The following is a 57,671-nucleotide window of genomic DNA, read 5'->3' on the forward strand; positions in this document are numbered from 1 at the left end:
ATTTGCCGCAGCCCGACGGGCCGACGAAGACCACGAATTCCTTGTCGTTCACTTCCAGGTCAATGCCCTTGATGATGGAAAAACCTTCGAAGCCTTTTTGCAGATTCTTGATTTTCAGGTTGGCCATGAGATGGGCCTCCGCATTGTTGTTATTCGATTGAGCTGGATAAGCTCTTTTGTGGGAGCGAGCTTGCTCGCGAAGGGGCCGTGTCAGTCACCATCATTGTTGGATGACGCTCCGCTTTCGCGAGCAAGCTCGCTCCCACAGTGAATCGCATTAGATTGAGAGGCTTCATTTCACGGCACCGAACGAGAGGCCGCGTACCAGTTGCTTCTGGCTGATCCAGCCAAAGATCAGAATCGGCGCACAGGCCAGGGTCGAGACGGCCGACAACTTGGCCCAGAACAATCCTTCGGGACTTGAATACGAGGCGATCAATGCGGTCAGTGGTGCGGCATTCGATGAGGTCAGATTCAGCGACCAGAACGCCTCGTTCCAGCACAGGATCAGCGACAGCAGTACGGTCGAGGCGAGGCCGCCCTTGGCGATCGGCAACAGCACGCGAACCATCTCCTGCCACAGCGTCGCACCGTCGAGGCGGGCGGCTTCGAGGATGTCCTTGGGGATGTCCTTGAAGTAGGTGTAAACCATCCAGACCACGATCGGCAGGTTGATCAGCGTGTAGATCACGATCAGCGCGATGCGCGTGTCGAGCAGGCCGAAACTCTTGGCCAGCAGGTAGATCGGCATCAGCACGCCCACCGGCGGCAGCATCTTGGTCGAGAGCATCCACAGCAGCGTGCCTTTGGTGCGCTGGGTTTCATAGAACGCCATCGAGTATGCCGCCGGCACCGCGATCAACAGGCACAGGGCGGTGGCGCTGAAGGAGATCACCACCGAGTTCCAGGCGAAGCTGAAGTAATCGCTGCGCTCGTTGATGTGCAGGTAGTTCTCCAGCGTCGGCGTGAAGATGAACTGCGGCGGCGTGGCGAAGGCGTCGATTTCGCTCTTGAAACTGGTCATCACCATCCAGAAGATCGGGAAGAAAATCACGATCGCGATGGCCCAGGCCAAGGTGCCGAGCAGCAGGCTTTGCAGGCGGCGGGATTGTTGGAGGGTCATGGTAGGCCTCACGCTTTGTCAGTCAGGTTTTTGCCGATCATCCGCACCAGAATGATCGCGGCGATGTTGGCGATGACCACGGCAATCAAGCCGCCCGCCGAGGCCATGCCGACATCGAACTGCACCAGCGCCTGGTTGTAGATCAGGTAGGCGAGGTTGGTCGAGGCGTAGCCGGGGCCACCGTTGGTGGTGGTGAAGATTTCGGCGAACACCGAGAGCAGGAAGATCGTTTCGATCATCACCACCACAGCAATCGGCCGCGCCAGGTGCGGCAGGGTCAGGTGCCAGAAAATCGCGATCGGGCCGGCACCGTCCAGGCGTGCAGCTTCTTTCTGTTCCTGATCCAGTGATTGCATGGCGGTCATCAGAATCAGGATCGCGAAGGGCAGCCATTGCCACGAAACTATGATGATGATCGACAGCAGCGGGTAGTGCGCCAGCCAGTCCACCGGTTGCGCACCGAACAGCTTCCAGATGTAGGCGAGGATCCCCGAGACCGGGTGGAAAATCAGGTTCTTCCAGATCAACGCGCCGACGGTGGGCATGATGAAAAACGGCGAGATCAGCATCACCCGCACCAGGCCGCGCCCAAGGAATTCGCTGGCCTCCAGCAACGTGCTGATCAATACACCGAAGACCACGCTGATCAGCAGCACACTGCCAACGAGCAACAACGTATTGGTCGCGCCGGGCATGAAACCCGAATCGGTGAGGAAATAGGTGAAGTTCTCCAACCCCACAAACTCGTTTTCACCGGGGTAGAGCAGGTTGTAGCGGATCATCGAAAAGTACAGGGTCATGCCCAGCGGCACGATCATCCACAGCAGCAACAGCGCCACCGAAGGGCTGACCAGAAACCAGCCGGGATTGCGCACGCGCAGCTTGCGCTGGGGTGGCGACAGGTCGATGTGGGCTTTGGCAGTTGAAGTATTCATGGCATTCACAACCGAGTCATACAGACCTATGGAGATCCCCATGTGGGAGCGAGCCTGCTCGCGAAAGCGCCGGATCAGTGTCATGTGTGTTGGCTGACACGACGCCTTCGCGAGCAGGCTCGCTCCCACAGAGGCAGGAGCAAGTCGTTCAGCGATTACTTGGGATAACCCGCGCGCTTCATCTCGCGTTCCGTGGTCTGCTGCGCCGCCGCCAGAGCCTGATCTACCGTGGTCTGGCCGATCAGCGCCGCCGAGAACAGCTTGCCGACCTGGGTACCCACTGCCTGGAATTCAGGAATGGTCACCAATTGAATGCCGATGTACGGCACCGGTTTCAGCGTCGGCTTGCTCGGGTCAGCGGCCTTCAGCGATTCCAGCGTCACTTTGGCAAACGGCGCGGCGCTCATGTAAGCATCGCTGTAGGTCGAAGCGCGGGTGCCCGGCGGCACGTTGGCGATGCCATCGGTCTTGGCAACCAGTTCGCCGTACTCTTTGGACGTGGCCCAGGCGCTGAAGGTTTTTGCTGCGTCCTTGGCCTTGGAACTGGTCGGAATCGCCAGCGCCCACGAATACAGCCACGCCGAGCCTTTATCCGTGACCTGATGCGGAGCGAAGGTGAAACCGACGCTATCGGCGACCTTGCTCTGGGTCTTGTCGGTGACGAACGAACCGGCGACGCTGGCGTCGACCCAGATCGCGCATTTGCCGCTGTTGAACAGGGCGAGGTTTTCATTGAAACCGTTGCTGGATGCGCCTGGCGGGCCGGATTTCTTCATGGTGTTGACGTAGAAATTCAATGCGTTTTTCCATTCCGGTCCGCTGAATTCCGGTTTCCATTGCTCATCGAACCAGCGCGCGCCGTAAGCATTGGCGACCGTGGTGACCAGCGCCATGTTCTCGCCCCAACCGGCCTTGCCGCGCAGGCAGATGCCGTACTGCTCTTTGTCTTTCTGGGTGAGCTTTTCGGCAAACCCGGCGATCTCTTCCCAGGTCGGCTGCTCCGGCATGGTCAGCCCGGCTGCCTTGAACAGGTCGGTGCGGTAATAGGTGATCGAACTCTCCGCGTAAAACGGCAGCGCATACAGCGAACCCTTCACCGACAGGCCTTCGCGCACCGACGGAAAGACATCGTCGAGGGCGTAACTGGCCGGCAGGTCCCTCATCGGCTCCAGCCAACCCTTGCCGCCCCAGAGTGCGGCTTCGTACATGCCGATGGTCAATACGTCGAACTGGCCGCCCTGAGTGGCGATGTCGGTGGTCAGGCGCTGACGCAGAACGTTTTCTTCCAGCACCACCCAATTGAGCTTGATGTCCGGATGCTCGCTCTCGAAGGTTTTCGAGAGTTTTTGCATGCGGATCATGTCGCTGTTGTTGACGGTGGCGATGGTCAGGGTCTGGGCGCCAAGGCTGACGCTGCTGAGGGTCATACAGGTGAGAGCGAGCAGAGCTTTTGCAGTGGGTTGCATCGTGCACTCCTTTTCTGACACCCAACGGGGCAGAAGGACAGTTATTGTTTTTGTGTCTTCCGAATGCAGGAAGAATCTGCGCTGATTACAGCCTTCCACGGCGGGGCTGACAAATCATCCCTAGCACTTTTGTTGATACTTTTTTGCACTGGGGTTTGGGCGGGGGAACGCAGGGAAGGGGTTTTGCGCGAGGGACCGTTAGCGAATGCGTACAGATTTCGCCAGCCGGGGCACGGTTTTTTGTGGGAGCGAGCCTGCTCGCGAAGATGGTGTGTCAGCCACAGGATTTTTCACTGACAGACCGCTTTCGCGAGCAGGCTCGCTCCCACAGGTGGCGTGTTGTCAGGAATGGTTTTGTTCAGTCAGGCGCTGCACTGCCAGCCGTCGATAGTGCGACGGCGTCATGCCCTTAAGTTGCTGAAAGCGTCGATTGAAGTTGGAAATATTGTTGAAGCCCGACTCGAAGCACACCTCGGTCACCGGTTTGTCGCCATCGGCCAGCAGCTCACAGGATTTGCTGATGCGCAGGCGGTTGACGAATTCGATGAAGTTGCGCCCGGTGGCCTGTTTGAATACCCGGCTGAAGTAAGTGGGCGTCATGCCCAGGTGCTCGGCCACTTCTTCCAGCGAAATGTCCCGGGCGTAATGGCTGAAGATGTAATCGACCGCGCGGTTGGTGCGGTCGATATTGTGTTCGTCGGCCAGTTGCGGGGTGGTGGCACCGGACAGCAACTGGAAGTCATCACTGGCCGCGAGCAGTTCCATCAGGATGAAAAAATGCCCGAGGCGAGTGATGCCGGTGCTGTCGGCGATCCGCTGCATAAGCGTCATGGCCTGACGAATCGTGCGCTTGCAGCGAAATTCGATGCCGTACTGCGCGCGCTCAAGCAGTGGCGCCAGGGATTTCAGCTCAGCGAACACCTGGTGCCCGCTCTCGAACAATTCGTCGGTGAAGTTGACCAGCATGTCGCGCTTCTCCACCACTTCATCTTCAGCGACCTGGCTGATCCAGTTGTGCGGCAGGTTGGGACCGGTCAGAAACAGGGTTTCCGGATAGAAGTTGCCGATGTAATCGCCGATGAACACTTTGCCGGAACTGGCAACGATCAGGTGCAGTTCGTATTCCTTGTGGAAATGCCAGCGCACCAGCGGGCAGGGGAAGCCGTGCTGGCGATAGATGATGGACAAGCCGTTATGGTCGTCCATCAACTCGTAGGAAGGGTCGGTCACGCGAGCGGTTCGGGTCATGACGAGGCACTTTTTTATTATCGCTGCGCGATCATGCCTCGTTTTTTGCCATTTGTGCCACTTCTTACCGGCCGTCCGTGGAGACCGCTCAGCTAAGCTTGTCGCGGGCCTTTTGCAAGTTGGCCATTTGGCAGAAGCGCACGATGTTCGAATTCTTGATGAAGTCGAAATTGATGATGTTGCACTTGCGCGCCCAATCGGATTTTTCCGGGTCGAACCACTCGTCAAGACTGTCGAGGATTCGCTGTGGGCCGCCAAGTGTGTAACTGGTTGCCGACAGCGACCATGGGCGGCGCGTACTGACAGGTGTGCTCAGTACGTTGTCTATATAGCCATAAAGATCCGAGGTGCTGACCTGTGATTTGCCGATCCACTTGTGATTGATCTGGCTATAAAAGCGGAAGTCCAGGTTTTCCCAGGTCATCGGCGCAGCCACCATAATGCGCTGCAATGGATCAATGGCTTTGAGTTGGCCAATTGTCAGATGCAGATTTTCGGTGGGAATGATCCGTTCCCCAAGGTGCTCCAGCAAAGCTGTTCTGAATTCCTCATGGTTGAATGGATCTGTAGCGTTGGAAAGTTCATGAAAGTCCAGAACGATAAACTCGTTCGGGCTTCTTTCATAAAACCCCTTGAGGTCTCTGATCAGGTCTTCAAGCGTTCGCGAAGAGTTGAAGCCGTTGTGCTGGAAACGGAATCTCGCCAGTTGTTTCGCCTTGCTGTTGTAAACAAGGCGTACATCAAGTGCGCGAGCGCCGCGATTCAACTGCGAATAAAACGAAACGTCCTGGCAGGCAAGCCAGTTTTTCCCGGGAATCAGGGCGTAAGACGCTTCCCAGTCACAGCCGGCGTTATGCGCGCCGGGCAGGGTCATTTCGAATAACGAAAGATTATCGATTTGTGGTAAATCAGCCATCCATTGATGGGTTGGTATATCGTCGAAGTTTTCCATGTTGCATATCCTGCGATGTGGTTGATTAGTTGCGCGCAGGATGTTTATAAGCATGTTCGCGTTATTGCGAAAGTTCGCTTTTAATGCAAGTCATGTAATTGATGTAATCAACGCTCTGTTGGATTTAACTGGTTTTTCGCTTCGATCCATTGAGCCATGTATTGAGTGCTTTTGAGTGTGTGATGTCGCAGCATGGCGCCGGTGAAGTTGTCGTTTCTAAGTTGTGCCAAGTGTTGTCGGCAATCAGCTATCCGGTTGATCAGACGCGGGCCATGTACGCTGCGCTGATAACGCTGCTGCAAAAGTGCCGAAGACTGAATCTGCGCTTGCTGCCAGCGCGCTGGATCTTCGTACAGTTGCACGGCCTGTTCGGCGAAGGTACTTGCGTCCAGGGCAATGGCGCCCGGCCAAGGAGCATCGCCGTGCATGGCTTCGGCGCCGATCGGTGTCGTCACGCTTGGCGTGCCACAGAGCATGGCGTCGACCAGTTTGCCCTTGATTCCCGCGCCAAAGCGCAATGGCGCGAGGCAGACTCGTGCTGCGGACATCACTTCAAGCGCATCTTCGGCCCAGTCCATGATGTGAAAGCCTTGGGCCGGGTTGTGCAATGCGGTGGCTTTGGGCGGCGTATAGGCGCCATAGATATGCAGTTGCGCGCGAGGCAAGCGCGCGCGGATCAGCGGCCAGAGCGTGGTCTTCATCCAGAGCACGGCATCCCAGTTTGGCGCGTGACGGAAGTTGCCAATGCTGAGGAAATGCGCGCGCTCTTCGAAACCTGGCGCGGTGGTGTCCGGAAGATCAATCATCAACGGACACCAATGCAGGATTTGCCGAGGCAGGCCGAATTCCTCCACCAGCAGGTCGATCTCGACTTCGGAAATCATCAGGTTCAAATCGCACCGGTACAGCGCAGCGATTTCCCGTTTGGCCAGATCGGTGCTCGCCATCAGCTGGAATTCTTCGTGCAATGCCGGTGCGAACAGTTCGGTGAAATCAGTCTGCTCGTCGTCGCTTTTCAGCCGGTCTTTCAGACGCTGATGACGCGCATGCCGCAGGCTTTGCAGGTCGGAGGTTTCCAGGATGCGCAGGGCGTCCGGGCAGTGTTTCTCCACCCGCCAGCCAAACTGTTCTTCCATCATGAACTGATCGAACAGCACGATATCCGGCGCCAACCCGCTGATGAACGTATCAAAGCTGCTGTTGTTGAGTTCGATCGGCACTTCGCGAATGCCCAGCGCCGTCAGATCAGCCTTGTGTTCCCCCGGGCCGGCCGGGCTGCTGAACGTGATGTCCCAGCCTTGCTCGAGAAGCGTTTCGAGGATCTGCATGACATGCCCGCTGGCCGCCGAAGAGCGGGGCTCGGGCCAGACGTAGCCGATGACCAGGACTTTGGTGGGAACGGAGTGGGACATCACTGGATTCTCGGCGCATAAAAAAGGGCGCAATTAAACCACAGTGATGTGTGCTCATCGCCAGTTCAGGTTGATCACGATTGCTCGGGTTCCAGCCAATGCTGGTAGATGCGCAGGACTATTCCAGTATGGATTTGACCTTGTCGCGTAACTGGTCAATCGAAAACGGTTTGCCGATGACATGCATGTCGCCGGGTACTTCGATAGTCTCGGCATAACCGCTGGCAAACAGGATGGGCAGAGCAGGGCGCAGCTGACGGGCCCTTTGAGAGAGTTCGCGGCCATCCATTCCAGGCAGGCCGTGGTCGGTCATCATCAAATCGATGGCTTTGCCAGGATCCGCAAGGATTTCGAGTGCCGCGTTGCCGTCATCAGCCTCCAATACCGTGTATTCCAGCTCCTCCAGCACATCCACGATGAGCATGCGCACGATGTCGTCATCTTCTACGACAAGGATAGTGGAGGCATTGGCAGACATGGCAGGACTCTCAAAAATTGAAATCGGGGGATACCGGGCAAGCGAATTTTGCCGGACTCTTGCATGAGTAAGTGGCGCATAGCCACAAGTTCCCGAGCTGATACAAAAAAGAACAGGTCAGTGCGGTGCGGCAAGGATAACCGTTGGCGTCGTCCAATGCGCAGGCGTGTGTAGGAAAATGCCATCATTTGTGTGAGAAAAATGGATCCATGGCGGGGTTTTGGGGCAAACTCTCGGGTTTTCAACAGTTCGACAAGGCTGCCCCATGTCCTCTCCGTCCTCGGTTGATGAACAACGGTTCCGCAAACTTCTGAGTCGCAACGTCAGCCTGCCGCTGGGCGTCGGCGTGCTCAGCGCCGTGTTCTTCGTCTCGCTGATCACTTATTTGCTGTCGGTCATCCAATGGGTCGAGCACACCGACCGGGTGATCAATAACGCCAATGAAGCGGTGAAGCTCACCGTTGATCTGGAAACCGGCATGCGCGGCTATCTGCTCAGCGGTGACGAGCACTTCCTCGACCCGTATGAGATCGCCAAGCCGCGCATTGATGTTGCCCTCAATACGTTGCTGGAGCTGACCGCCGATAATCCGGTGCAGACCGATCGCTTGCGCCGTTTGCAAGCCTTGCAGGTGGAGTGGGCCAATTACGCGCAGTCGATGATCGATCTGCAGCGCAGCAGTGGCGACTATCGCGGTGCGGTCAAGGCCGGGCGGGGCAAGCGCCTGACCGATGAAATCCGCAAGCAATTCGAGGACGTCATCGAGACCGAGCAAGTGCTGCGCGCCACGCGCAACGAGGATGTGCGTCGCACCACCATCTGGAGCATCACTCTTTATCTGATCTTCATCGTCGGGATCAGCGGTTTGCTGGCCTACATCGGCCGCCGTGATCTGCTAAACCTGTCGACCAACTACAGCGCCAACCTCGCCGCGCAGCTGGCCAGCGCCGAACGCCTGGAGAAGCAGGCGTGGCTGCGCAACGGCCAGACACAATTGGCCGAGCAGGTGCTGGGGCAACTGACGCTGAACCTGCTGGGGCGCAATATTCTGCAATTCTGCGCGCAATACCTTGGCACTGCCGTCGCCGCGCTTTATGTGCGCGAAGAACATGGCGGCCTCAAGCGCGTGGCGACTTATGGTTTCTCCCGCGAGCAGGAAGAGCTCAATCAAACGATTTACAGCGGCGAAGGCATCGTCGGCCAAGTCGCAGAACAGGCACGCCTGATCCGTCTCGACGCGGTCCCGGGCGACTATTTCAAAGTCAGCTCCGGTCTCGGCGCAGGCCTGCCGCACAGTGTGCTGGTGGTGCCGACCAGCGATGATGATCGGGTCAACGGTGTGATCGAACTGGGCTTCCTGCGTCCGCTGTCCGAGCGCGATATCGAACTGCTGGAACTGATTGCTGGCAACATCGGCACCTCGATCGAAGCGGCGCGTTACCGTCAGCGCTTGCAGGAAGTGCTCGCCGAAACCCAGCAGCTCAATGAAGAGCTGCAAGTGCAGCAGGAAGAGCTGAAGACTGCCAACGAAGAGCTGGAAGAACAGTCGCGGATTCTCAAGGAATCCCAGGCGCATCTGGAAACCCAGCAAGTGGAGCTGGAGCAGACCAACGAGCAGCTCGCCGAGCAGCGCGATGCGATGGACAAGAAAAACACCGAGCTGAATCATGCGCAGATCCAGCTTGAAGAGCGTGCCGAAGAGCTGCAACGCTCGAGCAAGTACAAGTCCGAATTCCTCGCCAACATGTCCCACGAACTGCGCACGCCGCTCAACAGTTCGCTGATTCTGGCCAAACTGTTGGCGGAAAACCCGCAGCAGAATCTGTCGGCGGAACAGGTCAAGTTCGCCGAATCGATCTATTCGGCCGGCAACGATCTGCTCAACCTGATCAACGACATTCTCGACATTTCCAAGGTCGAGGCCGGCAAGCTTGAAGTGATTGCCGAAAACACCCGCGTCGATCGTCTGGTCGACGGCTTGCGCTCGATGTTCGAACCCTTGGCGGCGGACAAGAAACTGGCCTTCAGCGTCGAGGTTCAGCCGGACGCACCGGGCTTGCTGTTCACCGACCGTCAGCGTCTGGAGCAGGTGATCAAGAATCTGCTGTCCAACGCGATCAAGTTCACTGAGCACGGCGCCGTAAGCCTGACCATCACCGCGCAGCCGAACGATCACATCGCCTTCAGCGTCAAGGATTCCGGGATCGGTATCGCCGCGGATCAGCAGGAAAGTATCTTCGAGGCGTTCCGTCAGGCGGATGGCACCACCAACCGCAAATACGGCGGCACCGGCCTTGGCTTGTCGATCTCGCGGGATCTGGCGACATTGCTGGGCGGTTCGATCAGCGTCGACAGCGTACCGGGACAGGGCAGTACGTTCACCCTGGTGTTGCCGCGTCAGTATCACGAATTCGGTGAAACGCCGGCCGCGCCGCTGACCTTCCACCCGGCACCTGTGACGCCTGCGCCAGTTGCTGTTGCGGCTCCGCTGGCATCGGCGATTCCGGCAGTCATCCCGCGCTTTGCCGACGATCGCGACAAGGCACCGTTCGCCACCCGCTGCATTCTGGTGGTGGAGGACGAACCGAACTTCGCCCGTATCCTCTATGACCTGGCCCATGAGTTGGGCTACATGTGTCTGGTCGCCCACGGCGCTGACGAAGGTTACGACCTGGCGCGCGAATTCGTGCCGGATGCGATCCTGCTCGACATGCGCCTGCCGGATCATTCCGGTCTGACCGTGCTGCAACGCTTGAAAGAACGCGCCGAAACCCGGCACATTCCGGTGCACGTGATTTCCGTGGAAGACCGCGTCGAAGCGGCCATGCACATGGGCGCGATCGGCTACGCAGTGAAGCCGACCACCCGCGAAGAGCTCAAGGACGTCTTCGCCCGTCTCGAAGCCAAGCTGACGCAGAAGGTCAAACGCGTGCTGCTGGTCGAAGATGACGATCTGCAACGCGAAAGCATCGCGCGGCTGATTGGCGACGAAGACATTGAAATCACTGCGGTCGGCCTGGCTCAGGACGCTCTGGAATTGCTGCGCACGACCATCTACGACTGCATGGTCATTGATCTCAAGCTGCCGGACATGCTCGGCAACGATCTGCTCAAGCGCATGTCCACCGAGGACATCTGCTCGTTCCCGCCGGTCATCGTTTACACCGGACGCAATCTGACCCGCGATGAAGAGGCCGAACTGCGCAAGTATTCGCGCTCGATCATCATCAAGGGCGCACGCTCCCCGGAGCGGTTGCTCGATGAGGTCACACTCTTTCTGCACAAAGTCGAATCGCAGCTGTCCCATGAACGGCAGAAGATGCTCAAGACCGCGCGCAGCCGCGACAAGGTCTTTGAAGGTCGCAAAGTGCTGCTGGTGGACGACGATGTGCGCAACATCTTCGCCCTGACCAGCGCGCTGGAACACAAAGGCGCAGTCGTGGTGATCGGCCGTAATGGCCGCGAAGCGATTGAGAAACTTCATGAAGTCGAGGACATCGACCTGGTGCTGATGGACGTGATGATGCCGGAAATGGATGGCTTCGAAGCCACCATGGAAATCCGCAAGGATCCGCGCTGGCGCAAGCTGCCGATCATCGCGGTGACGGCCAAGGCCATGAAGGACGATCAGGAGCGCTGCCTGCAAGCGGGCGCCAACGATTACCTGGCCAAGCCCATCGACCTTGATCGTCTGTTCTCGCTGATACGTGTGTGGTTACCGAAAATGGAACGCATCTAGTGGAACGCAGCAGTTCAGCCGAGCGCAACAGCGAAATCGAATTACGCTTGTTGATCGAGGCGATTTACCTGAAATACAGCTATGACTTTCGCGACTACTCCGGCGCTTCGATCAAGCGCCGGGTGCAGCACGCGCTGAGTCAGTTCGAGTGCGCGACCATCTCGGCCCTGCAAGAAAAAGTCCTGCACGACCCGACCGCGTTCATGCAGCTGCTGCAACTGCTGACGATCCCGGTCAGCGAGATGTTCCGCGATCCGTCGCATTTCCTGGCGATCCGCAACGAAGTGGTGCCGCTGCTGCGCACCTATCCGTCGCTGAAGATCTGGATTGCCGGATGCAGCACGGGCGAGGAGGTCTATTCGATGGCGATCCTCTTGCGCGAGGAAGGCCTGCTCGACCGTACGATCATCTACGCCACCGACATCAACCCGCGCTCGCTGGAGAAGGCCAAGCAAGGGATTTTCTCCATGGAAAACGTCCGCGCCTACACTGCCAACTATCAGCAGGCCGGCGGTCAGCGTTCGTTTGCCGATTACTACACGGCAGCCTACGGCTACGCGATTTTCGACAAGAGCCTGTGCGAGAACGTGACATTCGCCGACCACAGCCTGGCCACCGACAGCGTGTTCTCCGAAACCCAGTTGATTTCCTGCCGCAACGTGCTGATCTATTTCAACAAGAAGTTGCAGGACCGGGCGTTCGGGCTGTTCCATGAATCGTTGTCGCATCGCGGCTTTCTGGTGCTGGGCAGCAAGGAAACCCTGGATTTTTCCAATTACTCGAACCAGTTCGAGGCGTTGGTCAAACAAGAACGGATCTACCGCAAATCATGAACGACACCCCGAGCCTGCCTCGCATCGAGGCCGTCGTGATCGGCGCCTCCGCAGGCGGTGTCGAGGCGTTGCTGACCTTGCTCGGGCCATTACGCAAAGGCTATGTGCTGCCGATCATCATCGTTCTGCATCTGCCGGAAGAACGCCGCAGTCATCTGGCCGAAGTGTTCTCCCGCCGTGTGGCGATGCCGGTCAAGGAAGCTGAAGACAAGCAGGACATTGAAGCCGGCACGGTGTATTTCGCCACGCCCGGTTATCACTTGTCGGTCGAAGCGGATCGCAGCCTGTCGCTGAGCCTAGAGGACCGCGTACATCATTCGCGGCCTTCAATCGATTACCTGTTTGAATCCGCCGCTGATGTTTATGGCCAGACACTCGCCGCCGTCCTGCTGACCGGCGCCAATCACGATGGCGCGCGCGGGCTGGCCTGCGTCAAGAAGTGCGGCGGCCTGACCATTGTTCAAGACCCCGATGATGCACAAGTCGCCACCATGCCCCAGGCTGCACTGAACGTTCTGCAGCCGGATCATGTCCTACCCATTCACGGCATCGGCCGTCTGCTAGTCGAGCTGGAACGAATCGCATGCTGAGTAATATCCAAGCCAAACTGTTGATCGTTGACGATCTGCCAGAAAACCTGCTGGCGCTGGAAGCGCTGATCAAGCGCGAGGATCGCACGGTCTACAAGGCTTTGTCGGCGGACGAGGCACTGTCGCTGTTGCTGCAACACGAATTCGCCATGGCCATTCTCGACGTGCAGATGCCCGGCATGAACGGCTTCGAACTGGCCGAGTTGATGCGCGGCACCGAGAAGACCAAAAACATTCCGATCATTTTCGTCAGCGCCGCTGGCCGTGAACTCAACTACGCGTTCAAGGGCTACGAAAGCGGTGCGGTGGACTTCCTGCACAAACCGCTGGACATTCATGCGGTGAAGAGCAAGGTCAACGTTTTCGTCGATCTGTATCGCCAGAGCAAGGCCATGAAACAGCAGGTCGAGGCGCTGGAGCAGGCGCGACGCGAGCAGGAAGCGCTGCTGCAACAGCTGCAAAGCACGCAGCTTGAGCTGGAACAAGCGGTGCGCATGCGCGATGACTTCATGTCCATCGTTGCGCACGAGGTGCGCACGCCGCTCAATGGTCTGATTCTTGAAACCCAGCTGCGCAAGATGCACCTGGCCCGGGACAACGCCGCGGCGTTCACCCTCGACAAGATGCAGGCGATGGTCGATCGCGATGAGCGGCAGATCAAAAGCCTGATTCGCCTGATCGAAGACATGCTCGATGTCTCGCGAATCCGCACCGGCAAACTGTCGATCCGCCCGAGTCGTTTCGATCTGGTGCAACTGGTCAGCAATCTGCTGCAGAACTTTGCTCCGCAAATGGAGGCGGCGGAAACCAGCGTTTCCTTTGAGGCGTCCGAGCCGGTCGAAGGTTGCTGGGACGAGTTCCGCATCGAGCAGGTGGTGTCCAATCTGCTGACCAACGCCTTGCGCTACGGCGGTCGCAGCCCGATTCAGGTGCGCGTCTATCGCGAAGGCGAGGAGGCGCGGGTCGAAGTTCAGGACCACGGCATCGGCATCAGCGCCGAGAACCAGAAGCGTATTTTTCAGCAGTTCGAACGGGTGTCCGCCAAGACGGTGGTGGCCGGGCTCGGGCTGGGTCTGTTCATTTCCGAGCAGATCGTCGCCGCCCATGGCGGCTCCATCGTCGTCGAGAGTGAAATCAACGAAGGCGCCCTGTTTCGCGTTTGTCTGCCGATCCAGGAAAACGGCATATCCGACGCAACCTCTGAGTGACCACACGGTCGTATCAGCAGCTATTGACCGAACAAAGGCTTCCCATGAGCGTAGATGCGCAAGATGTAGTACTCGTCGTCGAAGACGAACCGGTTATCTTGATGGTCCTGACGGATTACCTGTCAGGGCAGGGCTATCGCGTGTTGCAAGCGGAAAATGGCGAGCAGGCTTTCGAGATCCTCGCCAGCAAACCTCACCTGGACATGCTGATTACCGATTTCCGCCTGCCGGGCGGAATCTCGGGCGTGCAGATCGCCGAGCCGGCAGTGAAGCTGCGACCGGACCTGAAAGTGATTTTCATCAGCGGCTACCCGCAGGAAATCCGTGAAACCGGCAGCCCGATCACCAGCAAGGCACCGATCCTGGAGAAGCCGTTCGATCTGGATGTGTTGCAGGAAAAGATTCAGGAATTGCTGGCCTGATTCTCATGCAGGAGCTGCCGAGCCTTCGGCAGCCCCTATAGATTCAGCTATTGATCATCTCGCGCACCTTGGCGGTGAGCAGATCAAAGGTGAAGGGCTTGGTGATCATCTGCATTCCCGAGTCGAGGAAGCCACCGCGCACCGCCGCGTGCTCGGCATAACCGGTGATGAACAACACTTTCAGACCTGGCCGATACTGCCGACCAACCTCCGCCAGTTGACGACCGTTCATCCCCGGCAGGCCAACGTCACTGATGAGCAAATCAATACGTTGCGTCGAATTGAGAATCGGCATGGCGCCGTCGGCATCACCGGCCTCCACGAACGCGTAACCCAACTCACTGAGCACGGCGCTGACCAACACGCGCACAGCCGGATCGTCTTCGACGATGAGTACGGTTTCGCCATCCATCGCATACGGAGCCTGCTGCGAATCCGAGACGGGAATTTCCACTTCTTCACCACGGAAACGCGGCAGGTAGAGTTTTACCGTGGTGCCTTGATCGACTTCACTGTCGATCGACACGTGCCCGCGCGACTGCTTGCTGAAGCCATAGATCATCGACAGTCCGAGCCCGGTCCCCTGGCCGATCGGCTTGGTCGTAAAAAACGGATCGAACGCACGGCTGACCACGCTCTGCGGCATGCCGCTGCCGTTGTCAGTGACGCTGAGCATCACGTAATCGCCCGGCTCCAGATTGCTGTAAGCGGCAGTGAAGTCGCTATGCAGGACCTGATTGCTGGTTTCCACCACCAGTTTGCCGCCCTCGGGCATCGCATCGCGGGCGTTGATGACCAGGTTGAGCAGGGCGCTTTCGAGTTGATTGGGATCGGCCTCGGCAACCCAGAGGTTGTCGTCCAGGCGCATTTCCAGATGAATGCTTTCATTGAGGCTGCGTTGCAGCAACTCGCCCATTGACAGCACCAGCGTGTTCATCTGCACGGCTTTCGGGTCGAGCGATTGCCGGCGCGAGAACGCCAACAAGCGGTGAGTCAGGCCGGCGGCGCGGTTGGCGGAGGTCACGCCTAGATCGATCAGGCTGTCGAGGTCTTCGGTGCGGCCCCGGGCCAGCCGTCGGCGCAGCAGTTCCAGGCTACCGATGATGCCGGTGAGCATATTGTTGAAGTCGTGAGCGATGCCGCCAGTCAGTTGGCCGACCGCTTCCATTTTCTGCGATTGGCGCAGCGCTTCTTCGTTGTGGCGAAGCTGTGCGGTGCGCTCTTCAACCTGTTGCTCGAGGGTTTCCAGAGTCGATTGCAGGCGTCGTTCGCTTTCACTCAGGTCGATCAGCCGATCGCGCGCTTCATATTGTCGTCGCCGCCCACGCAGGGCGGCGGAGACCAGACTGACCAGTGTCGCGGGATGGAAGGGGCGCTCGAGAAAAGTCACGTTGCCGAGCAGGGTGCTAAGGCGCGACGGCGGCCCTTGTTCATCGCCGCCATGATGAGTCAGCAGTACGATGGGCATGTCCGACCACGCGGGCTGCTGGTCAAGGTAGGCGATAAGCCCTTCGAGTTCCGGTCCGTGCAACGCTTCAGCAGCAATCAGCAGCAACCCGGCACCGACCTCCAGTTCCGTGCACAGAGCGCCGAGATTCGGCGCCACCATGCCGCCGTAACCGGCTTCGTTGAGAATCATCAACGCGATCTGGCTGTCACGGCCCATGGGCGCCAGCACCAGCACCCGCTCGGCCAACGGCGTGTTGACCGTCACAAGCTTTCATCCTCAAGCAATGGATTGCTCGCTCCCATGTAGGTCGGCACGCCACGCAGCACGCCCTGGAAGGATTCCAGCGGTTGGCCGATGGTCATGCCACGCGAGGAGATCCGGTATTCACGGATGGTCGACTCGTGGTTGCCGGTACGTTTCTTGATAATCGAGATCGCCCGGCGGACTTTGCCGAGGGCTTCGAAGTAGCGCAACAGAATCACCGTGTCGGCCAGGTAAGTGATATCGACAGGCGCCTGCATATCGCCCACCAAGCCGTGCTGGGCGACCGTCATGAAAGTCGCCGCGCCTTTGCGGTTAAGGTACAGCAGCAGCTCGTGCATGTGCAGCACCAGCGCGTTTTCTTCCGGCATCGCTGCCTGATAGCCGTTGATGCTGTCGATCACCACGGTTTTGATACCCAGCTCATCGACGCAACGGCGCACGCGATGGGACAACTCACCGGGAGACAATTCGGCGGCGTCTACTTGTTCGATCAGCAGATTACCGGTGGCCTGCAAGGCTTTGAGGTCGATGCCCAGATGACGCATGCGTTCGAACAGCAGGCCCAGCTCTTCATCGAAAATGAACAGCGCGGCTTTTTCGCCTCGGGCCACCGCTGCGGCGGCGAAGATCATCGAAATCATCGATTTGCCGGTACCGGCCGGGCCGAGAATCAGCGTGCTTGAGCCGGTCTCGATGCCGCCGCCGAGCAGGGCGTCCATTTGCGGGATGCCGCTGGACAGCTGCAAACGTGGGTAGTCGCCGCGATGTTCCGCCGCTACCAGGCGTGGGAAAACATGGACGCCGTCGCCCATGATGGTGAAATCATGGAAACCGCCACGGTATTTCTGCCCGCGATATTTGACCACTCGTACCCGACGACGCTCGGCGCCGTAGCTTGGCGTCAGCTCTTCAAGGCGAATCACGCCGTGGGCGACACTGTGCACGGTCTTGTCGAGGGATTCGGTAGTCAGGTCATCGAGCAGCAGGACGGTGGCGTCGTAGCGCACGAAATAATGCTTGATCGCCAGAATCTGGCGACGATAGCGCAACGAGCTCTGCGCCAGCAGACGGATCTCCGAAAGGCTGTCGAGCACTACACGGGTCGGTTTGAAGCGTTCGACCACTTCGAAAATCTGCCTGGTCGCCTCGCCCAGTTCAAGGTCCGAGGAATACAGCAGGCTTTGCTGGTGTTCGGCATTGAGCAGGCTTTCCGGCGGTGTCAGCTCGAAGATCTTGATGTTTTCGTTCAGCTCCCAGCCGTGGGAGAGCGCACCTTGACGCAGTTCTTTCTCGGTTTCCGAGAGAGTGATGTACAAGCAACGTTCCCCGGCCAGCGCACCGGCGCGGAGGAAATGCAAAGCCACGGTGGTTTTGCCGGTTCCGGGTTCCCCCTCGAGCAAAAACACATGGCCGCGAGACAGGCCACCGGCAAGGATGTCATCCAGACCTACAATGCCGACGGCGGCCTTTGCACTGATCAACTCGTTTGATGTAGTCAAAAAACGCCCTCTTATGACTAGGGTAATCCGGCGGCTGGCTTAAGTGAGCCGCCTGAATAACTTGACCTCAGGGCATGTTCACGGTTCCGCTTTTTCTTTCGACAGGTGGTTGATTGCACCCGCTTTACCTTGATTAAAGACCCTGTTGCAGGGCCGGGTCGTCCGGATTCAGCTGCTCCAGTTGCGCCAGCAGAATCTGCACATTCTGCAATTGGCCGCTTTCCTTCCAATAGTTGATCAACAACACCCGCGCCTTGCGGTCGGCGGGGTGGCGCTGAACGATTTCCTGCAGTTGTTTCTGCGCCGCTTCCAGTTCTTCCGCGCTGTGCAGAGTGGTGGCGAGGTCGTAGCGATAATCCTTGTTGTCCGGCTCCAGCTCGACCGCCTTGGACAGGCCGAGCAGGGCATATTCGCGCTGGCCATGGTGCAGCAGCCACAGGCCGAGGGCATGTTGCAGATAGGCCGAATCGGGCTGCGCCTTGAGTTGGCGGGCGAGCAACTGGCGAGCGGCATCGCTCTGGCCCTGGCGGTCGAGCACATCGATCTGCATGACCAGCGCCGGCAGGTTGCCCGGTTCCAGGCGCAAGGTATTGTCCAAAGCCTGTTGGGCCTGTTTGTATTCGGCGTTGTGAATATAGAGACGGGCCAGTTGCGCATAGTTGGCGGCGCTTTCCGGCTGGCTTTCCAAGGTCTGTTGCCAGCCGTCGATGGCCTGCTGTAGCGGTGCGAAATACAGGCCGAGCTCGTCCGGGGCCAGGCCGAGCAGGGCGTTGATCGCGGCGAAACGGACAGTTTGTTCTTCATCATCAAGCAACGGTCCTAGCAGCAGACTGCGCTGCCCGCCGGGCACCAGACCGACGATGCTTTTGATCGCTGCGACGCGCACTTGCGGCGCTTCGTGATGCAAGTCGATGTCCGCCAGCTTCAACGCCTGCGGACTGGGGTAATTGGGCAGTTCGCCATGCAGCCAGACCCGGCGCTTGACCGAGATGTCCGGGCGGCCCAATTGCTGGTACAACTGGCGCGCCGCTCCGGGTTCACCGGTGCGCGCGGCGTTCAGCGCTTCGCTGTAGCCATGTTTGATAGCATCGGGGATGGTCGGAGTGCTGCTGCGCCAGGACAGCCAGACGACGCCGAGGATCAGTACGAGGCCTAAGCCGATCAGCAGGTTGCGGCGGGACTGAGTCATGCGGGTTTCCGAAAGCTTCGAACTTGAGCAGAGCGGCAAGCTTCGTTCAGCTTGGCGCGTGAGTCAAACCGTTGCCAGCGAATCGTCCTACAACACGTGTCGACTGTGAAATCCGTCAGGCTTTTGCTGCAATGTCTACGCTTGCAGAAGTCGTTTTAAAGAGTATTCCCATGCCAGCGTTGTTCGCTTATTTCAAGGCTTTGATCCATCCCGGTCAGGCTGTTCTGCTGTTTGCCCTGCGGACCATCGCCGCCGGGCTGTTGACCCTTTATCTGGCGTTCATTTTTGATCTCGAACAGCCGAAGTGGTCGATCATGGCCGTGGTGATCGTCAGCCAGCCACTGGCAGGGATGGCACTGGCGCGCAGTTTCGGCCAGGTGATCGGCACCACCGTGGGTGCGGCGGTGGCGGTGCTGATCATGGCGATTTTCCCTCAGGCGCCGCTGCCGTTCATCACGACATTGGCGTTGTGGCTGGCGCTGTGCACGGCGGGCGGCACCCTGCTGCGCTACACCAGTTCCCAAGCGTTCGTGCTCAGTGGTTACACCGCTGTGGTCGTAGCTTTACTGGCGATTCCGGATCAGGACGGCACCTTTCTGCTGGCGGTCACCCGCGTTACCGAAACTTTGTTGGCGGTCGCCTGTGTCTGTGTGGTCAGTTTGCTGACGGCCCGGCCTGAAGCCGTCGCCAAGGGCTATTTCGCCAAAATCGATCAGGTCATCAAACTGGCGGCCAGCCACGCTGCCGAGGTGCTTCGTACGGAAGAAAGCGAAGCCGATTTCCAGCGTCGGCAGATGCAACTGCTCGGTGAGATCAGCGCACTGGAAGGTTTGCGACGTCATTTGTATTTCGATGCCCCACGTTTGCGCAGTGCCGACAACCTGGTATTGCTGCTCGGCAATCAACTGATGCTGCTGACCTCGCGATTGACCGCGCTACGTCATCAGCGTGAATTGCTCATCGAACGCTGGGAGGGCGATCTGCCGCTGGAGGTCCAGCAGCTGCGTGCCGAGGAACTGGCGTTGCTTGAGCAGTTGGCGCAACAGGGCCGCGCGCTGTCTGGCGCCGATCGGCAGCGTTTCGTCACCTTGCAGCAACAGTTCGAAGCGTTGGCGTACAAGGCCGAGCAGCAGACCGAGAACATGAGCGCGACCCTGCGTTCATTGGCTTGGGCGCTGCGTTGGGAGCAGGCGCGCCTGTTGCAGCAACTTGAGCAGATCCTCGAACTGAGCGACGCGATTCAGGAAGGGCGCCCGGCCAGTTGCCTTTATCGCGGCCAGAGCAGTCCGTTGCATCTGGATTTCACCCTGGCCTCGATGAATGCGATCCGTGCCTTCACCGCGCTGTTGGTCAGCGGGTTGATCTGGATCGAAACGGCGTGGGATGGCGCGCGCGGCGGGATGATTCTGGTGGGGATTCTCTGCTCGCTGATGGCGACTTTTCCGCGTCCGCTGATGGCTGCGCAAAGCTACGCCCGTGGCTTGGGTCTGGCACTGCTGGTATCGGCGTTCTATCAATTCATGCTGGTCCCGGCGATCAGTGATTTCGAGCTGCTGGCCTTGCTGCTGGCGCCGCTGCTGTATGCCATTGCTGTGGGCATTTCCAGTCCGGCCACCGCCGGTATCGGCATGGGCCTTGGCCTGTCCAGTTTTCTCATGCTCGGACCGCAAAATACCGGCACTGGGCAGAACACAGCGATTCAATGGTTCGAATTCGCCGGCGCCTACGTCAGCGCAGCGATGCTGGCCCTGATCGTTTATGCGCTGATCTTCCCGTTCCGCCCGGGCTTGCGCATCCGCCGCCTGTACGGCGAAGCACGGGAGCAGGTGTACCAACTGAGCAAAATGCCGGCCACCGATGAACAACAATTCGCTTTCGAGAGTCGGATGACCGATCGCCTGACGAGCATGCTCGGTCTGCTGCCAGCGGCGAACGATCGCGCCATGCAGCGCTTGTACGAAATCAGTCTGGCTTGCGTAGCGCTGGGTGTGGCCATGCATCAACTGAGGCAGCAGTCGCAGAACAACGCGCTACTTACCGATGCGTTCGGCCAACGCTTGGCGTCGGCGTTGCGCAAGACCGGTCGTTTGGTTGCCGGTCGCGACGATGTCCAGCTTGCGGCGCTGCTGGCTACGTTGCACCAGCTCGGAGACGAGCTGGACGAGCTGCACGCCGTCAGTCATGAACATCTATGGTCGGTGTTTCGCATGCGTGTGGCGCTGCTGATTGTGGTGTCGTTCCTCGAGCGGCACGGCGAATATTTGCAACCTCAAGGCCTGGAAGGAGAACCGCAACTTGCCCATTGATTTCGAAATTGGCGGGGTTTATCTGCCGCCGATTGCCCAGGCACTGTTACTGGCGATTCCGATTTTCATGTTGCTGGACTGGTGTCTGCGGCGCCTCGGCGTGCTGCGCCTGGTGTGGCATGAAGCACTGTTCGAAGGCGCGCTGTATGCCTGTGTCTGCGCCACGCTGATTCTGTTGATGGGAGCCTGATGTCTTGAAAGCACTAGTTGCACGAATGATGACCGTGGCAGTGGTGATCCTGGCGATCGTCCTCGGCTGGTTCGCCTGGGAGTATTACACCCGCGCGCCGTGGACACGGGATGCTCGGGTGAGGGCGGATGTGGTGACGCTGTCGGCGGATGTTTCGGGGCGAATCGTCAAACTGGCAGTGCAGGACAACCAGCATGTCGACAAGGGCCAATTGTTGCTGGAGATCGATCCGGCGCGCTATCAACTGGCGGTCGAGCATGCCCGGCGTTCAGTGGAAGTGTCCAAGGCGTCGCTGGGGCAATCGCAAGCGGCAATCGTCGCCAGTGAAGCGTTGCTCAAACAACGTCAAAGCGAGGAGCGCCGCCGCCGCACGCTGAAGCAGGGCTTCGCGATTTCCGGTGAAGAATGGGAGAAGGCCAGTACCGACGTAGCGGTTGCCCAGGCAGATCTGCTGCGCAATCAGGCCAACCTCGGGCTGGCCGAAGCCAATGTGCAACTGGCAATTGCCGCGCTGACCCAAGCCGAACTGGACTTGCAGCGCACCCGCGTTGAATCGCCGGTGAGCGGTTACGTGACCAACCTGCTGACCCGCCAGGGTGATTACGCACAGGCGGGCGGGGCACTGCTGGCGCTGGTCGACAGCGATTCGTTCTATGTCAGTGGTTACTTCGAGGAAACCAAGCTGCCGCGAATCGAGGAGGGTGATCGGGTACGCATTCAATTGATGAGCGGTGAGCGTTTCGGCGGCACGGTAGAAAGCATCGCCTTCGCCATCGCCGACCGCGAAAACGCGCCGGGCAGTCGTCTGCTGGCGAACATCAACCCGAGTTACACCTGGGTGAAACTGGCGCAACGGGTGCCGGTGCGCATTGGCATTGATGGTGACTTTGCCGGCAAGCATCGCCTGCGCGCCGGTACAACCGCCACCGTCACCGTCCTGGAACCCTGATCCCCGGTAGGAGCTGTGTTGATCGTTCCCACGCTCCGCGTGGGAATGCAGCCCGTGACGCTCCGCGTCACTGGACGCGGAGCGTCCCTTGAGGCATTCCCACGCGGAGCGTGGGAACGATCAACAAGAAACCTTGTGCTGCAAACAGGCATAAAAAAACCCCGCGACCGAATGATACGCGGGGCAAAAAATTTGGTTGGTTGCGGCCAACCAAAGGAGCTCTTTAACAATCTTTACTTGCTGGCAACTGTCTCCGGTTGCCAGCCACCGCCGAGGGCCTTGTAGATTGCGACGATGCCGCGATACAGCTCGACTTCGGCCTGTGCCTGACTGTCTTCGGCGTTCAGGCGCTCACGCTGGGCGTCGAGCAGGACGAGGAAATCGGTGGTGCCTTCGCGATAACGGATTTCTGCCAGATCGGCGGCCTTGCGACTCGATTCGCTCTGACGGATCAGCGAGATCAGACGTTGCTGACGCTTGCCGTAATCGCTGAAAGCGTTTTCCGATTCTTCCAGCGCCAACAGCACCTGTTGCTCGTAGTTGGCCAGTGCGCCTTCGGCGTCAGCATCGGCGCCGCGCAAGCGGGCGCGGACGCTACCCAAGTCAAACGCCGCCCAGGTGATGCTCGGGCCGAGCGCCCAGGCGTTGGCCGCCGAAGAACCGATCTGCGAACCACGCCCGGCGGTCCAGCCGAGGAAGCCGCTGAGGCTGACGCGGGGGAACAGATCGGCTTTGGCCACGCCGATACGCGCGGTGGCCGAAGCCAGTTGCCGCTCGGCGCTGAGGATGTCCGGACGACGTTGCAGCAGTTCACCCGGATCACCGATCGGCAGTGCCTTGGCGATGGCCGGCAGATCTTTCGGGCTCAGGTCGACGGTCAGCTTGTCCGGTCGTTCGCCGAGCAGGGTGGCGATACGGTTTTTCTGCCGAACCTGTTCCGCCTGCAACTGCGGCACGGTGGCTTCGACGTTGGCCAGACGCGCATCGGCGCGCTCGACATCAAGCTGATCACCGACACCGGCGTCACGCAGGCTGATGGTGATCTTGCGCGACTCCTGCTGGTTGTTCAGGTTGGCCACGGCGATTTTTTCCCGCAGCTGGGCGCCGCGCAGTTGACCGTAGGCGTCGACCAGTTCGGCAATCATGGTGACTTGCAACTGGTACAAATCGGCTTCGGCGGCCTGCTGGTCGGCATCACTGGCTTCCAGATTGCGCTGGATGCGGCCGAACAGATCGAGCTCCCAGGCCATGTCCAGACCGAGGTCATAACGTTCGCTATTGACCCGGTCGGTGGTCTGGCCGGGAATCTGGCCCTTGCCCAGGTCACTGCTGGCGCGGCTGGTGATGGTCGGCATCGCGTCATTGCTGGCGTCGTCGCGGATTGCCCGGGCGGCTTTCCAGCGGGCGAACGCCACGCGCAGTTCACGGTTGCCTTGCAGCGACTGGCTCACCAACTGGTTCAGGGTCGGATCATCGAATTGCTGCCACCAGATGCCTTCGAATTTCGAGCGGTCGAAGTTCTTTTGTCCGGCGGCGCCGTCGGTGGCGGTCGTGATGTTGGCCGCCTCCGTGGCCGGGGTCTTGTAGTCGGGGCCGACGGCGCAGGCGCTGAGGGCCAGCACCAGCAGACTCGGCAGGAAGACTTTCAGACTCATTGTTGCGCCTCCAATTGCAGGGCTTTGGCTGCTTTGCGCTGCTCGCCGCGTTCGACAAAGTTACGGATCAGTACGTAGAACACTGGCGTCAGCAGCAGACCGAAGAAGGTCACCCCGAGCATCCCGGAGAACACCGCCACACCCATTGCGTGACGCATTTCGGCACCGGCACCGCTGGAGAACACCAGTGGCACCACACCCATGATGAACGCGAAGGAGGTCATCAGGATCGGCCGCAGACGCAGGCGGCAGGCTTCCAGCACCGCTGCGAGCGGGTCGAGGCCTTCTTCCTGTTTATCCTTGGCGAACTCGACGATGAGAATCGCGTTTTTACAGGCAAGTCCCACCAGTACGATCAAGCCGATCTGGGTGAAGATGTTGTTGTCACCGCCGGAGATGATCACACCGGTAATGGCCGACAGCAGGGTCATCGGTACGATCAGGATCACCGCCAGTGGCAGGCTCCAGCTTTCGTATTGTGCGGCGAGCACCAGGAACGCCAGCAGTACGCAGAGCGGGAACACGAACAGCGCGGTGTTGCCGGACAGAATCTGCTGGTAGGTCAGGTCGGTCCACTCGTAGGTCATGCCGTTCGGAAGTTCTTCCTTGAGCAGTTTCTCGATGGCTTTTTCCGCCTGGCCGGAGCTATAGCCCGGGGCTGCGGCACCGTTGATTTCAGCGGTGATGAAGCCGTTGTAGTGCATCACGCGATCCGGTCCCGAGGTGTCGCTGACCTTGATGAAGGTCGCCAGCGGGATCATCTCGCCTTTGTTGTTGCGTACTTTCAGCTGACCGATCTGATCGGATTCAAGACGGAACTGCTGTTCGGCCTGAACGTTGACCTGATAGGTGCGCCCGAAGCGGTTGAAGTCGTTGGCATACAGCGAACCCAGGTAGATCTGCAGGGTGTCGAAGATGTCGCTGACGGCCACGCCGTGGGTCTTGGCTTTTTCACGGTCGATGGCGGCATCGACCTGTGGCACGTTCACCGTGTAGCTGGTGAACAGGCCGGCCAGTTCCGGCACGTTGTGGCTCTTGTTGATGATGTTCATGGTTTCTTTGTACAGCTCGTCGTAGCCGAGGTTGCCCCGGTCTTCGATCTGCAGGCGGAAACCGCCAATGGTGCCCAGGCCTTGTACCGGCGGTGGCGGGAAGATCGCCATGTACGCTTCCTGAATGTTCGCGTACTGGCCGTTCAAGGCGCCGGCAATCGCACCGGCGGACATGCTCGGGTCTTTACGCTCGTCGAACGGTTTCAGGGTCACGAAGACGATGCCGGCGTTCGGGCTGTTGGTGAAGCCGTTGATCGACAGGCCCGGGAACGCTACGGCGCTTTCCACGCCCGGCTGTTTCAGCGCGAGGTCGGACATGCGCTTGATCACGTCTTCGGTGCGATCCAGGCTCGCGGCATCCGGCAATTGCGCGAAGGCCACCAGGTATTGCTTGTCCTGGCCGGGTACGAAACCGGTCGGCGTGCTGGAGAAACCGAAGAAGGTCAGCACCATCAGGCCTGCATACACCAGCAGGGCGATGCCGCTGCTACGGATAACCCGGCGCACGGTGCCGACGTAGCCATGACTGGCACGGTCGAAGAAACGGTTGAACGGACGGAACAGCCAGCCACCGAAGATTCTGTCGAGCACTTTCGAGAAGCGGTCTTTCGGCGCGTCGTGACTCTTCAGCAGCACAGCAGCCAGCGCTGGCGACAGGGTCAGCGAGTTGAACGCCGAGATCACTGTCGAGATAGCGATAGTCAGTGCGAACTGTTTGTAGAACTGCCCGGTGAGGCCGGAAATGAACGCCGCTGGAATGAACACCGCACACAGCACCAGTGCGGTGGCCACGATCGGCCCGGTCACCTCCCGCATGGCGCGCTTGGTCGCTTCGACCGGCGTCAATCCGAGTTCGATGTTCCGTTCGACGTTTTCCACCACGACGATGGCGTCATCCACCACGATACCGATGGCCAGTACCAGGCCAAACAGCGACAGGGCGTTGAGCGAGAAACCGAACAGGTGCATGACCGCAAACGTACCGATCAACGATACCGGCACCGCCACCAACGGGATGATCGAGGCGCGCCAGGTCTGCAGGAACAGAATCACCACCAGCACCACGAGTATCAGCGCTTCGAACAGGGTGTGCACGACCGCCTCGATCGAGCCACGAACGAAGATCGTCGGGTCATACACGATGCTGTAGTCCATGCCCTGCGGGAAGCCTTTCTTCAGCTCTTCCATCTTGCCGCGCACTTCGTTGGAAATGTCGATGGCGTTGGAACCGGGACGCTGGAAGATCGGGATCGCCACCGCCGGCTGATTGTTCAGCAGCGAGCGCAAGGCGTATTGGCTGGAGCCCAGTTCAATGCGCGCGATGTCCTTCAGGCGAGTGATCTCACCGTCGTCGCCAGCGCGAATGACGATATTCTCGAACTCTTCTTCGGAAACCAGACGGCCTTGAGTGTTGACCGACAGCTGGAAGCTTTGCGCGGTCGGGGCAGGGGGCGCGCCCAGTTGACCGGCGGCGACCTGACGGTTCTGCTCGCGAATCGCGGTCACCACATCGGTGGCGGTCAGATTGCGTGAAGCGGTCTTGTTCGGGTCAAGCCAGACGCGCAGCGAGTAGTCGCCCATACCGAACAACTGCACGTCACCGACACCACCGAGGCGAGCGAGCTCATCCTTGATGTTGAGGATCGCGTAGTTGGACAGGTACAGCATGTCGTAGCGCTTGTCCGGTGAGGTCAAGTGCACAACCATGGTCAGGTCGGGCGAAGCCTTGTCGACGGTGATACCGATGCGCGTCACTTCCTCGGGAAGCTTCGGCTCGGTCCGGGTCACCCGGTTCTGCACCTGCACCTGCGCGTTGTCCAGGTCAGTGCCCAGGGCGAAGGTGATGGTCAGGGTGATCTTGCCGTCAGCGGTCGACTGCGAGGACATGTACAGCATGTTCTCGACGCCAGTGATGGCCTGCTCCAGCGGAGCGGCCACGGTTTCACCGATGACTTTGGGGTTGGCCCCCGGGAAGTTGGCGCGCACGACCACGGTCGGCGGCACGACTTCCGGGTATTCGCTGATCGGCAACTGGAACAGCGAGATCGCACCGGCGATCAGGATCAACAGCGACAGCACCGCTGCGAAGATCGGCCGGGAAATGAAGAATTGGGAAAAATTCATCGGAGTTGTCGTCCCTTAACCGCGTGGGGTCGTAGCAGCGAGCTTCGCAGCCGAACCCGATGCGCCCTTGGCAGGGGCAACTTTGGGCAGGTTGCTGGCTTCCAGCGCTTGACGTTGTTGAGCGAGGGCGGCGAGGGTCTGCTCGCTGGCCATCGGAATCACCTCAGGGGTGACCGGTGAGCCAGGACGAACCCGTTGCAGACCCTTGACGATGATGGTGTCGTCCTTGTTCAGACCGTTGCGGACGATGCGCAGGCCTTCGATTTTCGGACCGAGTTCGACGGCGCGGTAGGCAGTCTTGTTGTCGCCATCCATCACCAGCACGAACTTCTTGCCCAGGTCAGTGCCCACGGCTTCGTCATTGATCAGCATGGCGTTGTAGGTGCCGCTGCCAACCAGCTTCAAGCGAGCGTAGAGGCCAGGGGTGTAGGTGCCGTCAGCGTTGTCGAAGACTGCGCGACCACGGATGGTGCCGGTTTTCGGATTGACCTGGTTGTCGACGAAGTTCATCTGGCCGAGGTGCGGGTTGCCGTCTTCGTTGGACAGGCCCATGTACACCGGCGTGGTTGCGCCGCGCTGGCCGTTGCGGGCCAGTTGGGTGTATTTGAGGAACACGCGTTCGTCGGCGTCGAAGTAGGCGTAGACCTTGTCGGTGGAGACGACGCTGGTGAGCGCGGTGGTGTCGGCGGTCACCAGGTTGCCGGCAGTGATTTCGGCGCGGCTGACGCGGCCGCTGATCGGTGCGGTCACGCGGGTGAAGCTCAGATTCAGTTTGGCCAGGTCCAGTTGTGCCTGCAGGGCACCAACGGCGGCGCGGGCTTCTTGGGCAGCGCTGGTGCGCGAGTCGGCCAGTTCAGCGGAAATGGCGTTGCTGGTACGCAGGCGTTCGCCGCGAGCGGCTTCGTTTTCGCTGCGAGTGGCGGTGGCGCGGGCTTGAGCAACCAGAGCTTCGAGGCGGCGTACCTCAGCCTGGAACGGACGCGGGTCGATCTGGAACAGCAGGTCGCCTTTCTTGACCAGCGCGCCTTCGGTGAATGCGACCTGATCGATCTGGCCCGAAACCCGTGGGCGGATTTCAACGGTTTCCGGCGCCTCGAGACGCCCGGTAAATTCGTCCCACTCGTTGACCGGTTGTTCCAGCACCTTGGCCACACTGACTTTGGCAGCGGGCGGGGCGCCGGCAGTCTCCGGAGTTTTGCCGCAGGCGCTCATTACCAGTACGGCCAGCATGGCCAACGGGAAGCGCAAATGTTTGAGTGATTGTTCCATGGATGCAATCCGCCGAAGTATTGAAGATGGGCGGATGATGCTCGGCGCGGGTGTGATGGCACGAATCGAATGAAGCAAAGGTAACTATCATTCGGAATGATATAAGAGCCGAGGCAGCCCTCTAGCATGCACCTTTCGTTAGGGGGCTAACAATGTGTTTTCTCGCAAATCTGTCTTGCGTGACGAGCAATGATCGAGCAAGGCCTTTGTGAGAAGGGAGCCATATATAAAGAAACGGCCATGAAGGCCGTTTCGATCCGCGATGGCGGCTATTGATTAGTTGAAGCCTTTGCGGTTGGCACCGAAGCGATTGGGACCAGGCTGGCTGTCTTGCGCCAGAAACACGATGTTGACGATGGGCAGCAGAATCCACCAGCCGCTGCGGTCAGTGTCGTGCATGCGTCGTACACCAACGGCGAGGCTTGGCAACAGCATTGCCAGGTTGTACAGGCTCTGCAAGGCGCCACCGGTCTTGAGCATGGCGTCAAAAACGCTCATGACAATAGCGATGCCCATGTTGATCAGAAAAAACATCCAGTATTCACGGCGCGTGGCGCGTCCGGTAAACACGGCATATTTCTTCAGTGCCTCCACGTATGGGTTGCCGCTCGCCATGACGGGGCCACTGGCAATGGAATGCAGTGGCGCTTGAGGTGCGCCGCATTGGGGGCATGCCAATGCCAGAGTACTTATTTCCTTGGCGCAACCACGGCAGAAAACCAGGCTCATGTTTTTTTCCCTAAAAAATGGTCAGTCGAAAGACGGGACAGATACATCCCGGTGTTTTCGTTGGTGCAGATGTCGTCGCCAACGAGAGCAGAGACTGAATGCCCGACTCTCCATTGGCGGGGCGGCGGTAATCTAATCGTTACCATAAGGTTTGTCATCGGCTCTCGGCTTACGATTTGTGGGTCTGCGGCTAAACCCAAACCCGATCGTCACCAAATCCACTTGGGGCCAGAGGCATGCGAACGCATTTCGCTCTAACATGAGCTGATATTCATGCCGTCAGCTTCTGCCATCCCCGGGACTCTCATATATGCGCAACCTGCCCCCGACCGCGACCCTGCGGGCTTTCGAAGTGGCCACCCGGCACCCGACGTTCACGGCTGCCGCTCAAGAACTGCACGTAACCCAAAGCGCCGTCAGTCATCAGCTCCGGCACCTTGAAGAACTTTGGGGCTTGCAATTGTTCGAGCGCGGCAAGGCGTTACGCCTTACAACAGCGGGGGCGACGCTGGCGCCGATCGTGCGCGAGTTTTTCATGAGCCTTGAAGCAACGCTGGAGGATCTGCGCGAGCAAAAGGACAGGGTTCGCCTGTCGGTCAGCACCACTTATTCGTTTGCCTTGAAGTGGCTGCTGCCACGCTTGCCGAATCTGTCGCGCCTGCACCCGGAGCTGTTGGTGTCGCTAGATACCACGGACACGATCATCCATTTCGCCAGCGGCGAAGCCGATGTCGCCATTCGCTTGGGCAAAGGCAATTATCCCGGTCTGTATTCGGAGTTTCTGTTCGGTGAGCAGGTGTTTCCCGTGGCCAGTCCCGAACTGCTGCAGCGCGTCGGCAGGCCGGGCAGTCCCGCCGATTTGCTGCAGATGCCATTGCTGATTCGCGACGGCGCCGAGTTGGCGCCGAAATGGGAGGTGTGGTTTGAATCCGTCGGGCTGGCATTTTCGCCGCTGCGCGAAAGCGTAAGGTTTGGCGACACCAACATGACTGTCGAAGCTGCATTGCTCGGCCAGGGTGTGGCGCTGGTGCGCAGCGGCCATGTCGAAAATGAAATCGGCGACGGCCGCTTGGTAAGGCTGTTCGATGTGCCGTTCACATCGCCGCTTGCCTATTATTTCGTCTGTCCCAAAGGCATCGAAGCCCAGCCGCATATCCTCAAATTTCGCGAGTGGTTGCTCAGTGAGGCGTTGAAAGTGCAGGGCGCGCAGCACTGAGTCATGAGGTATTGCTCATGACTGGATGAAGAGACTTCTCTGTAATGTGGGCTGCAGCGATGACTAAAATGCGGCATGCCAATCCATCTCGTACTCCTCGTTCTGTTCGCCGCGCTCCTGCACGCCAGCTGGAACGCGCTGCTGCGCGGCGGTGCCGATCGGCTCTGGTCGATGACAATAATGTGCGTGGCCATCGCCATCGTCTGCCTCATTGCCACCTTTTTTATGGCCGCGCCTGCACCTGAGAGCTGGGGGTATGCGCTGCTCTCGGCACTGCTGCATGTCGGCTACAACCTGTTCCTGGTGCGCAGCTATCGGGTCGGCGATCTAGGGCAGATATATCCGATTTCCCGCGGCTCGTCACCGGCGCTGATCACCCTCGGCGCCGCGCTGTTTGCCGGCGAAACCATTACTCCCGCTGAGCTGCTCGGCATCGGTCTGGTATCCGGCGGAATCATTTCCCTGGCCTTTCGCGGGCGCAGCCTGTCGGTGCCGAGCCTGCCGTATGCGCTGGGCACCGGTTGTTTCATCGCCGCCTACAGCGTCGTCGATGGCATTGGCGCCAGGCTTTCCGGTGCGCCGCTCGCGTACACGGTGTGGATGAGCGCCCTGTGGGGCGTGCTGATGCCGCTGGTGTATATCGGCCTGCGCGACGTCCGCAGTCTATTTTCCGTACGGCCCGGAATGCTGACCGCTGTGGTCGGCGGACTGGTCTCGTTGCTGGCCTACGCAATCGTTATCTACGCCATGAACGAAGCGCCACTGGGCGCGGTGTCGGCCTTGCGCGAAACCAGCGTGTTGTTTGCCGCATTGCTCGGCTATTTGTTCCTCGGTGAAAAGCTCACCGTCCGCAGGATGCTGGCGTGCGTGGTCATCGCCAGCGGCGCCATCATCATCGGCTGACACAGCCCAACTGCTCAGGAGAACGTCGCATGGATAACGTTTCGCAGGCCCCGCTGATTCTGATCACCGGCGGCAGTCGCGGAGTCGGCGCCGCCACCGCCAGACTCGCCGCCGCGCGAGGCTACGACGTCGCCATCAGCTACGTCGCCAACGAGTCTGCCGCGCTGGCGGTGGTGGCGGATATCGAAGCATTGGGGCGCAAAGGCCTCGCGGTGCGTGCTGACAGTGCTGATCCAGGGCAGGTTGCTGAACTGTTCTCGGCTATCGATCGTTCATTCGGGCGTATCGACGTGCTGGTCAATAACGCTGGCATTCTGGCAAAACAGTCACGCATGGAGGACCTGAGCTTCGAACGCATGCAGCGCATCTTTGCGGTCAATGCTCTGGGGCCGATACTGTGCGCGCAGCAGGCGGTGAAGCGAATGGCTTACCGGCACGGCGGCACAGGTGGGGCAGTGATCAACGTTTCTTCTGCCTCGGCGCGCCTGGGCAGCCCCAATGAATACGTCGACTACGCAGCATCGAAAGGCGCGCTGGAAACCTTCACCATCGGCTTTGCAAAGGAAGTCGCGCGCGAGGGGATTCGGGTCAACTGCATTCGCCCGGGGCACATTTATACCGACATGCACGCCAGCGGCGGCGAACCGGGGCGGGTGGATCGGGTGAAGGATTCGATCCCGATGGGGCGGGGCGGTCAGCCGGAAGAGGTGGCGCGGGCCATCTTGTGGCTGGCCAGCGCGGAGGCATCGTTTGTCACCGGGACATTTCTGGATGTGACGGGTGGCAAGTAGGTCCGATTACAGGCTATCCGGATCCCCAAAAAACATCTGAATCCGCGACCTCAACCACCGCTCTCCCGGGTCGTTATCCTGCGACCCACGCCAAGCCATGTGCAGTTCAAACGTACGCGTCGGCAGTGGCGGATCTTCAGCACGAAGCCCACCAGCCGCCGTCAGTGCCTCAGCCGTGTAATCCGGCACGGTCGCGACGATATCGGTGCCCGCCAGCAGCGTGCCCAGTCCGTTGAACTGTGGCACCGCCAGCACCACGTGCCGTTTGCGTCCGAGTTTTTCCAGTTCTTCATCGACAAAACCACTGAGGTCGCCAGCGAACGACACCAGTGCGTGCGGTCGGGCGCAATAGTCGTCGAGGCTCAACGGCCCCGGCACGGTGTCGGCGCGCAGCAGCTTCGGTGCGCTGCGGCGCAGGACCTTGCGCTTGGCGTTGGCGGGCAGGTCGGTGGTGTAGCTGACGCCGATCGAAATCTCGCCGGAGGCCAGCAGGCCCGGCATCAAGATGTAGTTGACCCGCCGCACGACGAGGACGATGCCCGGTGCTTCGGCGCGCAGGCGCTTGAGCAGCATGGGCAGCAGGGCGAATTCGACGTCGTCGGATAATCCAATGCGGAACACCGACGTGCTGGTCGCCGGATCGAAATCGGCGGCGCGACTGACGGCAGTCGAGATCGAATCAAGGGCGGGCGAGAGCAGGGCGAAGATTTCCACCGCGCGGGCGGACGGCTCCATGCTGCGGCCGGTGCGGACAAACAAGGGATCGTCAAACAGGCTGCGCAGACGCGACAAGGCCGCACTGATAGCCGGTTGGCCGAGGAACAATTTTTCCGCGGCCCGAGTCACACTGCGTTCGTGCATCAATGTTTCGAACACGATCAGCAGGTTCAGGTCGACACGACGCAGGTCATTACGATTCATCTGGAGTCCTGGCAGAGTCATCAAACTTGACGAGGGCGACCATATGAGAACAATGGCCGGCATGAATCTTACGGGGAAAGGCTGGTACTCTGCACCGGAAAATTCAGCTTTACTGCGACGGTGGCAGGCCTTTTTTCATGGATTTTGCCAATGCCGCCCTTGATGCGGAATCAATGACAGGCATGTCGACTATTAATAGCCACTGATGGTCTTGGGTCGAAAGCCCAGATAGAGTTCATGGCATTAGAGGTTACTTTGACGAGGTTTGCGATGTCCCGCACGATCCGTTTTCACAAGTTTGGTCCGGCCGAGGTGCTCAAATGCGAAGAGCATGCGGCTGCTCAGCCAGGTCCTGGCGAAGTGCAGGTGCGTGTCGAGGCAATCGGCATCAGTTGGTACGACACTCTGTGGCGCCAGAATCTGGCGTCGTCTCAGGCACGTCTGCCTTCGGGCCTCGGTCATGAAATGGCTGGCGTGGTCACTGCGGTGGGCGCTGATGTCGACGACCTGTCCGTCGGCGACAAAGTGGCCAGTTTTCCAGCGGAAAGCCCGAACGACTATCCGGTTTACGGCGAGTCGATCGTTCTGCCGCGCACCGCGCTGACCCGTTATCCCGATGTGCTCAGCCCGATCGAAGCGAGCGTGCACTACACGCCGCTGCTGATTGCCTACTTCGCTTATGCCGATCTGGCGCGGGTCAAACCGGGTCAATTTGCGCTGGTGACTGACGCCAGCCACTGCGCCGGCCCGTCGTTTGTGCAATTGGGCAAAGCGCTGGGTGTGCGAGTGATCGCCGCGACCAAATCGGCGGAGGAGCGTGAGTACCTGCTGTCCCTCGGTGCGGAGAAGGTCATCGTCACCGAAGAGGAAGATCTGTTGATGCGCATCAACAAGATCACCGACAACCGCGGCGTCGATGTGGTGTTCGATGGTCTTGGCGGCCCGCAAATGTCGTTGCTTGGCGATGTGCTGGCGCCACGCGGCAGTCTGGTGCTGTACGGCTTGCAAGGTGGTAACCAGACCCCGTTCCCGGCGTGTGCGGCGTTTCAGAAGAACATCCAGTTCTTCGTGCATTGCATCGGCAACTTCACCGGCAAGCCGGAGCTGGGCATTGTCCAGGACCACGTCGCTCTGCAGCGTGCTTTGCGTGACATCAACCAGTTGACCGCTGACCGCGTGCTCCTGCCGCTCAAGACTCGTGTATTCGCGTTCAACGAGTTCGTCGAAGCGCATCGCTACATGGACGAATGCCCATGCCGCGAGCGAGTGGCCCTGCAAGTGGAAACCGCGTAAATCCGCTCATCAGAGTCCGTGGCCGCCACGGACTCTTTTCTGTTTAGATCCTCCGCTGTCAGTAAACCCTTCCCGATATCGAAGCATCAACCCTTCAGCAACTGAACTGGTTTTTGCCTTCGATCTGTATCTTCTAATCACACTATAAGCACTGATAATTGAATGATTACTTTCATCTCAAGGAATGAGCTATGGCTGTGCATTCAATTTGTCCAAGGCAATATCAAATGGCTGGCTCGGCTGGCTTCGCCAATTTCTGTTTAATTGCTGTAGGGCGTTTCGGAAGTTGCTTCTCCTTTTCTTGTAATGATTTGTCGTGGGACGTTGTGGGAAGTTTCCTCAGATCATTTTCGAATTGCGAAAGCCCAATGAATACGGGTGGTTGAACGTGACGCTTGGCATCTGGATGGCTTTATTCAGGTGAAGTGTTTCAAATAACTACAACTTTGTAAGTGTTAGCATTTCAGCGTCTATTACTTATTGATCCAATTGCCGCGCGCCCATTGTCATGTCTGCGCGGCATGAAACTTTTGATACCGGGTAAATACCGATGAGCACGATCCATGATCAGGCAATGAACTATGTCTATCAGCAAGTATTGCAGCGTCTGCTGAGTTTCTTTTCCCGAGCCGAGCGCACGGCATTGCAGTTGTTGATACAGCGCCTGGTGGTGGCCGCAGGCGGCATGGAAAACATTGGGCAATTCAAGGTGCTGGTGCCTCAGTCCGGCCTGCGTGACGGCTGTTACACCCTGGCCTTGCTCCGGGCTGCGCAGTTGACCATTGCCGGACGTGCTCCGGCGACCTTCCAGTTGCGCGTGGCTTCCCTGCGCTGGAGTGGCGACAGCCCGCTCGCCCTGCAAAACCTGCATCGCAGCTACAGCGCGCTATTCCTTTATGACGATCCACGGGTCGAGGTGCTGATGGTGGATAACCGCGAAGTGCTGCCGTTCGACCATCGCACGCCTGTGAGCAACGAAGGGCGTGAGGCCAGCCGCGTCAATCTGCTGCTGGTCGGGCACTGTCGCACTTGGCTGGAAACGCCTGAATTATGGGATGACGCCTACCTGGCGACGGCCGAGTACTACAGCCAGATCGCCCGCTGGAACAATGGTGTCGACGCCATGATCAGCACTGAAACCAAAGGCAGTCAGCAGCATTTCCTCGAAGGCCTGAACCGTGCAATGCAGCGAGTGGCAATAGCCGGTCCAGAACTGGTCAATGCCGGATTCGAAGCACTTTTTCCGCTGCTCGACGGGCTCGGTGATGATTTTTACCGCGAGCTGCGCGCAGATGACGACCGGATAGCGTGGCGCCCGGAAGGTGAGTTCGAAGCCTGTCGGCGCACCAGTTTTATCGACATCAACGACATGATGGTCGGCAAAATCGAGGATCGTTGGCCGCTGCTGGGCGAATTTCTCGGTTATGAGCCTGACGACCTGGCACTGTACCAGGGCGAAGCGGTATTCGCTGACCCTCTGATCTCGGCGCACGTGCGAGGTTTGTACGCACGCTTCATCGAGGGGCGCGCCTATGAGGCGGGCATCGACGATTACGTCCGGCACACGCTGGCCGACATGCGGCGAAAGCAGGTTGCCGAAACCGTCTGCGAGCACTTGCTGGCCAGCTACGACAACGCCGGCGGGCCAGAACAACTGCGGATGCTTGCCGAGGATTACCTCACCAATGGTTTCGGATTGAGCGAAACGCAGCTGGTGTGCCTGCTGTTTGCGCCGTTCATCGACAACGGCAAAGGTCTCGAACGCTTCCTGCGCAACTGTCATCCCGGCATGCTGGTCGCCATGCCTGACCTGCACCGCGCCATGCAAGGCTTGCACGCGCCGGAGCAGGTTTTGAAGTGGATAACGGAAGTGAGCGGGTTGCCGGTCAGATTGGTGATCCGCCTCTATGCAACAGGCCCTGTGCAGATTCATGCGCCCAGGCAATTAGCCTCGGAGAACGCGTCTGAGGATCAGGCGGGTTCGGCCTCGTCATTCGAGCGGTCGACGGAACGCTGACGGTGAGCCGGAGCCTGGGTTGTGAACCGATATCTACGGAAATGAGGGTGTGAAAAGCGCGCGGGACAACGACTTTGTTTATCAGGCAGTTTATCGATATCTGACCACGCTGATTGATGACGCCGGAGGTGGTGCGGCGGTACGCATGCCTTCCTTGCGACAACTGGCGGATCGACTGAATGTCTCCATTTCAACGGTGCAGTACGCCTATTCGCTTCTGGAGAAGGAAGGTCGAGTCTATTCGATAGCCAAGTCAGGGTATTACGCGCAAGCGCTGTTCAGCATGGATGCGCCCGGCAACGGCAATGATCTGCTGGAGACCGTGTACGTCAACGCCAGACGTCCCGGAATGTGTGTGTTGAGCGCCGACGAACCGGCCTCGCTGCAACCGCTGGACAGTCCGTTGTTGACGTTGGAACGTGAGCTTCTGCGCCAATATCCACGTCAGCTACAGACATTCGTGCAACCTTGCGGAGAGCTGGAATTGCGGGTTGCCCTGGCAGCGCGGTACACGAGTTCGACAGAGCATTTCTGGCATGCCGATGACATCTATATCGGTGCTGATCTGCGCGGGGTCCTGGAGATTCTGATTTCGGTGCTTGAATTGCGTCAGGCCAGCGTGATTGTCGAATCACCGTGCGACTGGGTGATATTGCGTCTGCTCGAGTCGTGCGGGGTGCGCGTGATCGAATGGCCATTGCTGGCCGAAGGCGTGCTTGATCTGTCGGTACTGCAATCGCTGCTGGAGAACGAGCCAGTACGTCTGGTTCTGTTGTCCTCAGTGTTGAGCATGCCCCACGGCAAGGGTTTCACCCATGAGCGTCAGCAGGCCGCTGCGCAGTTGCTCAATCAACATGGCGTCTGGGTACTGGAAAACGACTGCTACAGCGAGCTTGACGAGCGCAATGATTCACAGCGTTTGCGCAGTTGGCTTGATCCTGAGCGTCTGCTGGTGTTTTCCACTTTCGAGAAATTCGTCGGCGCTGAAGCGCCATTCGGCTTTGTCCTGTCGCGTCATTGGCGTGAGGCGCTGCAACGCCATTTTCTGCTGCGCGCATTTCGCTTGTCGCCGATCCGCCAAAAGGCGATTGCCCGGTTGTTGAATGGCGGGCGGCTTGATCAGCACTTATCTGTGCTGCGGCGAATGCTGGGTGAGCGGCGAGCCATGTTGATCCAGGTTCTGCACGAACGTTTGGGCGATACGCTGCAGATAGTCGAGCCGCAGGGCGGGGCGACGGTGTGGGTGCGTTCGTTACGGCCGGTCGACATGGCGAATGTGTTCCGTCGCCTGCTCAAGCAACAGATCATCGTGGCCCCCGGCGAGCTGTTCAGCCTGCAAGGTCTGCATGCGGATCATCTGCGGATAAGCGCGTTGCACCACGGCGAGCGGGATCTGCCGAGTGTCATCGGCTTGCTCGGCGATGCCTTGCGCCTGTCACCCGGTCAATAACGTTAAAAAACATCGGGCGAGTTTCGGATACATCCCGTCGCACAGTGGTCAAACTGCCAGTAAACTGCGCTGCATTTCCTGAACCACTCCGATTTCAGAGGTTTTTGCATGACACTCAGTCCTTTTGCGGGCAAACCGGCACCGGCAGAACTGTTGGTCGATATCCCGCGACTGGTTACGGCCTATTACACCGGCCAGCCTGATGCATCGATTTCTACCCAGCGAGTGGCGTTCGGCACGTCCGGCCACCGCGGCAGTTCGTTCGATTTGAGTTTCAACGAATGGCATGTTCTGGCCATCAGCCAGGCGATCTGCCTGTATCGCGAAGCCCAGGGCATCACCGGCCCGCTGTTCGTCGGCATCGACACCCATGCATTGTCGACCCCGGCCGGCGCCAGCGCACTGGAAGTCCTCGCCGCCAACGGCGTCACCGTGATGATCGCCGAAGGCGATGAGTACACGCCGACCCCGGCAGTTTCCCACGCCATTCTCTGCTACAACCGCGGCCGTACCTCCGGCCTGGCAGACGGTATCGTCATCACGCCGTCGCACAACCCGCCACAAAGCGGTGGCTACAAATACAACCCAACCAACGGTGGCCCGGCCGATACCCACATCACCAAGTGGATCGAAGCCAAGGCCAACGAGCTGCTGGCGAACAAACTGGCCGGGGTTAAACGCATCAGCTACGAGCAGGCGCTCAAGGCCAGCACGACCCATCGCCACGATTACTTGAACACTTATGTCGCCGACCTGATCAACGTCATCGACTTCGATGCCATCCGCGACGCCAAGCTGCGTCTGGGTGTCGATCCGCTGGGCGGAGCAGGGGTGCGCTATTGGTCGGCCATTGCCGAACACTACCGTCTCGACCTGGAAGTGGTGAATAAACAGGTCGATTCAACGTTCCGTTTCATGACCGTCGACTGGGACGGCCAAATCCGTATGGATCCGTCGTCCAGCCACGCAATGCAGGGCCTGATCGGCCTGAAAGAGCGTTTCGACGTGGCGTTTGCCTGCGACCCGGATCATGACCGCCACGGCATCGTCACGCCGTCCGGTGGTTTGCTCGCGCCGAACAACTATCTGGCGGTATCCATCGACTACCTGTTCCAGAACCGTCCGCAATGGCGCGCTGATGCCGCCGTGGGCAAAACCGTGGTCAGCAGCGGCCTGATCGACCGCGTGGCCAAGCGCCTGGGCCGTCGTCTCTACGAAGTGCCGGTTGGTTTCAAGTGGTTCGCCGATGGCCTGTTCGATGGTTCGCTGGGTTTTGGCGGTGAAGAGAGTGCTGGCGCCTCGTTCCTGCGCAAGGATGGCGGTGTATGGAGCACCGACAAGGACGGTCTGATTCCAGCCTTGCTCGCCGCTGAAATGACGGCGCGCACCGGGCGCGATCCAAGTCAGGCCTACCGCGCGCTGACCGACGAACTGGGCGAGCCGTTCTCGGTACGTGTCGACGCCAAAGCCAACCCGGAGCAGAAGGCGCTGCTGAGCAAGCTGGCGCCGGAACAGGTCACCTCGACCGAACTGGCGGGCGAAAAGATCCAGAGCATCCTCAGCCATGCACCGGGCAACGATCAGGCCATTGGTGGTCTGAAAGTCATGACCGAGAACGGTTGGTTCGCCGCGCGTCCGTCGGGCACTGAGGACATCTACAAGATCTACGCCGAAAGCTTCCTCGGCGACGACCACCTCAAGCAACTGGTGGCCGAAGCGCAAACGTTGGTGGATGGCGCTATTTCCACCAAGTGATGCGCACATGAAAAAGGGCAACCGTACTGGTTGCCCTTTTTTATTGCCTGCAGATCAAGCCAGGTCGACCAGTACGATCTCGCTGTCTTCGATCGCCGTGACCGTCAGCACTTGCTCATGGGCCACCGCAACGCCATCGCGCGCTTGGGCACGCAAGCCATTGACCTCGATCACGCCAGTGGCCGGAACCAGATAGGCGCGACGCCCTTCGTCGAGCCGGTATTCGGCTGTTTCACCAGCCTTGATGTTCGCCGCCACCAGACGAGCATTGGCGCGAATGTGCAGGCTCTGGTCGTCGCCGTCCTTGCCGCTGGCCAATGTCACAAAACCCTCGCGCTCGCCTTTGGGAAACGGCTTGGCACCCCAGGACGGCGGCGCACCGGTTTCGGTCGGCAGAATCCAGATCTGGAAGATCTTGGTTTCCTTGTCCTCCAGGTTGTACTCGCTGTGAGCGATGCCGGTGCCGGCGCTCATCACTTGTACGTCGCCGGCTTCGGTGCGGCCCTTGTTGCCCAGATTGTCCTGATGCGTGATGGCACCTTCTCGGACGTAAGTGATGATTTCCATGTCGCGGTGCGGATGCTGCGGGAAACCGGTACCTGCGGCAATGATGTCGTCGTTCCACACGCGCAAGTTGCCCCAGCTCATCCGCTGCGGATCGTAGTATTCGGCAAAGGAAAAGTGGTGATGCGCGTCCAGCCAGCCATGATGGGCGCCGCCCAGCGAGCTGAAGGGTCTGAGTTCAAGCATGATCGTCTCCTAATAAGGGTCGTCAGGGGGCGGTCCCCGTGGTTGATGACGACGATCATCTATCAGGCAATCATCGATAAAAAGCGCAAAAACTGCCGCATCATGATCAGGTTATTTGATGGGAATGCGCCTCGAAATCGTCTCATCCGACTTTCAATTCGTCGCCTAAACCGATGACCTGTAAGCATTTCGCTAGAACTGGACGGCAAATCCAGACACCATAGCCGCCACAGCCTCACACCCTGGAGTCCGTCAGCGTGGCGCAACACATTCCCGATCTTCCCCCTGAACTTCGTCCACTGGCCGAGATGCCCTGGTTCAAGCGTCTGGCCGCGCGATTCTTTGGTCACGGGTTGACCAAGCTGCGCGCCCAGCACCGGGCGTCGTGGCTGCACGGGCAAGCCGACGGATTTCGCAGTGGCCACACCGCTGGCGTCGAATACGGTTTCAAGGAGGGCAAGCTTGAGGGTTTGGAGGAAGGCCGCCAGGTGCTGCTGATTCGCGACAGCCGCAACACCGAGCATCGGCCGCCCAGCGTCGATAACAACCTGTTCGATGACTGGCGCCTGCCGCTGACGGCGGAACTGAAGAAGCGCATCAAGGCTGACGTTGCCCGTTTGCTTCCGGCCCACGCCCAGCCCAGCGCCGCACAGTGGAAGATGATCTTCAGCGATACGCCGTCCACCTCGGTGGTGGCCGGTGCCGGCGCCGGCAAATCGACCACGCTGGTGCTGCGCATTCTGTTGCTCAGCCATTATCTGGGTTTTGAGCTGGATTCGATGACCGTGGTGACCTTCACCCGCGAATCGCGCAAGGACTTCATCAACAAACTGATCGAAATCTTCACGCTGTGGGGGCAGCCGCTGAACCTCAAGCAGGCCCGCGAGCTGGTCAGAACCTTCCACTCACGCATCCTGCCGATGGTGCGCAGCCTGCCGGGTTTCGAGCGTTTGCAGGCCTTCGAGAACCTCAGCGATCGCCCGCAAAGCGGCGCGGAGGAGGTCGACAGCAATCCGTTTGACCTGCGCATCAATGACGCGCAGCGCCAGCAACTTAATGCTTGTTATCACCGCCTGTTCAACGACGATGAGCGTTTCCGCCAGTTGATCCAGCCGCTGTCCCGTGCCGGATTACAGTTGAAGGAACTGGAGCGCGATCATCCTGATGTGCAGAAACGCATGGCGGTCACCGAACTGGCGGCCAAGCGCGATGAAGAGCTCTGCGATGTGATTGAAGATTTATGGTTTCGTGCAGGGGCGTGGCCCATTAAAGGCATCGAGCCGAATCGGCAAGCCTTCGAAATCAATGGCTCGAAGTTCCACGCTCATGGCTATATTCCCAGCCTAGATGCCTGGGTGGTGCTCGGCTTTGATCCCAGGGAAAACGCCCAGCTGACCCGACCCAACGCCAAGCTGAGTGTCCGTGCAGAGTGGGCGGTCAAGCGCACCCTGTTTCAAGCTTTCTGCCGTAAACCATTGATATGGCTGGATAGTTACGAGTCATCCAGGCGCGTTCTTGCGACGTTGGCCGGAGATGCCAGCGCCGGTCCCGGCTTTGATTACAAGGTCAAAGGCGAGCTGGCATCGGCGCCATTGCTGGATTGTTTTGTCGCCGCAGCAGGCTTTATCGAAAACCTCGGCCTGGATGTACCGGACGCGGTCAGTCGGATGAGCTTCGCCAAGGACGATCCCGATCGCTTTTTCTTTGAAGCCCTGAGCCTGTTCTGGCGCGCATTTGAAGATCATCTGCTGGATCAGAAACCGCCAGTGATGACCTACAACCGCATGTTCGCGCTGTTCAGCGAGCACTCGCCGGAAAACCTCAAGCTGCTCAGCGATGAGTTGCTGCGGCCTATGGCGCATTTGATGATCGATGAGTTCCAGGACGTATCGCCGCAGATCGTTTCGTGGATTCGCGCCAGCCTCAATGAAATCCGCAGCCGTGGCCCGGCCATGCACGTTGGGCGAGGGGCGCAGCGGTCGTCGCTGTTGTGCGTCGGCGATGACTGGCAATCGATTTACGGTTGGCGCGGCAGCTCACCGAGATACTTCATGGAGTTCAACAAGGAATTTCCTTCACCGAGCACCACAAGAGTGATGCTCAGTGACAACTATCGCAGCCATCAGCACATCATCGACGCCGCCGAACACATTGTCCGTGCAGCGCCGGCAATCGCAGGCAAGAAGGCCAAGGCCAGTGGTGAGCCCAAGCCGCTTCACCCGGTCAATGTGCTTGAGCGGGATGATGAAGCATTGGGTCAGCGCCTGGCCGAGCATTATCGGCGCGGCGATTCAATCTTGATGCTTTATCGAAAAAGCAGCGATAAGTTGTTGATAGACCAGCATATTCAGCCTGTACTTAATGTAGATTCGAGCTTGCCCTATGACGCGCGGCGGCTGAAGCAACTGACCTATCACAGCGCCAAAGGCTTGCAGGCTGACGCAGTATTTCTGCTGGGTGATTGCCAGCATCTGACCAGTTCTCCGTACAAGAATCAGGTCTATCGCATGGCGGGATTGGGCAAAAGTGGCGACAGCGAGCCGTACGACAATGCGCAAAAGGACGAAATCCTGCGCCTTGCCTACGTCGGTATCACGCGCGCCGTCAGCCATTGCTATTGGTACGTCGAGCCGCAGGAAACCCAAGCGGTAAACATGCCGAGGGCGTCGGATCGAGTCGCCAAGGGTAAGCCCTTCTTCGTCGACCATCGACGCGAAAAGGCCAGCGCCTGACCAATAAAAAGCCCGCATCGCGGCGGGCTTTTTGTTTTAAATCAGGTGGTTATGCGTAGTTCTTGAGAGATTCAGGAGGAGTGAAAGCTTCCAGCTCATCCTCGATGGCTTCGATGATGCGCTCGACGTCTGCCGCGTTCATCACCGTTGCGCAGGGAATGCCGGCAATGGCGATCATGGTTTCGCCGCTGGCACGATCAAACAGACGGGCGATCAAGCTGCCCGGCGCATCCATCGTCGCCTCGAAACCCATGGGATGAAAATGCCAGCGCATCAGCTGGCAAGCGTTTGGAAAGGTGACTTTGCTGAACCCTTTATTCATGGTGTTGCCCGCCTGCTTCATCGAGCGCTTCCTTTTGCTCATGTTAGGTGGGAAGAGCCTTCATTGGCTCAACCAGTGCTTGAGCTTTAAAAGTAGCATCCGTGTGTGAAAAAACTGTGAGTTTTTTCAGTCCGTTTAGCGATTGATTCGCATTTTTTGATGTAAGTCACTGGCTCATCGATTATCGCCAAAACGCCACCATGGATTTTTCATTGAAGCGGCAGAGGAAGTTGGGCAAGCTCGGTTCTTTTTTGCCGAGCCGCTTATGCACGCCGATGATGACGGCCCAGAACAGACCCAGGCCACGGCCGCCACGGTCATGCGCTATCACCTGAGCTGGAAACACCGTGATCTGGACAGCGTGATGGCGCTTTATCACGCCGATATCCAGTACAACGATTTCTTTCAGAACCGGGTGCTCGGTCTGGATGAGTTACGCGAATACGTGCGCGTGAGCATGCCGCGAGAATCCGACGAACTGCTCGAACATTGCGACCGAATCCGGGTGGATGGCAACACCGCATTCATTCAATACGAGGTGACCTTGCGCGGCGGCGACGGCCTGGTGTCGTTTCGTTCCAGCGAAGCGATCACGGTCAAGGACGGCTTGATCTGGCGCGTCAACGAGTATGCCTCGCTGGTGCGTACTCAAGCCGACGGCAGTTCGGCACAGAGTCAGCGTCCGGCCGTCAGTCGGCTGGGTCTGTCACCGCGGCAGCTGAGTTTCATGGCCGAAGACCTGCAGCAGTATTTCGAAAAGCAGCAGCCTTATCTGGACCCTGAGCTTGACCTGCAACGGGTGGCGAAGGAGTGCGGGTACAGCCGCAATCAGATCTCCTATCTGCTCAATCAGGTGCTCGGGCAAAGCTTTTACCGCTACGTCAATCAGGCGCGCCTGCAGCATTTGCTGCGTGCGCTGGACAGCGCTACGCCGCCGTTGCGTGTCGACGAGCTGGCGTTTGCCGCCGGCTTCAATTCGTTGTCAGCGTTTTACAAATGCTTTCGCGAATACACCGGCCAGTCGCCCAAGGCCTATGCCAAACAAATTTCTCTGCGGGCACGCGCGCAAGACATCCACTGAAGGCAGCCACTAGGATCGACGCCATCGAAAGTTTTCAGTGGCGGAGTCTTGCATGTCGGCGTGGCGCACGATCAGTTTGTGGATGGATCAGCTCGATGAGCCGCTATTGGCGCGGCCTGCGCTGGAGCGGGACCTGGACGTCGACGTGGCGATCATCGGCGCCGGTTACACCGGACTGTGGACGGCGTACTACCTGAAAAAACAGGCGCCCGGCCTGGATATCGCCATCGTCGAGGCGCAAACCGCCGGGTTCGGTGCATCCGGACGCAATGGCGGCTGGCTGATGGGTAATTTGCTGGGCGAGGATCGCTTGCTCGCAGGCTTATCGCCGCAGCAGCGCAGGGCGTCGTTCGATCTGCTGCACAGCATCCCCGATGAAGTGGAGATCGTCCTCGAACGCGAAGGCATCGACTGCGATTACCGTAAGGGCGGGGTGCTTTATTGTGCCGCGCGCTACCCAGAGCAGGAAGCCGTTCTGCGCGATTACCTGAGCAAGCTGCACGCCCAAGGCCTTACCGATAACGACTACCGCTGGCTCAGTCCCGAGCAGCTGGCCCGGCAGATCCGCGTGGCCAAGCCCTACGGCGGCATCTTCGCCCCCCATGTCGCGACCATTCACCCGGCGAAACTGGTCCGTGGTCTGGCGCGGACCGTGCAGAACATGGGCGTGAAAATCTACGAAAACAGCCCGGTTACTCACTGGCAACCCGGCAGTTTGCGGACCGCCAAGGCCAGCGTGCGCAGCCGTTGGATCGTCCCGGCGGTGGAAGGTTATTCGGTGACCTTGCCGCCACTTGGCCGTTATCAATTGCCGGTGCAAAGCCTGATTGTCGCCACCGAGCCGCTGTCCGCTGCGACCTGGGACGAAATCGGCCTCAATCGCGGCCAGGCCTTCAGTGAATTCAGCCGTCAGGTCACCTATGGCCAGCGCAGTGCCGACAATCGTCTGATCTTCGGCGCCCGTGGCGGTTATCAGTTCGCCGGCAAGCTGCGCCATGACTTCAACCTCACCCGCGATGAGGTCGAACTGCGCCGCTATCTGTTCGGCGAACTGTTCCCGCAGCTGAAAAATGTGCAGATCACCCACGCCTGGGGCGGCAACCTTGGCATGTCGCGGCATTTCAAGCCGCACATGCTCTGCGACCGCGCCAACGGCATCGCGTTGTCTGGCGGTTATGGCGGCGAGGGCGTCGGTGCCAGCAATCTCGGCGGCCGGACGCTGGCCGATCTGATTCTTGAGCGCGACAGCGCGCTGACCCAACAACCGTGGGTCCTGCCCGACGGTGGCATTCATGCGCTGCGTGCCTGGGAGCCAGAGCCATTCCGCTGGCTCGGCTACAACGCGATCATCAAAAGTTTCGTGCACGAAGACCAGACCCTGGCCAATCCCGCGACCGCGCCCTGGCGGCGCAAGCTCGCCAGCCGGGTCGCCGGGTTCATGGAAGGTTTCATGCACTGAACGCCGTTTCCCTCAATAAACAGGTCACGCCATGAGCATCACCCAATTCAAGAACACCGCCACGCTTGAGCTCGAAGAATCCAACCCGGTCGCCGTGCCCCTCGGCGAACCCGTCGCAATTGCCTCGACCACCAGTGTCGAGCGCGACGACGGTGTCGAAACCGGCGTCTGGGAATGCACCCCGGGCCGCTGGCGGCGGCAGATCACCGCGCAGGAGTTCTGCCATTTCATTTCCGGGCGCTGCACCTTCACCCCTGACGGTGGCGGCGAAACCCTGCACATACAAGGCGGCGACGCACTGATGTTGCCTGCCAACACGCTCGGGATCTGGGATATCCAGGAAACCGTGCGCAAGAGCTACGTGCTGATTTTCTGATTGTTTGATCCTTTGATTGCCTGCCAACAAAAAAAGCCCATACAGGAATCGCCCCATGATCCAGAAAACCCTCGCATTGGCGCCGCTGTTGCTGGCCGCTTCCGTCAGTCACGCGGCCGAGACGGTCAAGGTCTACAACTGGTCCGACTACATCGCCCCGGACACCACGAAGAATTTCCAGAAAGAGACGGGCATCGGCGTCACCTATGACGTCTACGACAGCAACGAAACCCTCGACGGCAAGCTGATGACCGGCAAATCCGGTTACGACGTGGTTTTTCCGTCGAACCACTTCATGGCGCGGCAGATTCAGGGTGGGGCGCTGAAGAAACTCGACAAGAGTCAGTTGCCGAACTGGAAGAATCTCAACCCGGCGCTGCTCAAGGCCTTGCAGACCAACGACGCCAACAACGAGCACGGTTTCCCTTATCTGTGGGGCAGCACCGGCATCGGCTACAACATCGCCAAGGTCAAAGCGGTGCTGGGCGACGACGCGCCGGTGGATTCCTGGGATCTGATCTTCAAGCCCGAATACATGGAAAAACTGCAGAAGTGCGGCGTGGCGATCCTCGACAACGGCCCGGAACTGCTCCCGGCGGCGCTCAACTATCTGGGCCTGCCGCACCACAGCAAGAATCCCGAAGACTACAAAAAAGCCGAAGCCCTGTTGATGAAAGTGCGGCCCTATGTCAGCTACTTCCATTCTTCGAAGTACACCAGTGACCTGGCCAACGGCGACATCTGCGTAGCGGTGGGCTTTTCCGGCGACATACTGCAAGCGGAGAATCGCGCCAAGGAAGCCAAGAACGGCGTCGAGATCGGTTATGCGATTCCCAAGGAAGGCGCGGCGATCTGGTTCGACATGGTCGCCATGCCCGCCGACGCACCAGACGAAAAGGCCGGCTACGCCTTCATGAACTACCTGCTGCGCCCCGATGTCATGGCCGGCATCAGCAACTACGTGCATTACGCCAATGGCAACGAACAAGCCGACAAACTGATCGACCCGGCGATCAAGAACGACACCAAGGTTTACCCGAGCCCGGAAATGATGGGCAAGCTGTTTGCGCTGGAGGCGATGCCGCTGAATATCGACCGGATCCGGACGCGGGTTTGGAACAAGATTCGTACCGGTAGCTGAGTTTTTTCAGGCCAACATACAAGACCCCTGTGGGAGCGAGCCTGCTCGCGAAGCGGTTTGTCATTCGACACTTATGTTGACTGGCTTGGCGTCTTCGCGAGCAGGCTCGCTCCCACATTCGTTATTCAATGAATCAGGATAGTTGATATCAGATCACTGGCACCATTGGCGAAAAGTGTGACTTGCCCAACAAATTCAAACTTAGCGATATTTAATATTTAAATAGAAAATCGTCAGACAATTTCCACCCTCGCTACAACTAAAAACAATCTTTCCTCCCCGCACGCTTTGTTTACGGCAGTTTCCTGATACCACCAAATTGGATCGCAAAAAAACTCTTTACGACAGATTTCCAATTGTGTCAGGTTCGTTACGCCTTCATTGGGCGAGTGATAGGACGATCTCGCCAAAGATCGTCCTGTCGGACAAAAACTGTTCCATTGCTAAACAAGGAAGTGTGTTTATGTCGAAAGTTAAAACCAATGCTGTTGATTCCGCCGAACAGGCTTTCCAGCTGGCTGCCTTCAGCTCGGCGTACAACCAGATCAATAGCTTCAGCCATCAGTACGACCGCGGCGGCAACCTCACGGTCAATGGCAAACCCTCGTACACCGTCGACCAGGCGGCTACGCAACTGCTGCGTGACGGCGCTGCCTACCAGGACAAGGACGGCAGCGGCAAGATCGAACTGACCTACACGTTCCTGACCTCGGCCTCGAACAGCACGATGAACAAGCACGGCATCAGCGGATTCAGTCAGTTCAGCGCGCAGCAACAGGCTCAGGCCAAGCTCGCCATGCAGTCCTGGGCCGACGTGGCCAATGTCACCTTCACCGAGAGAGCCTCGGGCGGCGACGGGCACATGACCTTCGGTAACTACAGCGGTGGCCAGGATGGTGCTGCGGCGTTTGCCTATCTGCCGGGGACCGGCGCCGGTTATGACGGCACCTCGTGGTACTTGATCAACAGCGGTTACACGCAGAACAAGAACCCGGATCTGAACAACTACGGTCGTCAGACCCTGACCCACGAAATCGGCCATACCCTTGGCCTTGCGCACCCCGGCGACTACAACGCCGGCAACGGCAACCCGACCTACAACGATGCGACTTATGGCCAGGACACCCGTGGCTACAGCGTCATGAGTTACTGGAGCGAGAGCAACACCAACCAGAACTTCAGCAAGGGCGGCGTCGAAGCCTATTCGTCCGGCCCGCTGATGGACGACATCGCCGCGATCCAGAAGCTCTACGGCGCCAACACCAGCACCCGCACTGGTGATACCACCTACGGCTTCAATTCCAATGCCGGCCGCGATTTCCTCAGCGCGTCGTCGTCGAGCGACAAAGTGGTGTTCTCGGTGTGGGATGCCGGCGGCAAGGACACCTTGGATTTCTCCGGTTTCACCCAGAACCAGAAGATCAACCTCAATAGCGCTTCGTTCTCCGACGTGGGCGGCATGGTCGGCAACGTGTCGATCGCCAAGGGCGCAGTCATCGAGAACGCGATTGGTGGTTCGGGCAGCGATCTGTTGATCGGCAACAGCGTGGCCAACGAGCTGAAGGGTGGTGCCGGCAACGACATCCTGTACGGCGCTGGTGGTGCTGACAAACTGTGGGGCGGCGCCGGTTCGGACACTTTCGTGTTCGCCGCCAGTTCGGACTCCAAGCCGGGGGCGATCGATCAGATTCTCGATTTCGTCAGTGGTCTGGACAAGATCGACCTGACCGGCATCACCAACGGCGCGGGCCTGCACTTCGTCAACAGCTTCACCGGTTCTGCCGGCGATGCCGTGCTGACCTCGTCGGGCGGCAACAGCCTGTTGTCGGTGGATTTCTCCGGGCATGGCGTGGCTGACTTTATCGTCAGCACCGTGGGCCAGGCTGCGACCAGCGACATCGTCGCGTGATGTGAGAGGAAAGCGGCGCCTCGTGCGTCGCTTTCTTCGCTTGCATCGGCCTGATCGCCGAGCAAGGCTACGAGCGGAAGTGAAGTTTCCTATGACTCGATACGTTTTAACTGACACGACGATGGCATGGCTGATGGCAGTCACGCTGATGATGACCGGAGCGACAAGCATGGCAAGCAGCCTCAGACTCGAAGAACCCTCGGCATTCGCCGGGCGCTGGCAGGCCACTTTGACCGGTCACAGCGACACACCCGAAACGCGGTCGCTGCAAGACAAGCCCTCGAACACTTGCCTGGTCGAGCTTGCGCCGAACCAGACCTTGGGCGAGGGCACTCAATGTCTGGCCGCGTGGTTGGGCGAAGCGCCAATCGGCTGGTTTCCAGAGCCCGATGGCATTTCCATCACCGGCAAGGAAGGTTCGAGGATCGCCTTCTTCAGCCGCCAGCGTGATGGCATTTATACAAAGGCCTTGAGCGCCGAACTGCTTATTACGTTAGAGCGCGCAGCGCAGTAGGCAATGGTTGGCGGGTGAAAGAAAGTTGATATAAGCCAGTGGTCGTGCGTTATAAGCGCGGCATCCGGTCAAGTTGTTATGAAATTGTAAGCGCTACTTGCAAGTCATCTTTGGCAGGCAGGCGGAATATCAATGGAATGCTCGTCCGGTAATGACGAGGCATGAATTCAGGAAGAATCAATGAAGATGGCGAAGTCTTCTGCCACCGCTCCGTTAATCAAGGCATTGGGCGACTATAAAAGCATTCTGATCAGCGTCGGTTGTTTCACCGCGCTGATCAACGTGTTGATGCTGGTGCCGTCGATCTACATGCTGCAAGTTTACGATCGAGTATTGTCGTCGCAGAACGAAACCACCCTGGCAATGCTGTCGTTGATGGTGGTCGGTTTCTTCGCCTTTATCGGGCTGCTGGAAGTCATCCGCAGCTTTATCGTCATCCGCATCGGCAGCCAATTGGAGCGGCGCTTCAATCTGCGCGTCTATCAGGCCGCGTTCGAGCGCAACCTGTTCAAGGGTGAGGGTAACGCCGGGCAGTCGCTGGGCGACCTGACCCACATCCGCCAGTTCGTCACCGGCCCGGCGCTGTTCGCCTTCTTCGATGCGCCGTGGTTCCCGGTCTATCTGTTTGTCATCTACTTGTTCAATGTCTGGCTCGGCGTGCTGGCTACGGCGGGCGCGCTGTTGTTGATCGCGCTGGCGTGCCTGAACGAATACATGACCAAAAAGCCCCTCGGCGAAGCCGCCGGTTTTTCCCAGCAGTCCAGCCAGTTGGCCACCAGCCACTTGCACAACGCCGAAACCATTCAGGCGATGGGCATGCTCGGCTCGCTGCGCAAACGCTGGTTCGGGGTGCATTCGCGCTTTCTCGGCTTGCAGAACCAGGCCAGCGACACCGGCGCGGTGATCAGTTCGCTGAGCAAGACCCTGCGCCTGTGCCTGCAATCTCTGGTGCTGGGCCTGGGCGCGTTGCTGGTGATCAAGGGCGACATGACGGCGGGGATGATGATCGCCGGTTCGATCCTGATGGGTCGCGTACTGAGCCCGATCGATCAGTTGATCGCCGTTTGGAAACAGTGGAGCGGGGCGAAGCTGGCTTACCGGCGCCTTGATGCGCTGTTGCAGGCGTTTCCGCCTAGCGACGAGGCGATGGCACTGCCGGCACCGAAAGGCCAGATCAGCTTCGAACAAGTCAGCGCCGGCCCGCCGGGGCAGCGTGCGGCCACTTTGCACATGGTCAATTTCAATCTGAGTGCTGGTGAAGTGCTGGGTGTGCTCGGCGCTTCCGGTTCCGGCAAATCGACGCTGGCTCGAGTGCTGGTCGGTGTGTGGCCGGTTCTGGGCGGCACCGTGCGCCTCGACGGCGCTGATATTCATCGCTGGAACCGCGATCAGCTTGGTCCTTACATCGGTTACCTGCCGCAAGACATCGAATTGTTCAGCGGCAGCATCGCCGAGAACATTGCGCGCTTCAGCGAAGCCGATCCGCAAAAAGTCGTAGCTGCCGCGCAACAGGCCGGCGTTCACGAAATGATCCTGCGTTTGCCGCAGGGCTACGACACCAAACTGGGCGAGGACGGCAGCGGTTTGTCCGGCGGCCAGAAGCAACGCGTGGCCCTGGCCCGCGCGCTGTACGGCACGCCGAGTCTGGTGGTGCTCGATGAACCCAATTCCAACCTCGACACCGTCGGCGAAGCGGCATTGGCCAGCGCCATTGCGCAACTCAAGGCGCAAGGCACCACGGTGATTCTGGTGACGCACCGTTCTTCGGTGCTGGCTCAGGCTGACAAATTGCTCGTGCTCAACGATGGCCGTTTGCAGGCGTTCGGCCCGAGTCAGGATGTGCTCAAGGCACTTTCCGGTCAGCAGGAACAGCAACGCGAAAAAGCCGCACAAGCACCGGGCGGGCTCAGCATGAGCCGGCAGTATCAGCCCACGACAAGGAATTCGGGTGTATGAGCAGCGCCAGCATGAACACTGAAAACGAAGCGAACATGGAACACGCCTACCTCACCGAACGTCCGGAGCGTGATGCGAAATTCTTCGCGCGCCTGGGCTGGATTCTGGCCATCGTCGGCGCTGGCAGTTTCTTCACTTGGGCCGCACTGGCGCCGCTGGATCAAGGCATTCCGGTCCAGGGCACCGTGGTGGTCTCGGGCAAACGCAAGGCTGTGCAGTCGATGAGCAGCGGCGTGGTCAGCCGGATTCTGGTGCGCGAAGGCCAGATCGTGAAGCAGGGCCAGCCGTTGTTCCGCCTTGATCAGACGCAGGTCGCCGCCGATGTGCAATCGCTGCAGGCGCAGTACCGCATGGCTTGGGCCAGCCTCGCGCGGTGGCAGGCCGAGCGCGACAACCTCAAACAAGTGACCTTTCCGCCTGAATTGAGCAACGACCCGGACCCGCGCCTGGCGCTGGTGCTGGAAGGCCAGCGGCAACTGTTCAGCAGCCGCCGCGAAGCGTTCTCCCGGGAACAAGCGGCACTGCGCGCCAACATCGAAGGCGCCACCGCGCAACTGGCCGGCATGCGCCGCGCCCGCAGCGACCTCAATGCCCAGGCCAGTTCCTTGCAGCAACAATTGAGCAACCTGCAACCGCTGGCCGACAACGGCTACATCCCGCGCAACCGTTTGATGGACTACCAGCGGCAACTGTCGCAGGTGCAGCAGCAACTGGCGGAAAACACCGGTGAAAGCGGGCGTGTGGAGCAGGGCATCCTTGAGTCACGCCTGAAGTTGCAGCAGCACGGCGAGGAATACCAGAAGGAAGTGCGCACGCAACTGGCCGATGCGCAGTTGAAAAGCGTAACCCTGTCCGAGCAATTGACCTCCGCCGGTTTCGACCTGCAACACAGCGAGATTCTCGCCACCGCCGATGGCGTGGCGGTCAACCTCGGTGTGCACACCGAAGGCGCCGTGGTGCGTCAGGGCGAAACCCTGCTGGAAATCGTTCCGCAAGGCACCACCCTGGAAGTGGAAGGGCACTTGCCGGTCAACCTGATCGACAAGGTCGGCACGCATTTGCCGGTGGACATCCTGTTTACCGCGTTCAACCAGAGCAAAACCCCGCGCGTGCCCGGCGAAGTCAGCCTGATCTCCGCTGACCAGATGGTCGATGAGAAAACTGGCGTGCCGTATTACGTGTTGCGCAGCAGCGTCAGTGATCAGGCGATGGAAAAGCTCAACGGTCTGGTAATCAAGCCCGGCATGCCGGCGGAAATGTTCGTGCGCACCGGTGAGCGTTCACTCCTCAACTACCTGTTCAAACCGCTGCTTGATCGCGCCGGTTCTGCGTTGACCGAGGAATAAGGATGTTCGGCTGTATGAAAAAGCTTTGCATGCTGGGGGCCGCAATGACGCTGCTCGCGAGTCACTCGGCAGTCGCGGCCATGGGGCCATTCGAGATTTACGAACAGGCATTGCGCAACGATCCGGTGTTTCTCGGTGCAATCAAGGAGCGCGATGCTGGCCTGGAAAACCGCGTGATTGGCCGCGCCGGCCTGCTGCCACGCATCGGTTACACCTACAACAAGGGCCGCAACTCGTCCAAGGCGACGTCTCTGGATGATCGTGCGCGCAACCGAACTGATGAGCGCAACTACAACAGTTACGGCTCGGCGCTCACGGTGCAGCAACCGCTGCTTGATTACGAGGCTTACGCGGCGTATCGCAAAGGTGTGGCGCAGTCGTTGTTTGCCGACGAAGCGTTTCGCGGCAAGAGTCAGGAACTGTTGGTGCGCGTGCTGGATAACTACACCAAAGCCTTGTTCGCCCAAGACCAGATCGACATCGCCCAGGCGAAGAAGAAGGCCTACGAACAGCAGTTCCAGCAGAACGAACACATGTTCAAGCAGGGCGAGGGCACGCGCACCGATATTCTCGAAGCCGAGTCGCGCTATGAGCTGGCGACTGCCGAGGAGATCGAAGCGCGCAACGAGCAGGATGCCGCTTTGCGCGAGCTGGGCGCGCTGGTGGGCGTGCCGGCGGTGGACATCGGCGATCTGGCGCCGCTTGGTCAGCAATTCCAGACCTTCACCCTGCAACCGGCCAACTTCGACACCTGGCATGAACTGGCGATCAGCAACAACCCGAACCTCGCTTCGCAGCGGCAGGCCGTGGAAGTGGCGCGCTACGAAGTCGAGCGCAACCGCGCCGGGCATCTGCCGAAAGTCAGTGCTTATGCCTCGATGCGCGACAACGAGTCGGAAAGCGGCAACACCTATAACCAGCGGTACGAAACCAACACCATCGGCCTGGAAGTCAGCGTGCCGCTGTACGCCGGCGGCGGGGTATCGGCCTCCACACGGCAGGCCAGCCGCACCATGGAACAGGCTGAGTACGAACTGGATGGCAAGACCCGCGAAACCCTGATCGAACTGCGCCGCCAGTTCAGCGCGTGCCTGTCCGGGGTGAGCAAATTGCGCGCTTATCAGAAGGCCCTGAAGTCGGCCGAGGCGCTGGTGGTCTCGACCCGACAAAGCATTCTGGGCGGCGAACGCACCAATCTCGATGCGTTGAATGCCGAGCAGCAACTGTTCACCACCCGCCGCGACCTGGCCCAGGCACGCTACGACTACCTGATGGCCTGGACCAAATTGCATTACTACGCCGGGACGCTGAATGAGCAGGATCTGGCGCGGGTGGACGAAGCATTTGTGGTCGCGCAACAGCCCTCACCCTAACCCTCTCCCAGGGGGAGAGGGGACCGATCCGGGGAGATTGGCGAGATGCACCGACTTGAACGAGCTGTGCTGAATCCGTAATCGACTGTTTTTCTCAGGTCGCTGAATGACTGAAGACAACACGGTCGGCGCCCTCTCCCACAGGGAGAGGGCTGACCGAGTGGCCTGCGATAGCTGCATCGACCTGAACCACCGAGCTGGACGCAGGTTTTGACATCAACACAAATCGGCTCCCTCTCCTCGGGGAGAGGGCTGGGGTGAGGGGAACAGGCGACACCGCAATTCAGCCCTGAACAAAACAACAAAAACGAGAATGATGACCATGGACGTACGCATCAAGCCGATTTCGCTCGGTACCCTGTTGCTTGTGATTTCTGCAAACCAGGCTCAGGCCCAATACCTGGAACCCGGCCAGGCCGGCAATCCGGCCAGTTGGCGCAGTGCCGAGTTCCTGCGTGACTGGGGTCTGCCACGCATGCAGGCCGATCAGGCCTACGCAGCCGGCATCACCGGCAAGGGCGTGAAGATCGGCGCGCTCGATTCCGGTTTCGATGCCGCCCACCCGGAATTCTCCGCCGCCCGTTATCACCCGGTAACCGCCAGCGGCAGCTACGTCGATGGCTCAGCGTTCAACGTCGACGGCACGCTCAACCCGAACAATGATTCCCATGGCACCCACGTCGTCGGGACCATGGGCGCAACCCGTGACGGCAGCGGCATGCACGGGGTGGCGTACAACGCGCAGATCTACGTCGGCAACACCAACAAGAACGACAGTTTCCTCTTCGGCCCCAGCCCTGATCCGCGTTATTTCAAAGCGGTCTACGACAGCCTCGCCGATGCCGGGGTGCGGGCGATCAATAACAGTTGGGGCAGCCAGCCGCCGGATGTCAGCTATCGCACCCTGGCGGATCTGCACGCCGCCTACGCGCAGCACTGGAACAAGGGCACCTGGCTCGACGCCGCTGCCGACGTTTCGCGGCGCGGTGTGATCAATGTCTTCAGCGCCGGCAACAGCGGTTACCCGAACGCCAGCGTGCGCTCGGCGCTGCCGTACTTTCAGCCGGATCTGGAAGGTCACTGGCTGGCGGTGTCCGGTCTCGATCAGAGCAATCAGCAGAAGTACAACCAGTGCGGGATCGCCAAATACTGGTGCATCACCACGCCGGGGGCGAAGATCGACAGCACCATTCCCGGCGGCGGTTATGCGATCAAGTCCGGCACCTCGATGGCGGCGCCGCACGCGACCGGCGCCCTGGCGCTGGTGATGGAACGCTATCCGTACATGAACAATCAGCAGGCGCTCGAGGTGCTGCTGACCACCGCCACCCAGCTCGATGGCTCAGTCACGGACGCACCGAACGAGCGCGTCGGTTGGGGCGTCGCCAATCTCAATCGGGCGATGCGCGGGCCGGGGCAATTGCTCGGTGCGTTCGATGCCAATCTGGGGGCAGGGCAGCGCGACGTCTGGAGCAATGACATCTCCGACAACGCGCTGCTCCAGCGCCAGCGCGAAGACCTCGCCGAGCACAGCGCCTGGCAGCAAACCCTGCAGGACAAAGGCTGGCAGAACGGTGTGCCGGCCGGCGCCAGTCAGCAGGACCAGACCGATTACGCCGTCGGCATGTTGCGTGATGCGGCAGCGGCAAACCGTGTGTACGAGGGCAGCCTGATCAAGTCTGGAGCCGGGCAATTGCTGCTCAGCGGCGCAAATACCTATCGCGGCCCGACCACGGTCAACGGCGGTCTGCTGACCGTCAACGGTTCGCTGACCTCAGCGGTCACCGTCAACGGCAGCGGCACCCTCGGCGGCTCCGGACGCATCGGCGCGTTGACCGCCAACGGCGGCGGCCGGGTCGCACCGGGCAATTCCATCGGCACCTTGAACGTCGCTGGTGATGTGACACTCGCCCCGGGCTCGACCTACGCCGTTGAGCTATCGCCCACCAGCAGTGACCGCATCGTCGCCGGCGGCACGGCAACCGTCAGCGGCGCCAGCGTCAGCCTGGCGCTGGAAAACAGCCCGACCTTGCTCAGCAGCGCCGAAGCGCAAAGCCTGCTCGGCCGCCAGTACAACATCCTGCAAGCGGCAGGCGGCTTGCAGGGACAGTTCGCTGCGGTGGTGCCGAACTACCTGTTCATCGGCGGCGCTCTCGACTACGCCGCAAGCGGCATTCAGCTGAATATCCAACGCAACGCGACAAGCTTCGCCAGCGTCGGGCAAACGCCGAACCAGCGTTCGGTGGCGGCGGCAGTCGAAGGGCTGGGCGCCGGCAATTCGGTTTACGAAAGCGTTCTTCGTGCACCGACTCAGGCCTCGGCGCGACAAGCCTTCCAGCAACTGAGCGGCGAGATTTATCCAGCGCTGGGGACAATGCTGATCAACGACAGCCGCCAGTTGCGTGATGCACTCGGCGAGCGGCTGCACGATGAATCGGCGACTCGCAGCAACGGCTGGATTAAAGCCCTAGGCGCATGGGGCAGTACCGATTCCAGCCACGACACGGCCGGCTACAACACTTCGATCGGCGGTCTGCTGGCCGGTGTCGACGGCGCGCTGGACGAGCAGACCCGCATCGGTCTGGTCACCGGTTATAGCGACAGCTCCTTGAGCATGGGCTCGGGCACGCATTCCTCGGCGAAAGTCGACAGCTACCACCTCGGTGCTTACGCCGGGCACGACCTCGGCGCCTGGCGCTTGAGCAGCGGTGCGGCGTACAGCTGGCATCGCGGCGATGTGAAGCGCGATCTGCAATACGACGAGGTCAGCGCCAAGCAGAAAGCCAAGCTTGATGCGACCACCACTCAGGTTTTTGCCGAGGCGGCGTATCGCTTGCAGTTGCAAGCGTTGGCGCTGGAACCGTTCGCCAACCTGACCTACCTGCATCTCGACACCGAAGGCTTCACTGAGAAGGGCGATGCCGCGGCGCTGAAAAGCTCGGGCGATCGGCGCGATGCGGTGTTGAGCACCTTGGGCGTACGGGCGAGCAAAACCTTCGACCTTTCCAGCCAGCAAGCGCTGGACGTCAGCGCGCGGCTCGGCTGGCAGCACAGCCTCAGCGATATCGAATCAGAACAGCATTTGCGTTTTGCCAGCGGCGGCACGCCGTATTCCGTGGAGAGCTCGGCGCTGGTGCGTGATGCCGCACTGGTCGGGGTGCAGGCCAGTCTGGCATTGAGCAAGGACGTGCGGGTCAACCTCGATTACAACGGCCAACTGGCCAGCCGCGAGAAGCTGCATGGCATAGGGCTGAGCCTGAACTGGCAGTTCTGATTCCATAGGT

Annotated in this window: 43 protein-coding genes and 1 pseudogene; 26 read left to right on the top strand and 18 right to left on the bottom strand. The window is 59.5% G+C overall.

Going from position 1 to position 57,671, the window contains the following annotated elements:
• The 8 genes and pseudogenes from D8U70_RS19260 to D8U70_RS19295 form a co-directional block, all read right to left on the bottom strand.
• Nucleotides 1–127 (bottom strand): annotated as a pseudogene (locus D8U70_RS19260) (ABC transporter ATP-binding protein); the annotation flags it as partial.
• Between the two features lie 165 nt (nt 128–292).
• Nucleotides 293–1,123, bottom strand: a complete 831-nt coding sequence (locus tag D8U70_RS19265; RefSeq protein ID WP_016774872.1) for a carbohydrate ABC transporter permease — start codon at nt 1,121–1,123, stop codon at nt 293–295.
• 8 nt (nt 1,124–1,131) lie between these two features.
• On the bottom strand, nt 1,132–2,058 hold the full coding sequence (locus D8U70_RS19270; RefSeq protein ID WP_130929526.1) for a sugar ABC transporter permease: 927 nt from the start codon (nt 2,056–2,058) through the stop codon (nt 1,132–1,134).
• 155 nt (nt 2,059–2,213) lie between these two features.
• Complete coding sequence (locus tag D8U70_RS19275) at nt 2,214–3,524, bottom strand: sugar ABC transporter substrate-binding protein (RefSeq protein ID WP_130929527.1); 1,311 nt, start codon at nt 3,522–3,524, stop codon at nt 2,214–2,216.
• Between the two features lie 342 nt (nt 3,525–3,866).
• Nucleotides 3,867–4,772, bottom strand: coding sequence for an AraC family transcriptional regulator (locus tag D8U70_RS19280; RefSeq protein ID WP_130929528.1), 906 nt, complete (start codon nt 4,770–4,772; stop codon nt 3,867–3,869).
• Nucleotides 4,773–4,860: 88 nt separating this feature from the next.
• Nucleotides 4,861–5,724: a phospholipase gene (locus tag D8U70_RS19285; RefSeq protein ID WP_130929529.1), complete on the bottom strand. Its 864-nt coding sequence runs from the start codon at nt 5,722–5,724 to the stop codon at nt 4,861–4,863.
• A gap of 107 nt (nt 5,725–5,831) precedes the next feature.
• A complete protein-coding gene (locus D8U70_RS19290; protein ID WP_073476166.1) occupies nt 5,832–7,136 on the bottom strand; it encodes a glycosyltransferase in 1,305 nt (434 codons plus the stop codon).
• A gap of 118 nt (nt 7,137–7,254) precedes the next feature.
• Nucleotides 7,255–7,614 carry a response regulator gene (locus tag D8U70_RS19295; RefSeq protein WP_071172561.1) on the bottom strand — a complete coding sequence of 120 codons (360 nt, stop codon included), beginning with the start codon at nt 7,612–7,614 and terminating at the stop codon, nt 7,255–7,257.
• A gap of 265 nt (nt 7,615–7,879) precedes the next feature.
• Between D8U70_RS19295 and D8U70_RS19300 the strand changes: the two genes are divergently transcribed.
• From D8U70_RS19300 to D8U70_RS19320, 5 genes are read left to right on the top strand one after another with little or no spacing between them, the layout of a single operon-like run.
• Nucleotides 7,880–11,353, top strand: coding sequence for a response regulator (locus D8U70_RS19300; RefSeq protein ID WP_130929530.1), 3,474 nt, complete (start codon nt 7,880–7,882; stop codon nt 11,351–11,353).
• Nucleotides 11,353–12,186 carry a protein-glutamate O-methyltransferase CheR gene (locus tag D8U70_RS19305; RefSeq protein ID WP_016774863.1) on the top strand — a complete coding sequence of 278 codons (834 nt, stop codon included), beginning with the start codon at nt 11,353–11,355 and terminating at the stop codon, nt 12,184–12,186. Before D8U70_RS19300 ends, D8U70_RS19305 begins: the two co-directional genes overlap by 1 nt.
• Nucleotides 12,183–12,776: a chemotaxis protein CheB gene (locus D8U70_RS19310; protein ID WP_130929531.1), complete on the top strand. Its 594-nt coding sequence runs from the start codon at nt 12,183–12,185 to the stop codon at nt 12,774–12,776. Before D8U70_RS19305 ends, D8U70_RS19310 begins: the two co-directional genes overlap by 4 nt.
• On the top strand, nt 12,770–13,984 hold the full coding sequence (locus D8U70_RS19315; protein WP_071172558.1) for a hybrid sensor histidine kinase/response regulator: 1,215 nt from the start codon (nt 12,770–12,772) through the stop codon (nt 13,982–13,984). The genes D8U70_RS19310 and D8U70_RS19315 overlap by 7 nt, the downstream gene beginning before the upstream one ends.
• Before the next feature lie 44 nt (nt 13,985–14,028).
• Nucleotides 14,029–14,406, top strand: a complete 378-nt coding sequence (locus D8U70_RS19320; protein ID WP_016774860.1) for a response regulator — start codon at nt 14,029–14,031, stop codon at nt 14,404–14,406.
• 43 nt (nt 14,407–14,449) lie between these two features.
• Here the strand turns inward: D8U70_RS19320 and D8U70_RS19325 are convergent, their stop codons facing one another.
• From D8U70_RS19325 to D8U70_RS19335, 3 genes are all read right to left on the bottom strand, one after another.
• Nucleotides 14,450–16,120 (bottom strand): ATP-binding protein, encoded by a 1,671-nt coding sequence (locus D8U70_RS19325; RefSeq protein WP_130929532.1) that lies wholly within the window; start codon nt 16,118–16,120, stop codon nt 14,450–14,452.
• On the bottom strand, nt 16,117–17,619 hold the full coding sequence (locus D8U70_RS19330; protein ID WP_024013082.1) for an ATPase domain-containing protein: 1,503 nt from the start codon (nt 17,617–17,619) through the stop codon (nt 16,117–16,119). The genes D8U70_RS19325 and D8U70_RS19330 overlap by 4 nt, the downstream gene beginning before the upstream one ends.
• 133 nt (nt 17,620–17,752) lie before the next feature.
• Nucleotides 17,753–18,808: a tetratricopeptide repeat protein gene (locus D8U70_RS19335; protein ID WP_122611339.1), complete on the bottom strand. Its 1,056-nt coding sequence runs from the start codon at nt 18,806–18,808 to the stop codon at nt 17,753–17,755.
• Between the two features lie 170 nt (nt 18,809–18,978).
• Here D8U70_RS19335 and D8U70_RS19340 point away from each other — a divergent pair, with 170 nt between their 5' ends.
• The 3 genes from D8U70_RS19340 to D8U70_RS19350 are packed head-to-tail and all read left to right on the top strand — an operon-like array spanning nt 18,979 to nt 22,253.
• Nucleotides 18,979–21,114: an FUSC family protein gene (locus D8U70_RS19340; protein ID WP_130929533.1), complete on the top strand. Its 2,136-nt coding sequence runs from the start codon at nt 18,979–18,981 to the stop codon at nt 21,112–21,114.
• Nucleotides 21,104–21,304, top strand: coding sequence for a DUF1656 domain-containing protein (locus tag D8U70_RS19345; RefSeq protein ID WP_016774855.1), 201 nt, complete (start codon nt 21,104–21,106; stop codon nt 21,302–21,304). The genes D8U70_RS19340 and D8U70_RS19345 overlap by 11 nt, the downstream gene beginning before the upstream one ends.
• Nucleotides 21,305–21,308: 4 nt before the next feature.
• Nucleotides 21,309–22,253 carry an HlyD family secretion protein gene (locus D8U70_RS19350; RefSeq protein ID WP_071172553.1) on the top strand — a complete coding sequence of 315 codons (945 nt, stop codon included), beginning with the start codon at nt 21,309–21,311 and terminating at the stop codon, nt 22,251–22,253.
• A gap of 233 nt (nt 22,254–22,486) precedes the next feature.
• Here the strand turns inward: D8U70_RS19350 and D8U70_RS19355 are convergent, their stop codons facing one another.
• The 4 genes from D8U70_RS19355 to D8U70_RS19370 form a co-directional block, all read right to left on the bottom strand.
• Nucleotides 22,487–23,908 (bottom strand): TolC family protein, encoded by a 1,422-nt coding sequence (locus D8U70_RS19355; protein ID WP_039761555.1) that lies wholly within the window; start codon nt 23,906–23,908, stop codon nt 22,487–22,489.
• The gene (locus D8U70_RS19360) at nt 23,905–27,084 is read right to left on the bottom strand and encodes an efflux RND transporter permease subunit (RefSeq protein ID WP_130909872.1); all 3,180 of its coding nucleotides are present in this window, start codon (nt 27,082–27,084) and stop codon (nt 23,905–23,907) included. Before D8U70_RS19360 ends, D8U70_RS19355 begins: the two co-directional genes overlap by 4 nt.
• Nucleotides 27,085–27,099: 15 nt before the next feature.
• Complete coding sequence (gene mexE, locus D8U70_RS19365) at nt 27,100–28,353, bottom strand: multidrug efflux RND transporter periplasmic adaptor subunit MexE (protein WP_039761553.1); 1,254 nt, start codon at nt 28,351–28,353, stop codon at nt 27,100–27,102.
• A 276-nt stretch (nt 28,354–28,629) separates the two neighbouring features.
• Nucleotides 28,630–29,082: a DUF805 domain-containing protein gene (locus D8U70_RS19370; RefSeq protein WP_071172551.1), complete on the bottom strand. Its 453-nt coding sequence runs from the start codon at nt 29,080–29,082 to the stop codon at nt 28,630–28,632.
• A 310-nt stretch (nt 29,083–29,392) separates the two neighbouring features.
• On the opposite strand from D8U70_RS19370, the gene gcvA reads away from it, so the two are divergent.
• From gcvA to D8U70_RS19385, 3 genes are all read left to right on the top strand, one after another.
• Nucleotides 29,393–30,298: a transcriptional regulator GcvA gene (gcvA, locus tag D8U70_RS19375; RefSeq protein ID WP_122706348.1), complete on the top strand. Its 906-nt coding sequence runs from the start codon at nt 29,393–29,395 to the stop codon at nt 30,296–30,298.
• 75 nt (nt 30,299–30,373) lie between these two features.
• Nucleotides 30,374–31,201 (top strand): DMT family transporter, encoded by an 828-nt coding sequence (locus tag D8U70_RS19380; RefSeq protein WP_071172549.1) that lies wholly within the window; start codon nt 30,374–30,376, stop codon nt 31,199–31,201.
• Between the two features lie 29 nt (nt 31,202–31,230).
• Nucleotides 31,231–31,992 carry an SDR family oxidoreductase gene (locus D8U70_RS19385; RefSeq protein ID WP_130929534.1) on the top strand — a complete coding sequence of 254 codons (762 nt, stop codon included), beginning with the start codon at nt 31,231–31,233 and terminating at the stop codon, nt 31,990–31,992.
• Between the two features lie 6 nt (nt 31,993–31,998).
• Here D8U70_RS19385 and D8U70_RS19390 read toward each other — a convergent pair whose 3' ends face one another.
• Nucleotides 31,999–32,913 (bottom strand): LysR family transcriptional regulator, encoded by a 915-nt coding sequence (locus tag D8U70_RS19390; protein WP_016774850.1) that lies wholly within the window; start codon nt 32,911–32,913, stop codon nt 31,999–32,001.
• A gap of 270 nt (nt 32,914–33,183) precedes the next feature.
• Between D8U70_RS19390 and D8U70_RS19395 the strand changes: the two genes are divergently transcribed.
• The 4 genes from D8U70_RS19395 to pgm all read left to right on the top strand — a co-directional run bounded on the left by D8U70_RS19395 (nt 33,184) and on the right by pgm (nt 39,428).
• Nucleotides 33,184–34,206, top strand: coding sequence for a zinc-dependent alcohol dehydrogenase family protein (locus D8U70_RS19395; RefSeq protein WP_016774849.1), 1,023 nt, complete (start codon nt 33,184–33,186; stop codon nt 34,204–34,206).
• A 550-nt stretch (nt 34,207–34,756) separates the two neighbouring features.
• Nucleotides 34,757–36,223, top strand: coding sequence for a hypothetical protein (locus tag D8U70_RS19400; RefSeq protein WP_071172545.1), 1,467 nt, complete (start codon nt 34,757–34,759; stop codon nt 36,221–36,223).
• A 49-nt stretch (nt 36,224–36,272) separates the two neighbouring features.
• Complete coding sequence (locus D8U70_RS19405) at nt 36,273–37,673, top strand: PLP-dependent aminotransferase family protein (RefSeq protein ID WP_130929535.1); 1,401 nt, start codon at nt 36,273–36,275, stop codon at nt 37,671–37,673.
• A 108-nt stretch (nt 37,674–37,781) separates the two neighbouring features.
• Nucleotides 37,782–39,428, top strand: coding sequence for a phosphoglucomutase (alpha-D-glucose-1,6-bisphosphate-dependent) (pgm, locus tag D8U70_RS19410; protein ID WP_016774846.1), 1,647 nt, complete (start codon nt 37,782–37,784; stop codon nt 39,426–39,428).
• A gap of 54 nt (nt 39,429–39,482) precedes the next feature.
• Here the strand turns inward: pgm and D8U70_RS19415 are convergent, their stop codons facing one another.
• Nucleotides 39,483–40,178 (bottom strand): pirin family protein, encoded by a 696-nt coding sequence (locus tag D8U70_RS19415; protein WP_073476198.1) that lies wholly within the window; start codon nt 40,176–40,178, stop codon nt 39,483–39,485.
• Nucleotides 40,179–40,435: 257 nt separating this feature from the next.
• On the opposite strand from D8U70_RS19415, the gene D8U70_RS19420 reads away from it, so the two are divergent.
• On the top strand, nt 40,436–42,910 hold the full coding sequence (locus D8U70_RS19420) for a UvrD-helicase domain-containing protein (RefSeq protein WP_130929536.1): 2,475 nt from the start codon (nt 40,436–40,438) through the stop codon (nt 42,908–42,910).
• Between the two features lie 49 nt (nt 42,911–42,959).
• On the opposite strand, the gene D8U70_RS19425 is transcribed toward D8U70_RS19420, so the two are convergent.
• Complete coding sequence (locus D8U70_RS19425; RefSeq protein ID WP_041480416.1) at nt 42,960–43,232, bottom strand: DUF1652 domain-containing protein; 273 nt, start codon at nt 43,230–43,232, stop codon at nt 42,960–42,962.
• Nucleotides 43,233–43,497: 265 nt separating this feature from the next.
• On the opposite strand from D8U70_RS19425, the gene D8U70_RS19430 reads away from it, so the two are divergent.
• From D8U70_RS19430 to D8U70_RS19475, 10 genes are all read left to right on the top strand, one after another.
• On the top strand, nt 43,498–44,313 hold the full coding sequence (locus D8U70_RS19430) for a helix-turn-helix domain-containing protein (RefSeq protein ID WP_130929537.1): 816 nt from the start codon (nt 43,498–43,500) through the stop codon (nt 44,311–44,313).
• 52 nt (nt 44,314–44,365) lie between these two features.
• Nucleotides 44,366–45,772 (top strand): FAD-dependent oxidoreductase, encoded by a 1,407-nt coding sequence (locus D8U70_RS19435; protein ID WP_130929538.1) that lies wholly within the window; start codon nt 44,366–44,368, stop codon nt 45,770–45,772.
• A gap of 31 nt (nt 45,773–45,803) precedes the next feature.
• Nucleotides 45,804–46,148: a cupin domain-containing protein gene (locus D8U70_RS19440; RefSeq protein ID WP_024013066.1), complete on the top strand. Its 345-nt coding sequence runs from the start codon at nt 45,804–45,806 to the stop codon at nt 46,146–46,148.
• 55 nt (nt 46,149–46,203) lie between these two features.
• Entirely contained in the window at nt 46,204–47,289 is a 1,086-nt protein-coding gene (locus D8U70_RS19445; protein ID WP_130929539.1) for a polyamine ABC transporter substrate-binding protein, read from the top strand.
• Between the two features lie 463 nt (nt 47,290–47,752).
• Nucleotides 47,753–49,198 carry a serralysin family metalloprotease gene (locus tag D8U70_RS19450; RefSeq protein WP_130929540.1) on the top strand — a complete coding sequence of 482 codons (1,446 nt, stop codon included), beginning with the start codon at nt 47,753–47,755 and terminating at the stop codon, nt 49,196–49,198.
• Between the two features lie 91 nt (nt 49,199–49,289).
• Nucleotides 49,290–49,712 (top strand): AprI/Inh family metalloprotease inhibitor, encoded by a 423-nt coding sequence (locus tag D8U70_RS19455; RefSeq protein WP_153188968.1) that lies wholly within the window; start codon nt 49,290–49,292, stop codon nt 49,710–49,712.
• Between the two features lie 180 nt (nt 49,713–49,892).
• On the top strand, nt 49,893–51,668 hold the full coding sequence (locus D8U70_RS19460) for a type I secretion system permease/ATPase (RefSeq protein WP_130929541.1): 1,776 nt from the start codon (nt 49,893–49,895) through the stop codon (nt 51,666–51,668).
• Nucleotides 51,665–53,014: an HlyD family type I secretion periplasmic adaptor subunit gene (locus D8U70_RS19465; protein ID WP_130929542.1), complete on the top strand. Its 1,350-nt coding sequence runs from the start codon at nt 51,665–51,667 to the stop codon at nt 53,012–53,014. The genes D8U70_RS19460 and D8U70_RS19465 overlap by 4 nt, the downstream gene beginning before the upstream one ends.
• A 2-nt stretch (nt 53,015–53,016) precedes the next feature.
• Nucleotides 53,017–54,387 carry a TolC family outer membrane protein gene (locus D8U70_RS19470; protein ID WP_024013060.1) on the top strand — a complete coding sequence of 457 codons (1,371 nt, stop codon included), beginning with the start codon at nt 53,017–53,019 and terminating at the stop codon, nt 54,385–54,387.
• A gap of 313 nt (nt 54,388–54,700) precedes the next feature.
• A complete protein-coding gene (locus tag D8U70_RS19475; protein WP_241664674.1) occupies nt 54,701–57,661 on the top strand; it encodes an autotransporter serine protease in 2,961 nt (986 codons plus the stop codon).
• Nucleotides 57,662–57,671: the final 10 nt, after the last annotated feature.

The organism is Pseudomonas sp. Sample_20, assembly GCF_004307585.1.
GTDB lineage: Bacteria > Pseudomonadota > Gammaproteobacteria > Pseudomonadales > Pseudomonadaceae > Aquipseudomonas > Aquipseudomonas atacamensis.

Bases quoted from the DNA above. Each gene is read 5' to 3' on its own strand.
- D8U70_RS19265 (WP_016774872.1), bottom strand. From the start codon at position 1,123: ATGACCCTCCAACAATCCCGCCGCCTGCAAAGCCTGCTGCTCGGCACC.
- D8U70_RS19270 (WP_130929526.1), bottom strand. From the start codon at position 2,058: ATGAATACTTCAACTGCCAAAGCCCACATCGACCTGTCGCCACCCCAG.
- D8U70_RS19275 (WP_130929527.1), bottom strand. From the start codon at position 3,524: ATGCAACCCACTGCAAAAGCTCTGCTCGCTCTCACCTGTATGACCCTC.
- D8U70_RS19280 (WP_130929528.1), bottom strand. From the start codon at position 4,772: ATGACCCGAACCGCTCGCGTGACCGACCCTTCCTACGAGTTGATGGAC.
- D8U70_RS19285 (WP_130929529.1), bottom strand. From the start codon at position 5,724: ATGGAAAACTTCGACGATATACCAACCCATCAATGGATGGCTGATTTA.
- D8U70_RS19290 (WP_073476166.1), bottom strand. From the start codon at position 7,136: ATGTCCCACTCCGTTCCCACCAAAGTCCTGGTCATCGGCTACGTCTGG.
- D8U70_RS19295 (WP_071172561.1), bottom strand. From the start codon at position 7,614: ATGTCTGCCAATGCCTCCACTATCCTTGTCGTAGAAGATGACGACATC.
- D8U70_RS19300 (WP_130929530.1), top strand. From the start codon at position 7,880: ATGTCCTCTCCGTCCTCGGTTGATGAACAACGGTTCCGCAAACTTCTG.
- D8U70_RS19310 (WP_130929531.1), top strand. From the start codon at position 12,183: ATGAACGACACCCCGAGCCTGCCTCGCATCGAGGCCGTCGTGATCGGC.
- D8U70_RS19315 (WP_071172558.1), top strand. From the start codon at position 12,770: ATGCTGAGTAATATCCAAGCCAAACTGTTGATCGTTGACGATCTGCCA.
- D8U70_RS19320 (WP_016774860.1), top strand. From the start codon at position 14,029: ATGAGCGTAGATGCGCAAGATGTAGTACTCGTCGTCGAAGACGAACCG.
- D8U70_RS19335 (WP_122611339.1), bottom strand. From the start codon at position 18,808: ATGACTCAGTCCCGCCGCAACCTGCTGATCGGCTTAGGCCTCGTACTG.
- D8U70_RS19340 (WP_130929533.1), top strand. From the start codon at position 18,979: ATGCCAGCGTTGTTCGCTTATTTCAAGGCTTTGATCCATCCCGGTCAG.
- D8U70_RS19355 (WP_039761555.1), bottom strand. From the start codon at position 23,908: ATGAGTCTGAAAGTCTTCCTGCCGAGTCTGCTGGTGCTGGCCCTCAGC.
- D8U70_RS19360 (WP_130909872.1), bottom strand. From the start codon at position 27,084: ATGAATTTTTCCCAATTCTTCATTTCCCGGCCGATCTTCGCAGCGGTG.
- mexE (WP_039761553.1), bottom strand. From the start codon at position 28,353: ATGGAACAATCACTCAAACATTTGCGCTTCCCGTTGGCCATGCTGGCC.
- D8U70_RS19370 (WP_071172551.1), bottom strand. From the start codon at position 29,082: ATGAGCCTGGTTTTCTGCCGTGGTTGCGCCAAGGAAATAAGTACTCTG.
- gcvA (WP_122706348.1), top strand. From the start codon at position 29,393: ATGCGCAACCTGCCCCCGACCGCGACCCTGCGGGCTTTCGAAGTGGCC.
- D8U70_RS19380 (WP_071172549.1), top strand. From the start codon at position 30,374: ATGCCAATCCATCTCGTACTCCTCGTTCTGTTCGCCGCGCTCCTGCAC.
- D8U70_RS19385 (WP_130929534.1), top strand. From the start codon at position 31,231: ATGGATAACGTTTCGCAGGCCCCGCTGATTCTGATCACCGGCGGCAGT.
- D8U70_RS19390 (WP_016774850.1), bottom strand. From the start codon at position 32,913: ATGAATCGTAATGACCTGCGTCGTGTCGACCTGAACCTGCTGATCGTG.
- D8U70_RS19395 (WP_016774849.1), top strand. From the start codon at position 33,184: ATGTCCCGCACGATCCGTTTTCACAAGTTTGGTCCGGCCGAGGTGCTC.
- D8U70_RS19400 (WP_071172545.1), top strand. From the start codon at position 34,757: ATGAGCACGATCCATGATCAGGCAATGAACTATGTCTATCAGCAAGTA.
- pgm (WP_016774846.1), top strand. From the start codon at position 37,782: ATGACACTCAGTCCTTTTGCGGGCAAACCGGCACCGGCAGAACTGTTG.
- D8U70_RS19415 (WP_073476198.1), bottom strand. From the start codon at position 40,178: ATGCTTGAACTCAGACCCTTCAGCTCGCTGGGCGGCGCCCATCATGGC.
- D8U70_RS19425 (WP_041480416.1), bottom strand. From the start codon at position 43,232: ATGAATAAAGGGTTCAGCAAAGTCACCTTTCCAAACGCTTGCCAGCTG.
- D8U70_RS19430 (WP_130929537.1), top strand. From the start codon at position 43,498: ATGCACGCCGATGATGACGGCCCAGAACAGACCCAGGCCACGGCCGCC.
- D8U70_RS19435 (WP_130929538.1), top strand. From the start codon at position 44,366: ATGTCGGCGTGGCGCACGATCAGTTTGTGGATGGATCAGCTCGATGAG.
- D8U70_RS19440 (WP_024013066.1), top strand. From the start codon at position 45,804: ATGAGCATCACCCAATTCAAGAACACCGCCACGCTTGAGCTCGAAGAA.
- D8U70_RS19445 (WP_130929539.1), top strand. From the start codon at position 46,204: ATGATCCAGAAAACCCTCGCATTGGCGCCGCTGTTGCTGGCCGCTTCC.
- D8U70_RS19450 (WP_130929540.1), top strand. From the start codon at position 47,753: ATGTCGAAAGTTAAAACCAATGCTGTTGATTCCGCCGAACAGGCTTTC.
- D8U70_RS19455 (WP_153188968.1), top strand. From the start codon at position 49,290: ATGACTCGATACGTTTTAACTGACACGACGATGGCATGGCTGATGGCA.
- D8U70_RS19460 (WP_130929541.1), top strand. From the start codon at position 49,893: ATGAAGATGGCGAAGTCTTCTGCCACCGCTCCGTTAATCAAGGCATTG.
- D8U70_RS19465 (WP_130929542.1), top strand. From the start codon at position 51,665: ATGAGCAGCGCCAGCATGAACACTGAAAACGAAGCGAACATGGAACAC.
- D8U70_RS19470 (WP_024013060.1), top strand. From the start codon at position 53,017: ATGTTCGGCTGTATGAAAAAGCTTTGCATGCTGGGGGCCGCAATGACG.
- D8U70_RS19475 (WP_241664674.1), top strand. From the start codon at position 54,701: ATGATGACCATGGACGTACGCATCAAGCCGATTTCGCTCGGTACCCTG.